General features: G+C 41.1%; 41 protein-coding genes, 8 tRNA genes and 1 rRNA gene (1 of these 50 running past the window's edge). 30 read left to right on the top strand and 20 right to left on the bottom strand.

What is annotated here, in order from left to right; translation table 11 throughout:
• Together PSH41_RS08250 and fadE are read right to left on the bottom strand one after the other, a co-directional pair.
• Positions 1–94, bottom strand: partial view of an alpha/beta hydrolase family protein gene (locus tag PSH41_RS08250; RefSeq protein WP_273589952.1) — the beginning only. The gene continues 1,826 nt to the left of window position 1, outside the view; only the first 94 of its 1,920 coding nucleotides appear in the window; the start codon lies at positions 92–94; the stop codon falls past the left edge of the window.
• A gap of 269 nt (positions 95–363) precedes the next feature.
• Entirely contained in the window at positions 364–2,820 is a 2,457-nt protein-coding gene (gene fadE / locus PSH41_RS08255) for an acyl-CoA dehydrogenase FadE (protein WP_029772579.1), read from the bottom strand.
• A 297-nt stretch (positions 2,821–3,117) separates the two neighbouring features.
• Here fadE and PSH41_RS08260 point away from each other — a divergent pair, with 297 nt between their 5' ends.
• Positions 3,118–3,882, top strand: a complete 765-nt coding sequence (locus PSH41_RS08260) for a class II glutamine amidotransferase (RefSeq protein ID WP_004587229.1) — start codon at positions 3,118–3,120, stop codon at positions 3,880–3,882.
• Positions 3,883–3,953: 71 nt separating this feature from the next.
• Here the strand turns inward: PSH41_RS08260 and PSH41_RS08265 are convergent, their stop codons facing one another.
• The 5 genes from PSH41_RS08265 to cmoA form a co-directional block, all read right to left on the bottom strand.
• Entirely contained in the window at positions 3,954–4,691 is a 738-nt protein-coding gene (locus PSH41_RS08265; RefSeq protein WP_029772580.1) for a DUF3108 domain-containing protein, read from the bottom strand.
• Positions 4,692–4,707: 16 nt separating this feature from the next.
• The gene (gene purN / locus PSH41_RS08270) at positions 4,708–5,355 is read right to left on the bottom strand and encodes a phosphoribosylglycinamide formyltransferase (protein ID WP_004588939.1); all 648 of its coding nucleotides are present in this window, start codon (positions 5,353–5,355) and stop codon (positions 4,708–4,710) included.
• Positions 5,355–6,407 carry a phosphoribosylformylglycinamidine cyclo-ligase gene (gene purM / locus PSH41_RS08275; RefSeq protein WP_273589951.1) on the bottom strand — a complete coding sequence of 351 codons (1,053 nt, stop codon included), beginning with the start codon at positions 6,405–6,407 and terminating at the stop codon, positions 5,355–5,357. The genes purN and purM overlap by 1 nt, the downstream gene beginning before the upstream one ends.
• Before the next feature lie 181 nt (positions 6,408–6,588).
• The gene (gene cmoB, locus PSH41_RS08280; protein WP_273589950.1) at positions 6,589–7,557 is read right to left on the bottom strand and encodes a tRNA 5-methoxyuridine(34)/uridine 5-oxyacetic acid(34) synthase CmoB; all 969 of its coding nucleotides are present in this window, start codon (positions 7,555–7,557) and stop codon (positions 6,589–6,591) included.
• A 12-nt stretch (positions 7,558–7,569) separates the two neighbouring features.
• Complete coding sequence (gene cmoA / locus PSH41_RS08285; RefSeq protein WP_004588942.1) at positions 7,570–8,295, bottom strand: carboxy-S-adenosyl-L-methionine synthase CmoA; 726 nt, start codon at positions 8,293–8,295, stop codon at positions 7,570–7,572.
• A gap of 116 nt (positions 8,296–8,411) precedes the next feature.
• Between cmoA and PSH41_RS08290 the strand changes: the two genes are divergently transcribed.
• Positions 8,412–9,101 carry a DUF3334 family protein gene (locus PSH41_RS08290; RefSeq protein WP_004588943.1) on the top strand — a complete coding sequence of 230 codons (690 nt, stop codon included), beginning with the start codon at positions 8,412–8,414 and terminating at the stop codon, positions 9,099–9,101.
• 243 nt (positions 9,102–9,344) lie between these two features.
• On the opposite strand, the gene PSH41_RS08295 is transcribed toward PSH41_RS08290, so the two are convergent.
• Positions 9,345–9,842 (bottom strand): M48 metallopeptidase family protein, encoded by a 498-nt coding sequence (locus PSH41_RS08295; protein WP_273588058.1) that lies wholly within the window; start codon positions 9,840–9,842, stop codon positions 9,345–9,347.
• Positions 9,843–9,855: 13 nt separating this feature from the next.
• On the bottom strand, positions 9,856–10,704 hold the full coding sequence (locus PSH41_RS08300; RefSeq protein ID WP_273589949.1) for a DUF72 domain-containing protein: 849 nt from the start codon (positions 10,702–10,704) through the stop codon (positions 9,856–9,858).
• 610 nt (positions 10,705–11,314) lie between these two features.
• Here PSH41_RS08300 and aspS point away from each other — a divergent pair.
• The 3 genes from aspS (at position 11,315) to PSH41_RS08315 (ending at position 14,139) form a co-directional block, all read left to right on the top strand.
• Complete coding sequence (gene aspS, locus PSH41_RS08305) at positions 11,315–13,093, top strand: aspartate--tRNA ligase (RefSeq protein ID WP_029772588.1); 1,779 nt, start codon at positions 11,315–11,317, stop codon at positions 13,091–13,093.
• Between the two features lie 189 nt (positions 13,094–13,282).
• Positions 13,283–13,513 (top strand): hypothetical protein, encoded by a 231-nt coding sequence (locus PSH41_RS08310; RefSeq protein WP_024033669.1) that lies wholly within the window; start codon positions 13,283–13,285, stop codon positions 13,511–13,513.
• A gap of 29 nt (positions 13,514–13,542) precedes the next feature.
• On the top strand, positions 13,543–14,139 hold the full coding sequence (locus tag PSH41_RS08315; protein ID WP_273589948.1) for a pentapeptide repeat-containing protein: 597 nt from the start codon (positions 13,543–13,545) through the stop codon (positions 14,137–14,139).
• A gap of 90 nt (positions 14,140–14,229) precedes the next feature.
• Here PSH41_RS08315 and PSH41_RS08320 read toward each other — a convergent pair whose 3' ends face one another.
• Positions 14,230–14,553 (bottom strand): hypothetical protein, encoded by a 324-nt coding sequence (locus PSH41_RS08320; RefSeq protein ID WP_004588950.1) that lies wholly within the window; start codon positions 14,551–14,553, stop codon positions 14,230–14,232.
• A 124-nt stretch (positions 14,554–14,677) separates the two neighbouring features.
• On the opposite strand from PSH41_RS08320, the gene PSH41_RS08325 reads away from it, so the two are divergent.
• A complete protein-coding gene (locus PSH41_RS08325; protein ID WP_273589947.1) occupies positions 14,678–15,421 on the top strand; it encodes an alpha/beta hydrolase in 744 nt (247 codons plus the stop codon).
• 105 nt (positions 15,422–15,526) lie between these two features.
• Here PSH41_RS08325 and PSH41_RS08330 read toward each other — a convergent pair whose 3' ends face one another.
• From PSH41_RS08330 to PSH41_RS08340, 3 genes are all read right to left on the bottom strand, one after another.
• Entirely contained in the window at positions 15,527–16,099 is a 573-nt protein-coding gene (locus PSH41_RS08330) for a hypothetical protein (RefSeq protein ID WP_273589946.1), read from the bottom strand.
• Positions 16,096–16,716, bottom strand: coding sequence for a hypothetical protein (locus PSH41_RS08335; RefSeq protein ID WP_273589945.1), 621 nt, complete (start codon positions 16,714–16,716; stop codon positions 16,096–16,098). Before PSH41_RS08335 ends, PSH41_RS08330 begins: the two co-directional genes overlap by 4 nt.
• A gap of 144 nt (positions 16,717–16,860) precedes the next feature.
• On the bottom strand, positions 16,861–18,063 hold the full coding sequence (locus PSH41_RS08340) for a bifunctional alpha/beta hydrolase/OsmC family protein (RefSeq protein WP_273589944.1): 1,203 nt from the start codon (positions 18,061–18,063) through the stop codon (positions 16,861–16,863).
• Between the two features lie 267 nt (positions 18,064–18,330).
• Here PSH41_RS08340 and PSH41_RS08345 point away from each other — a divergent pair, with 267 nt between their 5' ends.
• A complete protein-coding gene (locus PSH41_RS08345; RefSeq protein WP_004589526.1) occupies positions 18,331–19,170 on the top strand; it encodes an isopenicillin N synthase family dioxygenase in 840 nt (279 codons plus the stop codon).
• A gap of 292 nt (positions 19,171–19,462) precedes the next feature.
• Positions 19,463–20,854, top strand: coding sequence for a DEAD/DEAH box helicase (locus PSH41_RS08350; RefSeq protein WP_273589943.1), 1,392 nt, complete (start codon positions 19,463–19,465; stop codon positions 20,852–20,854).
• 101 nt (positions 20,855–20,955) lie between these two features.
• Here PSH41_RS08350 and PSH41_RS08355 read toward each other — a convergent pair whose 3' ends face one another.
• Together PSH41_RS08355 and PSH41_RS08360 are read right to left on the bottom strand one after the other, a co-directional pair.
• Positions 20,956–21,699, bottom strand: coding sequence for a DUF3307 domain-containing protein (locus PSH41_RS08355; protein WP_273589942.1), 744 nt, complete (start codon positions 21,697–21,699; stop codon positions 20,956–20,958).
• Positions 21,699–22,322: a hypothetical protein gene (locus tag PSH41_RS08360; protein ID WP_273589941.1), complete on the bottom strand. Its 624-nt coding sequence runs from the start codon at positions 22,320–22,322 to the stop codon at positions 21,699–21,701. The genes PSH41_RS08355 and PSH41_RS08360 overlap by 1 nt, the downstream gene beginning before the upstream one ends.
• A 166-nt stretch (positions 22,323–22,488) precedes the next feature.
• Here PSH41_RS08360 and PSH41_RS08365 point away from each other — a divergent pair, with 166 nt between their 5' ends.
• The 8 genes from PSH41_RS08365 (at position 22,489) to PSH41_RS08400 (ending at position 29,804) form a co-directional block, all read left to right on the top strand.
• The gene (locus PSH41_RS08365) at positions 22,489–22,992 is read left to right on the top strand and encodes a LabA-like NYN domain-containing protein (protein WP_004589523.1); all 504 of its coding nucleotides are present in this window, start codon (positions 22,489–22,491) and stop codon (positions 22,990–22,992) included.
• A 152-nt stretch (positions 22,993–23,144) separates the two neighbouring features.
• Positions 23,145–24,068, top strand: a complete 924-nt coding sequence (nudC, locus tag PSH41_RS08370; protein ID WP_273589940.1) for an NAD(+) diphosphatase — start codon at positions 23,145–23,147, stop codon at positions 24,066–24,068.
• Between the two features lie 9 nt (positions 24,069–24,077).
• Positions 24,078–25,259 (top strand): cystathionine beta-lyase, encoded by a 1,182-nt coding sequence (locus PSH41_RS08375; RefSeq protein ID WP_138686097.1) that lies wholly within the window; start codon positions 24,078–24,080, stop codon positions 25,257–25,259.
• Between the two features lie 163 nt (positions 25,260–25,422).
• Positions 25,423–26,250 carry an ABC transporter permease gene (locus PSH41_RS08380; protein ID WP_054983890.1) on the top strand — a complete coding sequence of 276 codons (828 nt, stop codon included), beginning with the start codon at positions 25,423–25,425 and terminating at the stop codon, positions 26,248–26,250.
• Positions 26,247–27,155: an ABC transporter ATP-binding protein gene (locus PSH41_RS08385; protein WP_024033654.1), complete on the top strand. Its 909-nt coding sequence runs from the start codon at positions 26,247–26,249 to the stop codon at positions 27,153–27,155. The genes PSH41_RS08380 and PSH41_RS08385 overlap by 4 nt, the downstream gene beginning before the upstream one ends.
• On the top strand, positions 27,155–27,529 hold the full coding sequence (locus tag PSH41_RS08390; protein ID WP_004589518.1) for a PH domain-containing protein: 375 nt from the start codon (positions 27,155–27,157) through the stop codon (positions 27,527–27,529). The genes PSH41_RS08385 and PSH41_RS08390 overlap by 1 nt, the downstream gene beginning before the upstream one ends.
• 199 nt (positions 27,530–27,728) lie before the next feature.
• Positions 27,729–28,523 (top strand): putative porin, encoded by a 795-nt coding sequence (locus PSH41_RS08395; RefSeq protein ID WP_004589517.1) that lies wholly within the window; start codon positions 27,729–27,731, stop codon positions 28,521–28,523.
• A 477-nt stretch (positions 28,524–29,000) separates the two neighbouring features.
• Positions 29,001–29,804, top strand: coding sequence for a putative porin (locus PSH41_RS08400; protein WP_273589939.1), 804 nt, complete (start codon positions 29,001–29,003; stop codon positions 29,802–29,804).
• A gap of 87 nt (positions 29,805–29,891) precedes the next feature.
• On the opposite strand, the gene PSH41_RS08405 is transcribed toward PSH41_RS08400, so the two are convergent.
• Positions 29,892–31,739, bottom strand: coding sequence for a M2 family metallopeptidase (locus PSH41_RS08405; RefSeq protein WP_273589938.1), 1,848 nt, complete (start codon positions 31,737–31,739; stop codon positions 29,892–29,894).
• Positions 31,740–31,906: 167 nt separating this feature from the next.
• Between PSH41_RS08405 and PSH41_RS08410 the strand changes: the two genes are divergently transcribed.
• The gene (locus tag PSH41_RS08410) at positions 31,907–34,183 is read left to right on the top strand and encodes an acyl-CoA dehydrogenase (RefSeq protein WP_273589937.1); all 2,277 of its coding nucleotides are present in this window, start codon (positions 31,907–31,909) and stop codon (positions 34,181–34,183) included.
• 66 nt (positions 34,184–34,249) lie between these two features.
• Here PSH41_RS08410 and PSH41_RS08415 read toward each other — a convergent pair whose 3' ends face one another.
• Positions 34,250–34,684, bottom strand: coding sequence for a hypothetical protein (locus PSH41_RS08415; protein WP_273589936.1), 435 nt, complete (start codon positions 34,682–34,684; stop codon positions 34,250–34,252).
• Between the two features lie 146 nt (positions 34,685–34,830).
• Positions 34,831–35,799: a cysteine synthase A gene (gene cysK, locus PSH41_RS08420; protein WP_004589513.1), complete on the bottom strand. Its 969-nt coding sequence runs from the start codon at positions 35,797–35,799 to the stop codon at positions 34,831–34,833.
• A gap of 366 nt (positions 35,800–36,165) precedes the next feature.
• On the opposite strand from cysK, the gene PSH41_RS08425 reads away from it, so the two are divergent.
• The 12 genes from PSH41_RS08425 (at position 36,166) to PSH41_RS08480 (ending at position 41,702) form a co-directional block, all read left to right on the top strand.
• Positions 36,166–37,317, top strand: coding sequence for a dicarboxylate/amino acid:cation symporter (locus PSH41_RS08425; RefSeq protein WP_024033649.1), 1,152 nt, complete (start codon positions 36,166–36,168; stop codon positions 37,315–37,317).
• A gap of 158 nt (positions 37,318–37,475) precedes the next feature.
• Entirely contained in the window at positions 37,476–38,126 is a 651-nt protein-coding gene (gene uvrY, locus PSH41_RS08430) for a UvrY/SirA/GacA family response regulator transcription factor (RefSeq protein ID WP_004589511.1), read from the top strand.
• A gap of 11 nt (positions 38,127–38,137) precedes the next feature.
• Positions 38,138–39,961, top strand: coding sequence for an excinuclease ABC subunit UvrC (gene uvrC / locus PSH41_RS08435; protein WP_004589510.1), 1,824 nt, complete (start codon positions 38,138–38,140; stop codon positions 39,959–39,961).
• A 42-nt stretch (positions 39,962–40,003) separates the two neighbouring features.
• Positions 40,004–40,549: a CDP-diacylglycerol--glycerol-3-phosphate 3-phosphatidyltransferase gene (pgsA, locus tag PSH41_RS08440; protein WP_024033647.1), complete on the top strand. Its 546-nt coding sequence runs from the start codon at positions 40,004–40,006 to the stop codon at positions 40,547–40,549.
• A 208-nt stretch (positions 40,550–40,757) separates the two neighbouring features.
• Positions 40,758–40,833: transfer RNA gene (locus PSH41_RS08445), tRNA-Gly, on the top strand.
• 27 nt (positions 40,834–40,860) lie between these two features.
• Positions 40,861–40,934, top strand: a tRNA-Cys gene (locus tag PSH41_RS08450).
• Positions 40,935–40,970: 36 nt separating this feature from the next.
• Positions 40,971–41,057 (top strand) — tRNA-Leu (locus PSH41_RS08455).
• 90 nt (positions 41,058–41,147) lie between these two features.
• Positions 41,148–41,223, top strand: a tRNA-Gly gene (locus PSH41_RS08460).
• A 39-nt stretch (positions 41,224–41,262) separates the two neighbouring features.
• Positions 41,263–41,349 (top strand) — tRNA-Leu (locus PSH41_RS08465).
• Positions 41,350–41,409: 60 nt separating this feature from the next.
• Positions 41,410–41,485, top strand: a tRNA-Gly gene (locus PSH41_RS08470).
• Positions 41,486–41,504: 19 nt separating this feature from the next.
• Positions 41,505–41,578 (top strand) — tRNA-Cys (locus PSH41_RS08475).
• 37 nt (positions 41,579–41,615) lie between these two features.
• Positions 41,616–41,702, top strand: a tRNA-Leu gene (locus PSH41_RS08480).
• Positions 41,703–42,227: 525 nt separating this feature from the next.
• Here PSH41_RS08480 and PSH41_RS08485 read toward each other — a convergent pair.
• Together PSH41_RS08485 and PSH41_RS08490 are read right to left on the bottom strand one after the other, a co-directional pair.
• Complete coding sequence (locus tag PSH41_RS08485) at positions 42,228–43,823, bottom strand: BCCT family transporter (RefSeq protein ID WP_273589954.1); 1,596 nt, start codon at positions 43,821–43,823, stop codon at positions 42,228–42,230.
• A gap of 183 nt (positions 43,824–44,006) precedes the next feature.
• The gene (locus PSH41_RS08490; protein WP_024033645.1) at positions 44,007–45,422 is read right to left on the bottom strand and encodes an alanine/glycine:cation symporter family protein; all 1,416 of its coding nucleotides are present in this window, start codon (positions 45,420–45,422) and stop codon (positions 44,007–44,009) included.
• A 626-nt stretch (positions 45,423–46,048) separates the two neighbouring features.
• Here PSH41_RS08490 and PSH41_RS08495 point away from each other — a divergent pair.
• Positions 46,049–46,166, top strand: a 16S ribosomal RNA gene (locus PSH41_RS08495); the annotation flags it as partial.

The raw sequence follows: 46,166 nt of genomic DNA on the forward strand, positions 1-46,166 counted from the left end.
GTTCAGCAATAACATGTGTTGTATTGCTCGATTGGCTACAGCCAGCGAGTGCAATTGCACATGCTAGTACGCCAAACTTAAGTGTTTTTTTCATTAATACAGTCCTTGAATTATTATTAGCGTATTTGAGTGTTGCTCGTACATTTTTTAAACGCAAGCTTTGGAGCTAATTCAAGGCTTAATAAAGTGTTACAAAGCGTGTATTAGATGAGTGATTAGTAAGTTTTATAATGTATTGGTAGGTTTTATATTTTTTGATACTGATCGAGCTTAAAGTTATTGCTTTAAGCTAATTAAAATTGAGTACAAAAAAGCCAGCGCTAGAGCGCTGGCTTTTGCTATTCAGATGCTTAGCTTGGTTGATTAAGCTGCATCTGCTTTGCTGTCTTCACTTTTACGTGCGGCTTTGCCTGCTAATAAATCAGCTGGGTCAAAGTCATCAACGTTAATCACGTCTAAGCGGGCTTTTTCTACAGCGGCTAATTTATCAGCTTCTGCTTGGCTTAATATGCCAGCTTCAAGGCCCATTTGCGCTACTTTATCAAGTTGGAAGAATGGCAGTTTAAGGCCTTTTTCTTTACATACTCGTTCAAATAACGGCTCTACAGCCAGTACATCTTTAAGTGTTTGCTCTTGACGGCCAACTAGGTTTAGTGGCTCATCTTTTAAGTAAACATAGCTTGCTAAACGGTTACGCGTTTCGCTAGGTACTTGAAGTAGTTGTGCTAGTTTATGCTCAAGTTTGTCGGTAGGTTTACGAACCGGGCGACCAAACGGGAATAACAATACTTTTAATACGCCACGTAATGGGGCAGAGGGCATGTTATTGATTAAATCAGCAAGGGCACGTTGGCAGTGATAAAGATGATCCTGACAGCTCCATTTTACTAGGGCTAAATCTTCTTGTTTACGGCCTTCGTCGTTATAACGTTTAAGTGTTGCAGACACTAAATATAAGTAACTTAGTAAGTCACCTAAACGTGCTGAAATACGTTCTTTACGTTTAAGCGAGCCACCAAATACCGCCATGCTAATGTCAGACATAAGCGCAAGCGATGCACTAAAGCGTGATGCTATACGGTAAAACTCTGCAGTGTCGTCTTTGTACGGTACGCTAGTAAAACGTGCACCACTAAGCGCAAGCCACTTAGTACGTACAAGGTTCGACATTGTAAAGCCAATGTGGCCCATTAGCGCTTTATCAAATACGTTAAGCGCTTCTTCGCGGTCTTCAATTTCACAAGCACCAAGCTCGGTTAGTACAAATGGGTGACAGCGAATTGCACCTTGACCATAAATAATCATATTACGGGTCAAGATGTTGGCACCTTCTACTGTTATAGCAATAGGGGCACCTTGATAGCCACGACCTAAATAGTTATTTGGCCCAAGCATTATCCCTTTACCGCCAAGTACGTCCATTGCATGAATGGTCGACTCGCGCATTTGCTCGGTTAGGTGGTATTTAATAATAGCTGAAACAACCGATGGCTTTTCACCTAAATCTACCGCACCCGTTGACATACTAACCGCTGCATCTGAGCTGTAAGCGTAACCTGCAAGTTTAGCCAGTGACTCTTCAACACCTTCCATTTTACCAATAGGTAAACGGAACTGACGACGAATACGGCTATATGCACCTGTTGCTACGGCAATTGTTTTAATGCCACCGGCAGAGTTTGATGGCAATGTAATTGCACGGCCAACCGATAAACATTCAACCAGCATGCGCCAGCCTTGGCCAGCCATTTCTGGGCCACCAATAATGTAATCAAGGGGTACAAAAATATCTTTACCGCGAGTTGGGCCATTTTGAAATGGTACGTTAAGCGGGAAATGGCGACGACCAATTTCAACACCTGGCGTGTTAGTTGGAATAAGTGCACAGGTAATGCCTGGCTCTTTGTTGTCGCTTAGTAAACCATCTGGATCTTGTAGTTTAAAGGCAAGACCAAGTACTGTAGCCACTGGTGCAAGAGTAATGTAACGCTTGTTCCAAGTAAGGCTAATACCTACTACTTCTTCACCGTTCCATTGCCCTTTACACACAACACCGTAATCAGGAATTGAGCTCGCGTCAGAGCCTGCTTCTGGCGAAGTTAATGCAAAACATGGAATTTCTTGGCCTTGGGCTAAGCGCGGTAAATAATGATTTTTTTGATCTTCTGTACCGTAGTGCTGAAGTAACTCACCTGGACCTAACGAGTTAGGTACACCTACAATTGATGATAGTAAGGTCGATTTACTGGTTAACTTTTGCAGAACACAAGATTGTGCAAACGCAGAAAACTCTAAACCGCCGTATTCTTTTTTGATGATCATGGCAAAGAATTTATTATCTTTTAGATATTGCCATACATCTTGCGGTAAATCGGTAAGCTCGTGTGTTGCTTCCCAATCATCTAGCATGCTACATACTACTTCTACAGGGCCATCAATAAAGGCTTGCTCTTCAATAGTCAGCTTTGGTACTGGGTATTGGTGTAGCTTTTTCCAATCTGGGTTACCACAAAATAAATCAGCTTCCCACCACGTAGTACCGGCATCGATTGCTGACTTTTCAGTGTCAGACATGCTTGGCGTTACTTTTTTAAAGGTAGTAAAAATCGGCTTGATTATGTATTGCTGACGAATGCCAGTAACAGAAAGAGGAACTGCGATGATCAAAAAGATCAACCAGCTAATTAAACCAAAAGCACCTGCAAAGGTACCAATTAATAATGTTGCGGCAGAAACACCAAGTGCTGTGTTCCAACTCGCTCTGTGGTAAACCGCGATGCTGAGCAGTGCGATTAAACCGAGTGTAAATATGAGTGTCATTGCTTATTCCTTAATAGAGGTCAGACCACCTCAGTTAGAGTAGCGCTAGTGAGCGTAAGTTTCAAGTACATTACAGCGTTAAATTAACGACAAACTAGCCATTATGCTTATCCTTATTCCCTTTATAAGGAACGAGCATGCACCACTGCTGTGTTTAATTCAATCACAGCAATTATTTAAGCGCTAAAAATCAGTAAATCAGCTAGCCAAAAAAGTTTTTTTAAGTAAGTATGTCTGTTGTAGCGCACAGTAAAGTACAGCGCTATTTATACGTATTTTTTAAGGGTTAGTTTATTAATGTGTGAATTACTTGGCATGTCAGCCAACGTACCTACGGATATTTGTTTTAGTTTTTCAGGTCTATTAGAGCGCGGTGGTAATACCGGCCCGCATAAAGATGGCTGGGGTATTACGTTTTACGAGGGTAAAGGGTGTAGAACCTTTAAAGATCCTGAGCCAAGCTATCAATCAGAAATTGCCAAGCTAGTAAAAGCTTACCCCATTAAAAGCGTGTCGGTAATTAGCCATATTCGCCAAGGAAACCGTGGCCGAGTGTGCCTTGAAAATACCCATCCGTTTACCCGTGAGCTTTGGGGACGCGAAATTACCTATGCACATAATGGGCAGTTATCTAACTATCACGATTTAAAACCACAATATTATCGCCCTGTGGGCAACACCGACAGTGAGCTGGCGTTTTGTTGGTTGCTAGATAAAATTCGTGAAAAATACCCAAAACGTCCCTCTAATATGGCCTCTGTATTTAGATACGCGGCTAAGCTTTCGCATACGCTACGTGAAAAGGGCGTATTTAATATGTTATTGACCGATGGCGTATTTGTATTGGCGTACTGCACTAATAACTTACACTACATAACGCGCCGAGCACCATTTGGTAAAGCAACGTTAATTGATGCCGATATGGTGGTTGATTTTAACGAAGAAACCACCCCAAACGATGTAGTAACAGTAATAGCTACACGACCTTTAACCAACGACGAACGCTGGCAAAAAATGCAGCCAGGGGAGTTTGCGTTATTTAAAATGGGCGAACTAATTTAGTTAAATAGCCTAAAAGCAAACACAAAAAAACGCGATATAAAATCGCGTTTTTGTGTTTGCTATCACCGTGTTTACGGCGCTTCTGATCTTACTTCGCTGCTCTCACTTACTGGAGTAGAAACAGGCTGGGTAACGGTAAATGAATTCATTTGTACTTCAAACTGCTCCATGCCTTTTTCACCTTTCCACATACGTACAAGCATGTAGTCCATTTCTGGTGCAAACCAAGCAAGGGCTTGGCGTTTATCGTTATCGTATAAACGTTTTACTTTTATAGCTTCTACGTTACCAATTGGCAGCGAAATCATTTCTTTGCCAACCACTTCAAAGTTGTAGTCGCGGCGATTGCCTTTTTTATCAATAAGCGGAAACGAAAAATAAGTTTCGCCTTTTTTTAAGCCTTCGCGTACTTGTACTTGATACGAAATAGCATCTTGAAATTCGTCAGTCCATTCGCACTTTAGCGGGTATTCGCTAGTACTGCTGGTGACCACTTTATTTTGTGTATCAAAGTCTATTTTATAATCTTTATCTGGGCCGGTGCCGGTACGCACCATATTGTAATGATGAGGAGTGACTTTGTTATCTAAAAAAGTAAATACTGAGGTTTCTTCTCGCTTGTCAGAGAAAATCATCCACTCAATATTGCTGTGATAAGTAAGTTGATATGTTTGCTCGCCAACTTTTTTAAGCTCGCGTACTGCCTCGCCATGATTTTTACCTTTGCGTAAAATATCGTAGCTGGCTTGATACTCTGTTAGTTCGCCTGCAATTAGGCTAGTAGGAAGTAAAGCGCCCACACATAACAGCAGGGCACTTATTTTTTTATTGTGGGTAGTGCGCGCCGTGTGCAGGAAGTTGTTTTTCGTCAAGAACTGCATAATCTGCTTCCATAGTAAGTCTGTGTTCACTGAACCACTTGACCACCAAAGGATAAATTATATGCTCTTGTTCGTGCACGCGTTTAGCTAATGTTTCTGCTGTATCATCCTTGAGTACAGGTATTTGCGCCTGAAGAATAACGGGACCGCCGTCTAACTCTTCAGTTACAAAATGAACACTTACGCCATGAACATCGTCTTTTGCATCAATTGCTCTTTGGTGGGTATTCAGCCCCTGATACTTAGGCAACAAAGATGGATGAATGTTCAACATTTTTCCAACATATTTTTGCACTAAGCTAGGAGTAAGAATACGCATAAACCCAGCTAATACAACTAGATTTGGCATAAAAGAGTCAATAACGTTCATTAATTGCGCATCATAGGCCTCGCGCGAGTCAAAATCTTTGTGACTGAGCACTTTTGTAGCAATACCTGCTTGTTTTGCACGCTCAAGGCCGTAAGCGTCTGCTTTGTTACTTATAACAGCCGCTATGTGTCCGTTTATTTCGCCGCGCTCGCAGGCATCAATAATGGCTTGTAAATTAGAACCACTACCCGATATTAATACCACTAAGCGAATGGGTGCCATTACTTAGCACCACCTACAATTTCTACTTGCTCTTCGCCGGCAACGGCATCTTGAATTTCACCAAGGTGCCATGCGTTTTCGCCAAGCTCTTTTAAAATGCTTAAGCTTTGCTCTAGCGCGTCGCCTGGTACTACTAATACCATGCCTACACCACAGTTAAATGTACGGTACATTTCGTGCGTAGTAATATTGCCGTTTTCTTGTAACCAGTTAAAAACGGTTGGCCACTGCCAGCTATCGCCTTTAACTACTGCTTTTGCAGAATCAGGTAATACACGCGGAATGTTTTCCCAAAAGCCGCCGCCAGTAATATGCGATAGGGCATGCACGTCTACTTGCCTAAATAACTCAAGTAAAGGTTTAACGTAAATACGGGTTGGCTCTAGTAAGTGCTCGCCTAGTGTTTTGCCGTCAATAACTTGGTTCGTATCGGCGTTTGATACTTCAAGCACTTTACGAATTAAAGAAAAGCCGTTTGAGTGCGGACCGCTAGAAGCAAGGGCTATAAGTTGATCGCCGGCTGCTACTTTTGTGCCATCAATAATTTTAGATTTTTCTACTACACCGGTACAAAAACCGGCCATGTCGTAGTCTTCACCATCGTACATACCTGGCATTTCAGCTGTTTCGCCGCCAATCAGGGCACAGCCAGAAATCTCACAGCCTTTACCAATACCGGTTACTACATCGGCCGCTGTGTCTACATCTAGCTTACCTGTTGCATAGTAATCTAGAAAAAACAGGGGTTCAGCGCCTTGTACTATTAAATCGTTTACACACATTGCAACTAAATCAATACCTACAGTGTCGTGTTTTTTTAAGTCGATAGCTAAACGTAGTTTAGTACCTACACCGTCAGTACCTGCTACTAGTACTGGCTGTTTGTAACCTTCTGGAATTTCGCAAAGAGCGCCAAAACCACCAATTCCGCCCATTACTTCTGGACGACGCGTTTTTTTAACTACGCCTTTAATACGCTCAACAAGTGCATTACCAGCGTCGATATCTACGCCCGCGTCTTTATAGCTTAATGACTGTTTTTGTTCGCTCACAGGTTTTCCTCAAATAATTGCTTGGGGTTGCTTTTCGATAGCTTAGAAACGCGCGTATTTTACAACAATTGCAACTGCGCGGCTAGCTCAAATATAGTTTTGAAATAATTAACAAGGACACTTGTCCGCTATTAGTTTGTTAATTGCACAAAAAAAGCACCCCTGGGTGCTTTTTAGTTATTTATGCTTTGGCAGTTAGTATTGCTCTAAGTGGAGCAGGGTAACCTTCAATGGTTTTACTTGTATCGTTTGGGTCTAAAAAATCAACTAATGATTCGTTTTCCATCCAGTCGGTCCTACGTTGCTCATCAAGCGTGGTAATTGCGCAATCTTTTATTTGCACATCTTTAAAGCCAACGCGTTCCATCCACAGTTTTAGTGCAGCAGTACTTGGAATAAACCAAACGTTGCGCATTTTTGCGTAGCGGTCGGTAGGTACCAGTACGGTGTTTTCATCGCCTTCAATTACTAACGTTTCTAGTACGAGTTCGCCACCTGGGCGAAGCTGCGCTTTTAACTGCGCTAAAAAATCGATAGGCGAGCGGCGGTGATACAGCACCCCCATAGAAAACACCGTATCAAACGCTTTAAGCTCGGGTAGTGCTTCTACACCTAATGGTAATAAATGCACGTTTTCGTCTGGGTTGTAATGTTTAATGGCCTGAAACTGACACAAAAATAAATCAGAAGGGTCAATACCCACTACAAATTCAGCGCCTTCACCGCGCATACGCCATAAGTGATAGCCAGAGCCACAGCCTATATCTAATACTGTGCGGCCTTTTAATGGCTCAATATGAGGAAGTAGGCGGTCCCACTTCCAATCGCTGCGCCACTCTGTGCTTATTTCAATACCGTGTACAGTAAAGGGGCCTTTGCGCCATGGCATCATGCGTTTTAATAAATGCGTGGCTTGTTTTTGCTCGCCTTCGCTCATCTCCCCCGGTGCGCCAATTTCTACTTTAGTGGCGATATCAACGTGGGTTGTTTTTACTTCTGGCAGATTTTTAAGTACTTTTTGCCATTTTGGTAAATCGCCATGGCTTGCCTCGTTTTGCCAATGCTTTAATTGAGCGGGCAGGGTTTCTAGCCAGTGGCTAAGCGGGCTTTGTGCAATTGCTGCGTAAAATTGGTTAAACCATTGAGACATAAGTCACTCTCTTTATTTAATTGCTACCATTGAGCAAAAATTAAAACATTGATACCACACCTGCGTTTGGCTAAAACCAATGTCGCTTAAACGATTAAAGTGAGTGCTTAGCGTATCGGGGCGCATCACGTTTTCAATGGCAGTACGTTTTTGGCTTATTTCAAGCTCTGAGTAGCCATTGTGGCGTTTAAAGTCGTGGTGCAAATCAATTAACAAATTATCGCACTGCTCGTTTTCGGCTTTAATTTTTTCGCTAAGGAGCAGTACGCCACCGGGTTTTAAGTTAGCGTAAATTTTTTCAAGCACGGCTTGGCGCTGTAATGGCGGAATAAATTGCAAGGTAAAATTCATGGCCACTACCGACGCATTTTGAATCTCAAGCTCGTTAATATCGCCTAAAGTTACTGTAACAGGCACGTCTGACTTAAAGCCTTGTAAATGTACCTTACAACGCTCAACCATAGCTTGTGAGTTATCTACAGCAATAATATGGCAGTTATCGGTGCGAATATTACGGCGCATACTTAGGGTAACTGCACCAAGCGAGCAGCCTAAATCGTAAAGGTTTGAATTACTTTGCGCATATTCACCGGCCAATTTACCCATAGTGCTTACAATGGTGGCATACCCAGGCACAGAGCGCTGGATCATATCCGGAAAAACCTCAACCACATTTTGGTCAAAGCTAAAATCTTTTACTTGTTGCTCAGAGGCGTAAATACTGTCTTTTATACTCACTAAGGCAGTCTCTTTAAAAATAATGGCACTATTTTAACATTTTATACTGGATAGTCAGTGATAAATTCAGTAGCTTGGCTAGAATTATGAATAATAAGTATAAAAGAGAACGTTAAATGAGCAAAAGTAAGGTAATTAGCACAGACGATATATTAGCAACCCTATGTCATTCAGTGACGGGTGTGCTGTCATCAGCCAGCGGTAACGAAATTAGCTACTCGGCTATGGTGCAAAAAATAACGCGCACCTGTATGCGTCCAGACATTGGCTGTTTTGTATTATTTGATGGTGGCTTTACAGGGCTGGTAGTCACTAATTTTACAGCGCAAGCGGCAATGGAAATTTACGGCGATTACATGCGCAATATGGGCATGCCTGAAGAAGAAATTGCCCACAGTCATTTATCAGATGACGTTTCAAATGTAATGGGCGAGCTGATGAACCAAATTGTTGGTGACTTCACTTCTAAAGTGCGTGAGCAGTTACATACCTCTATTACGCAAAACCAGCCAAAAATGATGGCGATTAATAAACAAGTGCAAATATCGGTTGATACCACTATGGATCGTCCACAAGCACGCCGCGTAACCTTTACTACGCGCAACCAAAATATTTTTTACCTAGAGCTGGCAATGGATAAAACAGAGTTTATAAAACTACATGACTTTGACATTGTAGAAGCGATAGACCCTGATGACATTATCGAAAACGAAGCTAAGCAAAAGGCCGAAAAAGCAAAAGCTAAGTCAAAAGAAGCAGAACAAGATGATGCCGATGATGACTTTATGGCTGAGCTAGGGCTGTAATGTAGGTTGGGTTGAGCGAAGCGAAACCCAACGTGCTTTTGAGCTGTCAGTTTTAAGCTATCAGCGGTCAGTAGAAAAGTTACTAAAGAGAACGCGATTTTAAATCGCGTTTTTTTATTGAGAACTTTGATTACGAGTTAGGTTGTATTTATTTTTCGCTGACCGCTGACCGCTGACCGCTGACCGCTGACCGCTGACCGCTGACCGCTGACCGCTGACCGCTGACCGCTGACCGCTGACCGTTCATGAATAAGGATTCTCCCCCATCGCTACCACCACACAAAAAATCCTCAAATCTAACTCTAACTGATGGTATTGCGGCTCCATGTGGCAGCACAATTTATAAAAGCTTTTGTTATGGTCTTTTTCTTTAAAGTGGGCGAGTTCGTGTACGACTAGTGCTTTTAACAGTGGCTCGGGTGCGCGCAGTAAATCGCTGTTTATGGCTAAATCGTGTTTACGGGTTTTACCCTGCATGCGGTAGGTGTGAGTACCGAGTGCGTTGGTAACCATATCACCTTGTTTTTTAAATGCAGCGCGGCCAAACGGTGGGGCGTTTTTTAAATACTGTTTTTTTAAATCAGTGGCGTAGCTATAAAGTAGTTTATCGGTGGTTATAGTATGCGGTTGCGGGTACTTTTTAAGTAAGTAGTCACATACCTTATTGTTATTTATAAGGCTTAATACTTGCTCAACAATGTTAGCTGGGTAGCCGGTAAAGTAACGTGCGTATTCACTCATTTGTATTCTCTATTTAAAAAAGCGTTGGCTGGTGGGCTTCTTTTTCGCCGCTGAATGGATTTAATACCGGGTGATTATACCCTAGGTCTTCACAAAACTGCCTAGCGAGTAGTGGAGATTCACGGTTATCGGCAGTATGAAAAAACACATACGGGGATTTACCCTCATCAAGCCATTGTTTTACTTTACCAAGCCACGGTTTATAAAAGGGTTTATAGTCGTTTTGTAAATTGGCTATTACAAAGCGCGCCATCGGCTGCGAGCCAGTAGCTATTGCATGTACCGGTAAGTGGGGCTTTTTTTGTTGTGCATCTATTAAAGCCTCGGTGGTGGGTTTTACTGCAAAAAGCGCACGGGTATCCATAGAAATACGGTTTATATTATTTGCCATTAATAGCTGATTAAGGGCAATTTCGGCCTCACCTTTTTTAAAAAAATCACTATGGCGTACTTCTACGCCGTAATTTAGCTCTTTGGGGAGCAAGCTAATAAATTGCGTTAATTTAGGTAAATCGTTTGGACCAAACGCTTTGGGTAATTGCAGCATTATTTGCCCTGTTTTTTCAAGTATTGGGGCAAATAACGTAAGCCAGTCATTAAGTTCTGTTTGAACATTACTAAGCGCAAGCTCGTGGCTAAAGCGACGATGAAACTTAAACGTAAATTTAAAGTCCTCGGGTACGCTTTGAGCCCAGCGTAAAACAGTGCTTGGCGCTGGGTCTGCGTAAAAGCTGGTATTGCCTTCAACTGAGTTAAAATGCTGGGCATATTGGTTTAGCATATCGGCATTTTTACATTGGCGGGTAAATAAGTTGCCTTTCCAGGCGCTGCTCGACCACTGAGGGCATCCAATATATAACATAAAAAGGGTGGCTTAATGACTTCGTGGCGTAAGTGTACCAAATACATACGGTGCTTGCTGCAAATTAACATTACAAAGCTAAACACACGGCCTAGGGCGTGTTGATCTTTGTAGATTGAAATTTGTTCAATCTAGGGGCGGTTAAATCGCGGCGCGAGGTTTGTAACCTAGTGGGCTCGATAACTGCTCCTGCGTTATTCTAATGACTTACATCCCTGTAAGAATAAGTAAAAATCGAGCAAAGCTTCCGCGTCCTGCTCACGCCCCTTACCTACATCCATGTAGGCAACAAAGAGTTAATCGTCCCTAGAAAGAACCCAAAGGGCAGCGCATGTTTGGCATTTATGCTGCGTTATCGCCTTTTTATGGGGAATAACCACACTACATAGACTCTGCCTTGCCTAAAAGCCAAACATACTGCTGCAAATTCAACCACCAACGTTCAACACGCCCTAGCATCTTGATACTACTTGGGTATAATGCAGGGCTTAATTTAATTATTTTTAGATTGCTAGCGGCTTTATTTGTATTGTGGTGACCAGTTTTTTAAATCACACGCCTTAAAACAAATAAATATAACCGTTTAAGCCTTTTATCTGACAGGAAAACTATGCGCTCTATATATTGCGGACAGCTAAATAAAACTCACGTAGATCAAGAAGTTGAACTATGTGGCTGGATCAACAAACGACGTGACCTTGGTGGACTTATCTTTGTCGATTTACGCGATAGAGAAGGGTTAGTACAAGTTGTATTCGATCCAGAGGTTGAAGGACTAATGGATAACGCTAACAAACTTCGCCAAGAGTTTTGTGTGCAGTTAAAAGGGGTTGTACGTGCGCGCCCAGAAAGCCAAGTAAATAAAGACATGGCAACAGGCGAAGTAGAAATTTTAGGCACTGAGCTAACTATTATTAACCGCTCTGAGCCGCTTCCGCTTGATTTTAATCAAACCAATTCTGAAGAGCGCCGCTTAAAGTATCGCTACTTAGATTTACGTCGCCTTGAAATGAGCGACCGTATTAAACTGCGCGCTAAAGCAAGCAGCTTTGTTCGTCGCTTTTTAGATGACAATGGCTTTTTAGACATTGAAACACCTGTACTTACAAAAGCAACACCAGAAGGTGCACGCGATTACTTAGTACCGAGTCGTGTTCATAAAGGTAGCTTTTATGCATTACCACAGTCACCACAGTTGTTTAAGCAATTGTTGATGATGTCGGGTTTTGACCGTTACTACCAAATTGTTAAATGTTTCCGTGATGAAGATTTACGTGCCGATCGTCAACCTGAATTTACCCAAATAGATTTAGAAACCTCGTTCATGAGCTCTGATCAAGTACGTGGTATGACTGAAAAAATGATCCGTGAAATGTGGCAATCATTACTAAACGTTGATTTAGGCGATTTCCCAATTATGCCTTACAGCGAGGCAATGAGCCTTTACGGTTCTGATAAGCCAGACTTACGTAACCCAATGAAGCTTGTTGATGTAGCTGATTTAGTAAAAGACGTAGAGTTTAACGTATTTTCAGGCCCAGCTAATGACGAAAAAGGCCGCGTTGCTGTATTAACAGTACCGGGTGGCGCTAAGCTTTCGCGTAAGCAACTTGACGATTACACTAAGTTTATTGGCATTTACGGCGCTAAAGGTATGGCGTGGATGAAAGTAAACGACCGTGATGCAGGCGCTGAAGGCGTTCAATCTCCAGTGGCTAAGTTTTTAAACGAAGAGGTAATTACCCAGTTACTTGAGCGTACTAACGCACAAACGGGCGACATTATTTTATTCGGTGCCGATAAACGCAACGTTGTAAACGAAGCAATGGGCGCGCTTCGCTTGAAGATTGGTGTTGATTTAGAAATCACTAACCTTGATAGCTGGGCGCCACTTTGGGTTGTTGACTTCCCAATGTTTGAAGAAGATGACGAAGGCACGTTACATGCAGTGCATCATCCATTCACCGCACCAAAAGATATTAGCGCAGAAGAGCTTGAAGCAAACCCTGCCGCGGCTATTTCAGATGCTTACGACATGGTATTAAACGGCTACGAAGTAGGTGGCGGTTCGGTACGTATTCATAATGCTGATATGCAAGAAGCAGCATTTAGAATTTTAGGTATTGATGCGCAAGAGCAACAAGACAAGTTTGGCTTTTTACTTGATGCCCTTAAATACGGCACACCACCACATGCTGGTTTAGCCTTTGGTCTTGACCGTTTAGTTATGCTTTTATGTGGTACCGATAACATTCGTGACGTTATTGCGTTCCCTAAAACCACTCAAGCATCGTGCTTATTAACCGATGCACCTAGCAAAGCTAATAGCGACTCGTTAACTGAGCTTGCAATCAGTGTGGTAGAAAAAGCAATTCCTAGCGAAGAGTAATACCGCGCGCAACAAATGCGCTTAGCTAGATTTAAAAACCCTTAGGAGTATGCCTAGGGGTTTTTTTATGGTTAAATTTAAACCAGTTCATACCAATCGTGTTAAGTTATTAGTCTATTTAGCACGCTAGAATAGTTAAATATTCAAGTTGCTTGGTATCAAATATTATTCAATAGAGAGGGAGTTCTTATGTCGTTTAATCTCACATTATTTGGTGAATTTTTAGCTTTTTTTATTTTGTTTTGCATTCCAATTTTTGCGCTGATTAGCTATAAAATAGGTAAACGCAAAAGCACCATGCCGGGCGTTTTAGCTTTTGTGGGCGGATGCTTAGCGGTATTTCCGCTTTTTGGCTTAATTTTTATCGCCTTATTAGCGCTTAAACAAGATTTGCCAAAAACCAGCCCTTATGCCCATTAAACAACCCTAAATACGGACACGTAGTCACAGTGCCAATTTCTAATAATAGCTATTATTGCGATCAGCAATTTAGTGCCTTACAGCTAGCAAAACACACACTCGAAAACACAGAATTTGAAGCATGTACGTTTATAGATTGCGACTTATCTCAGGGGCAATTTAAAACGTGTCGATTTATAGAGTGCAGCTTTGAGCATTGCAATTTATCGAGCATTGAATGGGGATACAGCTCGCTTGAAAGTGTAAGCTTTAGCCATTGTAAGTTAAACAGCGTGCAATGGAGCAATGCTGATTGGGGAGCCCTAAGTATAAATGCGCCGGTGAGCTTTAATAGCTGTGAGCTTAGTAACTGCTCTTTTTATGAATTAACTTTAAAATCACTAAAATTAATACACTGCTTTGCAAAAAATGTTGATTTTAGACATGCCAATTTAAAGCAAAGTACATTTACAGGAAGTAATTTTCGCGATAGTGAGTTTTTTCAAACCACTTTAACTGAGTGTGACTTTGTAGGGGCTACAGAATTTAATATAGATTTAAACAGTAATGCGTTAACGGGTGCTAAGTTCGAGCGCTTTGAAGCTCTTAATTTACTTACAAGCCTTAATATTGAGCTTTGCGATTAATATGTGAGGAGCGTTTAGAAGCTGCATATTGCAAGCCTCTAAACAATGAATAACCTTTAATAAGATTAAACAGTGGCCTGTAGCTTGGTATTAACAGCTAGGGCCATTTTTATTACGAGCGTTTGCCAATGTGCGGGCAATTTCAAGCAGTGCAGGGGTGATGTCATCAGCGCCGTCTTTGATTAATTTGGTTACATCACCTGATGAATATAAGCTATCGCGCGGCGACTTAATACCAAGTTCGCGCACAAAGTCTTTTGTTTTACCTGTGCTGCCTGTTTCAATAAATTTAAAAATAATACGCTCGTTGTTACTTTTTGGCTCGGCCTGTAACACGGCAATTTCTTCTTTATAGGCTTCTATTCGACTTTGCAAAATGTCGATACGTTGTTCAATAGTGCTGTATGATTTCATGGGGTACTTTTCTAAATTAACTAAAAATAATACCCGTATTATCGCATACATTAGCAATGGCGCGCGCTAACCTTTATAGTAAAAGTTATTTTTATTTAAAAACAATAATTTATATAAGTACAACATGCATAAAACAATAAAAAAGTTACTAAAAGTAAGTGCATTTAGCCTAAGCGCGAGTTTAATATCACCATTAAGCTTTGCTGATGATGTAATAGTGGATCAAAGCCGCAATCGGACCATCCCTATAAATATCACATACCCCAATGAGAGTAATCAATGCAGCGTACACGCAAAGTGCCCTGTAGCATTTGTAAATGCAGGCTACGGTATTAGCCACAATGACTACACGTTTGCGAGTAAGCTATTTAATGCACAGGGTTATTTAAGCATTGCAGTCGCGCATGAGCTTAAAACCGACCCTGCACTTAATCGTATGCAGCCATATTTAACCACCCGCATGGAAAACTGGCACCGTGGTGTGGTAACGCTTAAGTTTTTAGTTAATCAGCTAAGTGCTCAATACCCTAAGTATAACTTTTCTCAGCTCACGTTATTTGGCCACTCTAACGGCGGCGATATATCTGCTTTATATGCTTCAATTTACCCGAATGAAGTAAGCCAAATAATTACCCTCGATCACCGCCGCATGTTGATCCCACGTAATAAAAACATACGCGTGCTTACACTGCGTGGTAGTGATTACCCAGCCGATGCGAATGTTTTATTAAATGAAACAGAGCTAAAAAGCTTCCCTGTTAGCCAAGTAATGATTGAAAAATCGCGCCACAACGATATGCACGACGGCGGGCCAAAATGGCTGGTACAGAGAATGAGTAAAGAAGTAGGGGCGTTTTTAGATAATTAGCCAAGATATATAATCAAGCCAACTTTAAGCTGGCTTGATATATAAAGGTTTAAGCTGACGCAGAATTTTGAGTGGCATTAAACAAAGTATGTATATTATTGCAGGTTACCCTTGCGGCGTAGCAAACTGTTTTATTGGCCGTTCCTTTATTTCCATATCTTTTGTAGGAATAGCTAGGAGTGAATATTTCGTTCTTATGGTAATGATATCAACAAACTTACCGTTAATGTACAAGTTGACGAACGGTGTAATTGTACTCACTAAGTATTTTTTTTCGGGGTCCAAAGCAAATTTTTCTTCCATGCCTTTTAGCTCAATAAACTTTACTTCAAGCGGTTCGAACTCTATCGAGGATAATTTTTTGTGTGCACGCCGGCGCCCTTGTATAGGTTGTTCAGGGACCTTTGCATTGGGGTTTTCTGCTCTTATTGAGAAGTATTCATCCACTTCATATATGAACATTGAGTTTAAGTCGATACCTTGTCCATTGAAAGCGAGAGAGCTTAATTTAACTTGATAAGGCGAAGTATTTTCCAACCTTATACTAGTTATACATTTAGTATCTATATGACAAAATGTATAAGAAGATGCAGCAATAGGACCTTCGATAACTTCTTCAGAGTTGGCAAAAGTAGAGTAACTAATTAAAAGAAATATAATATTGATCAAAGTTTTCATTGGGCTGTTCGCACTGCATTTTCAAAAAGATATGCCGAATATAGCAATATATCTCTGTCTTCATTAGTTTGATAAATCTGTGCCTTTTGAGCGATGAAATTAAGATCCTTTATAGCAGTTCTCGCGTTATATGCTGTATCTTCAGAAGTCCAAACTGCGTGACTAAACTCATGAACAATAGTATCTACTTTTCTATCAGTACCTACGCTAAAAAAACTCTTGCCAAATCCTATAATTCCATATCTGTCATAATAGGTAGCATCGCCAAACTCAGCACATTTATACAATTTTTGTGGGGTCAAATACATAGAACCAATAAGGTTAATTACTTTACGCGCTTGGCGGATTAAAAATGTTCGTGTTGTTTCAAAATTAATTGAATTAACAAAACCATATTGTTTCATAATTGATTCGAATTTTTCTTTTTTCTTTTCATCTAAGTTAGCAGGGTTGTGCAATATATTAATAAAAGTTGTTAATGCTTTTGGGGTAATTAGCATAGCCAATTCAATTTGTTTTAGCTCAGATAAAGTTAACTCGATACCTGTTTTGTTTGTTACTTCGTAAATTGAAAAGTTGTTGCGCTCATAGTAAGTATTTTTATTCATACTATTCATACCTATCCTTGGTTGTATAATTTTTACTAACAAACTACTAGAATTGTACCTATTATTCAACCTCTATATTTTATCTCAGATTGTGAGGTTGCTTTATTGAACATCTAAAATAGCGCAGCCACAGCTGCGCTATTTTTGTTTTAGTTACTCAACTAATTCACTTACTACAATTGGGCTGTTATGCAGGGTTTTATGCACTGGGCATTTGTCGGCTATTTCTAGCAGACGCTGGCGCTGTGCTTCGGTTAAGTCGCCGCGTAGGGTAATTTTACGGGTAATGGCCTCTAGGTTTTGGGTACATTCGCCGTTGTCGCAATCTTTGTAATAGTCGCGGGTGTGTTCAAGCTCTACTTTTATATGATCAAGCGGCAGCTTTTTTAAGGTTGCATACATACGCAGTGTCATTGAGGTACACGCGCCTAGGCCTGCGAGTATATGGTCGTAAGGATCGGGGCCTAAATTACTGCCACCTACTTTTAATGGCTCATCGGCAAGCCATGAATGATCTTTAGTACTTACGTGCTGAGTAAATATATGATCTTTTTCTTCAACCAGTACTTTGCCGTTTTCTAATTTTGCGCTGTAGTTGCTTTGCTCATATTTAACGTAGCGGTTTGCCCAATTAGCAATAAGCGTAGCAGCGTACTCGGCATCGTTTTTATTACTCAGTAAGTGGTCGGCGTTATCGAGGCTAATAAAGCTTTTTGGGTGTTTGGCTGATGCATAAATTTTCTCGGCTTCTGAAATATTAACCGTGGCATCAACAGGGGAGTGCATAACTAAAAGTGCGCGTTTTAATTTACCTATATGGCTACGGTCGTACTTTGCTATGTCCTCTACAAATTGTTTTTTTATGGTAAATTCGCGCCCAGCTAAGCTAACTTTAGCTTCACCTGCGGCGTTTATTTCGTCTAAATGGGCTTCAAAGTTATGTGCAACGTGTTGCGCATCTGAAGGAGCGCCAATTGTTGTAATAGCCGATACCTCAGGAATATGCTCTGCAGCAGCCAGTACGGCAGCGCCGCCTAAGCTGTGGCCAATTAATAACTGCGGCGCATCAAAGTGCGTACGCAGGTGATCGGCTGCGGCCACTAAATCTTGAATATTTGATGAGAAGTTACTGTTTGCAAAGTCGCCGTCGCTATTGCCAAGGCCGGTAAAGTCAAAGCGCAGTACGGCAATACCCTGTTGGGTAAGGGCGCGGCTTATGCGCGTAGCGGCAGCAATATCTTTACCACAGGTAAAGCAGTGTGCAAATAAAGCATAAAACTTTACATCGCCGGCTGGGCGTTCAAGCTGGCCTGCAAGTTCTAAATCGCCGCTTTTAAAAGATACTTTTTGTCGCATAGAAGAGCCTTAGTGTTTCATTAAATTACGTTACAATAATAGATAAGATATAAGCACTAACTAGTGTAATTTCAATGTTTATTATGCTTTGATCTCGATCAAGTAAACTGCTTACTATTTCATCGTGAGGACATTTGTCCTTATGTTTTTTGGGTGGTTTGTCTATCCTCGCACAGCGCTATAATGAAGGTTTTGCTACTTTATATTGGCTAATTAGCTATATTTTAAAGCAGCTCACTTCTAACAACCTATTCACTGGAACGTACAATGCAATTACCTACTGTTGATTATAAAGCTCCCGATGCGGCTGCTCACTTTGTTGAATCGTTAAGAAACACCGGTTTTGGTGTATTAAAAAATCACCCAATCCCGCAATCTTTAGTTGAGTCTATTTACGAAAAATGGCAAGACTTTTTTAATTCAGAGCAAAAGCACGACTTTTTATTTTCTAAAGAAACGCAAGACGGTTATTTCCCGCCTTCTGTATCTGAGGTAGCTAAAGGCTTTACAGTAAAAGACATTAAAGAGTACTTTCATGTTTACCCTAAAGGTCGCGTGCCTGCAGAGCTTGAAGCCGATGTACGTGAGTACTACCGCTTAGCTAACGAATTTGCAGCAACGCTTTTAAGCTGGGTTCAAGCAGAGGCACCAGCCGATGTACGTGCTAAGTTTTCTATCGATTTAAAAGACATGATTGCTGATTCTGAGCAAACATTGTTACGCATTTTACATTACCCGCCAATGACAGGTGATGAAGAGCCAGGTGCAATTCGCGCTGCAGCACATGGTGACATTAACTTATTAACTGTGTTACCTGCATCGAACGAGCCAGGTCTGCAAGTTCAAAAAACTGATGGCGGTTGGTTAGATGTGCCATGTGACTTTGGTAGCTTAATTATTAATATTGGTGACATGTTACAAGAAGCGTCGGGCGGGTACTTCCCATCGACTATTCACCGTGTAATTAACCCAACGGGTAAAGCGTCGACTAAGTCGCGTATTTCTTTACCACTGTTTTTACACCCACGTCCTGATGTTGTGCTTTCTGAGCGTTACACGGCAGACAGCTACCTACAAGAGCGATTACGCGAGCTAGGTGTTAAATAATAGTTGCTTTTTAAACAGCATCTATTCAAAAGCGGCTTTTTAGCCGCTTTTGTTGTTTTACATAGCCCATTGGGTTATATCCCCCGCACAGCGATTTAATCGCCCCTAGTTAGTACATATTTTAATTCACAAAAACGTACCTGCTTTTATGCCATAGTGCTGTTTTGTATTGTTATTCGTTATTTTTGCGCTGAGTGCTTATTTGGCTAAGTGAATATTTCCATGCATTTCTAAGTTAGTTGCGTATAATGCGCCCTTGGCCGGTTTGGCCTTTATTTTATTGAGAGATTTTATGAGTTTTGATGGTTTAGGTTTATCACTGTCTTTAGTTAACGCGGTTTTAGAAAAGGGCTATGAAACGCCAACGCCTATTCAGGCTCAAGCAATTCCTGCAATTATTGAACGTCGCGATGTGATGGCGGCTGCACAAACAGGCACAGGTAAAACCGCCGGTTTTACGTTACCGCTAATTGAGCTGTTATCTAAAGGCAGTAAAGCAAAAAGTAACCACGTACGTGCCCTTATTTTAGCGCCTACGCGTGAGCTGGCTTTGCAGGTAAGCGAAAACGTTGAAGAATACGCTAAGCACTCTGATGTAAGTTCGTTTGTAGTGTACGGAGGCGTAAAAATAAACCCACAAATGCAGCGCCTTCGTAAAGGGGTTGATATTTTAGTGGCCACGCCTGGGCGTTTAATCGATTTACATAATCAAAACGCTGTTAAGTTTGATAATGTTGAAGTGCTGGTACTTGATGAAGCGGACCGCATGCTTGATATGGGGTTTATTCACGACATTAAACGCCTGATTGCTAAAATGCCGCCTAAACGCCAAAACTTAATGTTTTCGGCAACGTTTTCAGATGATATACGAGCATTGGCAAAAGGGTTAATTAACGACCCTGTTGAAATATCAGTTGCGGCAAAGAACACCACTGCTAAAAGCGTAACGCAAAGCGTTTACGCTGTTGATAAATCGCGTAAAACCGCATTACTTAGCCATTTAATTCGTAGCAACGATTGGCAACAAGTATTAGTGTTTAGCCGTACCAAGCACGGTGCAAACCGTTTAGTTAAACAGCTTGAGCGCGACGACATAGTAGGCGCCGCTATTCATGGTAATAAATCACAAGGCGCTCGTGTTAAAGCATTAGATGGCTTTAAAAGTGGCGAAGTACGCGTACTAGTAGCGACTGATATTGTGGCACGTGGCCTTGATATTGTTGAGCTTCCGCATGTGGTTAACTACGACTTACCAAACGTATACGAAGATTACGTTCACCGTATTGGCCGTACCGGTCGTGCTGGAGCATCAGGGCATGCTATTTCGTTTGTAACAGCCGATGATGCCGCTGATTTATACGGTATTGAACGTTTTATTGGTGAGCTAATCCCTCGCGCTGAAGAGCCTGGATTTGAACCAACTAGCCCAGTACCTGAGCGCGCATTAGATGCTCGCCCAATTAAACCTAAAAAGCCTAAAAAAGCAAAGCAGCCGTTTAACAAGCCTAAGTCTGATAAGCCGAACAGCAAAAAACCAAACAATGGGGGAAGCGGTACAGGCCCTCGTCGTGGTGGTTCTAAAAAACCAGCAGCCAAAACCGATGACAACGCACAAAGCCCATGGGCAAAGCGCCAATCGGTAGGTGGTAATGGCCAGCGCCGTCGTCGCCCAAATAACGATTAATCATTATTAAAGATTGTATTGGCCTTTAATTAAACGCCGATAAAAAAACGCGCTACCTTTTTAATAGAAGTAGCGCGTTTTTTATTATCTGTAATTTATACTTACCTGATCAACGAATTAACGCCTAATCCTACAAACAAGGTGACGCTAACGCTTAGTAAGGTGCCTAGCATAACGTACTCGGTGAGCTTTTTATCTTTACTGGCACTTAAATCGCCAAACCTAAATACCGACTTGGCAGCTAGCAAAAAGCCAAGCCCCGCAAATTGATCAAGTAGTATAAAGCTGAGCATAAGTACTCGCTCTATCATGCCAATGCTTTGTCCGGCCAACGGTAAGCTGCCCTCACTTGAAAAGTTAGCGGTAAGCCTTTCAAGCATCATTCTTATAAATACGGCACTTGGGCTTAATATAATTAAATATCCGCATACAACCCACAGTACTTTAGGGTTTGTGGCAAGTGCGCTTACGTACGCGATTAAACTTTGGTTATCAGTTATATAAATACACAGCGCTATTATTACGGCTATATGCGCGATTTGGTCGAGTAAAAAGGGCACAACCCCTTTGCTAGAATACGACTTAGCAATATCTATTAGGTAGTGGCTAAGCATAATTGCAGCTGTTGAAAGTAACACGGTGTTTAGTTGTTGCCAGCCATAGCTATATTCCCAAAGCGCTAAAATAATGGCGCTAACCACACCGTGTACTAATACATGCAGGTAGAGCTTTTTAGCTTTAAAGTGGTGGGTGTTTCTATCGTTTACCCAGCTCATTGGTTGTAAAAAAAAGTCACTGACTAGGTGGCCTATAATTAATGCCGCTAATAATAACGAAAACCCCATTACTCACTTCCTTTTACAATCGTTGTTATGACCTGTTTAGCGTGTACTATAAATCGCTCTATAAGCTGATAATTTGCTAAATTAAGCAATTTAGTGACATTTTCGCGACTGGTGTTAAGCTCTTTTGCCAGTGCTGCATGGCTGTTATCGGCCTGGGTTAAATACACGTAAAGCGCATTGGCTTGTTTTTGCGTTATTTTGCTAAGCAAGGTATCAACAAAGGCAAGGTTAAGGCTAAAACTTTCATCTAGGGTGTGCTTTGCTATCTGTAAGGTAAAGCGCTGATTGGCTATTTTATCAAGGCCTTGCCCTGAGAGCACAAAGGCCGAGCCGGTAGCTGTTTTTATATCGCTGCGTGGGTTGTCTACCTCACCTAAGGCCATACTTTGGCGCAGCTCGTAACCTGCCGACTTTAAATGCAAATAAATGATAATAGCGGTTTTAATTAACTGCTCGCTTTGATTTATTTGTAACTGAAAAGCATCACCTCGGTATATGGTCCACAGGGATGTTTTATCACTAATTGCACGCAAACTTTGCTCTAGCTGATAAAGCATGGCATCGTATTGCTGCTTAGGTATTTTTTGCGATTTAATTATATCGCCGCTGATCACACCAATCATAAAAATCCAAAAAGTAACTTAATGCAGTTACATAGAATCAGGTAACCAAATTTGGTTACATTTAATTAAGTAACCAATTTAGGTTACTTAAAACAAAATTGCAAGGTTCACTCGTTAATGGCGTTTTATTTCAGCTGCGCTGAGCTGTGAGCACTTAAGGAAACAAATGACTTTACAAAACGATCAGCAAATCAGTAAGCCACGTGTCGGTATTTTTGTTGATGTACAAAACATTTATTACACGTGCCGCGAAAGTTACCGTAAAAACTTTGACTACAATGCATTTTGGGCGCACATGAAGCAACAGTATTCTATAGATTGTGCATTTGCGTATGCCATTCACCGCGGTGATGAAAAACAAAACCAGTTTCAAAATATTTTGCGTGCTATTGGCTTTGAGGTAAAACTAAAGCCGTTTATTCAGCGCCGTGACGGCAGCGCAAAAGGGGATTGGGATGTAGGCATAACGATAGATATGCTAGAGCAAGGCAAAAACCTCGATAAAGTTATTTTGCTCTCTGGTGATGGCGACTTTGCGTTATTGCTAGGGCATTTAAAAAATCAATACAATGTACCGTGCGATGTCTACGGCGCCGATAAGTTAACCGCTGAGGTGCTTAAGCAAAGTGCAGAACAGTTTCATTTAATTGATGATAGCTTGCTACTCTAAAGCATAAAATATAGCGGCTAAGTGCCTGCAACATGAGAGTTTTTAATAAAGAGCCTATATAGCTAATATAGGCTTTTTTTATTGCGGTAATAAATTGGGTTTACTCAGCGGTTATGGTAATTTTACGCCATACCATGTTATTGAGGACTCACATGCTTTATTACAGCGACATGCCATTAGACCGCGGGTCTAATTTTCGTAAAAACGCGGCGTGGTTAAACGCGCAAATGTCGGCACAAAGTAAGTGGCTTTTGGTGAATAATAACCACACTTTGTTTTATAAAGACGCAGCTCAAGTGTGCTACTTAACGTATCCGCAAATTGCCCATTTAGATTTATCAAACGCTATTTATTTAGGCTCAAATACCGAGCAACAGGGTGTGTTTGCGTTAGATGTTTCAGCCATACACGATGACGAACTCAAGTGCGTTATAGGCGACGCACAGTTTTTTGATATACGCCAATATGGCCCTCACGTTGATATAAAAGATGGCTCTATCGCCGCACTTGCACGTGGCTTATGTTATTGGCATGCAACGCATAGTTTTTGTGGGCGTTGTGGCAGTAAAAATACATTAGTAGAGGCAGGGCATTCACGCCTATGTGAAAACGAGCACTGCAAGCACCCTACATTTCCACGCACTGACCCTGCGGTAATTATGGTGGTTACTAAAGTATTTGAAGATGGAATAGAGCGTTGTTTATTGGGTCGTCAAGCAATATGGCAACAAGGTATGTATTCGTCATTGGCGGGCTTTGTAGATCCAGGTGAAACACTAGAGCAAGCTGTAGCGCGCGAAGTTAAAGAAGAAGCAGGCATTGACGTTGATAATGTACGTTATATTGCCTCGCAACCTTGGCCATTTCCTTCCTCTATTATGTTGGGTTTTATTGCTCAGGCTAAAACTGAGCAAATAAACGTAGATAAAGACGAATTAGACGATGCCAAATGGTTTACGCGCGAAGAAGTTAAGGCGTTTGGCAATATGGGCGATGAAGGCGATCATTATAAACTCCCTCGGGTCGATTCAATTTCGCGTTTTTTAATTGAACAATGGCTTTCTAATAAGGTTTAAGGATTGGTAATGTCGACAAGCAAAAATAAAAATACCCAGTTAGTATCAACGGGGCGTAAAAAAGCCTACACCCATGGTGTGGTAAACCCCGTAGTACAGCGTGCTTCTACAATTGTATTTGACAGCGTGGCCGAATTAAAAGAAGCCGCTAAAACCCGCGGTGATAAAACATTATTTTATGGCCGCCGTGGCACAACTACACATTTTGCCTTGCAAGAGGCGATAACCGAGCTTGAAGGCGGCGAAGGCTGCGCACTTTACCCATGCGGCGCTGCGGCAATAAGCCAAGCGTTATTGTCGTTTGTAAAGGCAGGCGATCATATTTTAATGGTTGATAACGTGTATGAACCTACGCGTGATTTTTGCGATAAAATTTTAGCGGGGCTAGGTGTTACCACCACTTATTACCCACCTACAATTGGCGCAGGTATTGAGGCGTATATTCAGCCAAACACAAAAGTGCTGTTTTTAGAATCGCCTGGCTCTATAACCATGGAAATACAAGATGTACCTGCCATGGTAAAAGTAGCCAATGAGCATAATATTATGACCATGCTTGATAACACCTACGGCAATGGCTTGCATTACCGCCCACTTGAACACGGTGTAGATATTAGTATTCAAGCAGCAACTAAGTACATTGTTGGCCACTCTGATGTAATGATGGGTGTAGCAGTGGCAAATAAAAAGTACTGGCCAACCCTACGTGAGCAGTCGTACTTATTAGGGCAATGCACCAGCGCAGATGATGCCTATTTAGCGCTTAGAGGCTTACGTACTATGGCAGTGCGTTTAAATCAGCACGAAAAGGCGGCTATAGAGGTGGCAAAATGGCTTGAGCAACATGAGTTAGTTGATCATATTCGCCATCCTGCATTTGAAAGCTGCCCTGGACATGAATTTTTTAAGCGCGACTTTGATGGCAGCAATGGGTTGTTTTCATTTGTAATGAAAACCGGTAACCAAAAAGCCATTGATGCGTTTTTAGATAGCCTTGAGCACATTAAAATGGGCTTTTCGTGGGGCGGCTTTGAAAGTTTAGTCACCGCCAATTTAACCATGAAAGGTTTACGTTCGAACACTGGTTGGGATTTAGGCCCTGTTATTCGCTTGCATATTGGCCTTGAAGACATTGATGATTTAATTAATGACTTAAGCCAAGCGCTTGAGGTATACCAACAGCATTTATAAAAATAGGCTAAATAAACAAAGTTTGGCCTGTTACATTTAAACGGTTTGTTACAAAGCTCACTTATGGTGAGCTTTTTTTTGCTGGTAATTCAAGGTGTTTACACTTACTGTTGTTACATTACGCTTTATTTTAAAGCATGAGCAACGTCATTAAGGAAAGCCAATGGCAACATCATCATTAGTGAACATAGGGCGATTAACCCAAATAGCGGGTTTTGAGCTAGTACGTATGTTTTTAACCAAGCGCGGCTTAATTGCTATGGCCGCCTTTGCCCTTGTGTGGTTACTTATTTTACGCTACCCGATAGGCCAAGCCGTCAGCATTATTAGTGCCCCCAATTTTGAACAAATGGCACGCGATATTTCAGGCAGTATTGGTTTAAGTAAGTTGCTTGATTGGCCTGAGGCCGAATTTGCTATGTACTGGCTAGTCGCTTTGTATAGCTTTCCGCTGTTTGCTATTTTTATATCAAGCGATCAAACCGTTGGCGATAGAGAACGCGGCACATTACGGTTTTTATCATTGCGCTCTACACGGTTTGAAATTTTATTTGGCCGTTTTTTAGGTCAGCTTGGCGTGTTAGCGTGTTTATTAGCTATTACCCTAGTGGCAACCCTTGGCGTACTTGGTTACAGAGAGCCTAGCCTATTAATGGGTGGGTTAAGCCGTGCGGTTTCTATATTTATAATAATGGTGGTGGTACTTAGCCCGTTTGTGGCATTAATGAGTTTGATTAACACGTTTGCTCGCTCGTCGCGTTTAGCAATTGTATTAGCCATTTTATATTTTGCTGGTGGCGGCATTATTGTGGGTATATTGGCGTGGCAAGTACCGGCTCTAAATGCGCTCGATTATCTTTTCCCAGGGGTTAATTCTGAACTTTTAGCTGGGCAAAACCTACCTTTATTGAGTGCCTTAGGTGTGCCGCTTATTCAAAGCGCTGTATTTATAGCGATTGCGCATCGAATATTTACAAGGAGTTCGCTATGAGCGTATTAATAAAAGCCAGCGGTTTGAGTAAATCGTATGGCGCAAAGCAAGCACTTAACAACGTAAGCTTTGAAATTCAAAAAGGCGCACCTGTGGCGTTAGTGGGCCCTAATGGCGCCGGTAAAACCACATTATTTAGTTTATTGTGCGGCTATATTAACCCAAGCCACGGTGAGCTCAGTATTTTAGGGCATAAGCCTGGTAGTGCAGCGTTGTTCAACCAAGTGAGTGCATTACCGCAAGATGCGCAGTTAGATCCGCGTTTTAATATAGATAAGCAACTGGCGTTTTATGGCAAGCTTCAAGGCATGGGCGCTAAACAAAGCCACAATGAAGCGCTGCGGGTACTTGATTTGGTTGGCTTAAAAGAAGTCGCTAAACAGCGTGCTGGCGATTTATCTCACGGCATGCGCAAACGGGTAACGATAGCGCAAGCGCTGATTGGCTCGCCGAAAATAGTGATGCTTGATGAAGCCACAGCAGGGCTTGACCCTATTCATGCCAGAGAGGTGCGAGAGCTGGTATCGAGCTTAAGCGATGAAGCCACCTTTATTTTAAGTTCGCACGATTTAACCGAACTTGAGCGATTATGCTCCCAAGTGCTTCACCTAGATAAGGGCATTTTGAGCGAGCACCAAACAAAAGACAACAATACGCATACTCACTTTTATACCTTAATGCTCAACGAGGCGTATCAAAATGTGGAGCAGCAACTGCAGGCGCTAGCAGGTGTAAGCCGTGTGTATATGAGCCAACACAAAGAATACGTGATTGAGTACCAGCCAACCGGTGAGCCACTTGATATTGCTTTATTAAACTTTTGCCATCAACAAAACTGGCAATATAGGCAGTTAGTAAATGGTCACACCTTAGAAAATCAAATATTTACACAGGAGAAAGCATAATGGGACTACTCAGTGGTTTAATGGGAAATGCAAGCGAAGTAGATGATTCTGATTTAGAAAAAGTACTTGCCAATACCCTAATAGATGGTGAACAAGTAGAAAAAGCCTATAAGGTGATTCGCGATATGTTTATTTTTACTAATAAGCGTTTAATTTTAATTGATAAGCAAGGTATGACCGGCTCTAAAATGGAAATGGTGAGTATTGCTTATTCTAAAATTACTAAGTTTAGCAAAGAAAGTGCAGGGCACTTTGATTTAGATGCCGAGCTTAAAATTTGGATTGGTTCAGACCCAACGCCTATTAGTAAAGAGTTTAAATCGGGCGATAATATTAACGAAGTTTATCGTGTAATAAGTCAGCATGCGCTTTAGTTTGCTGAACATGTTTTAAGTAGTTGTTGACTATATGTTGCAACTACTTTAAATTTACAGTTTCTTACACCTACTTACAATTAACTTAATAAATACAACTGCTTAATTAAGTTTTCATTCAGTTTCTCAGCGTTAGCATGTCCCCACTTTAGTCAATGAGCTAAAGCATAAAAAGCAATGCACAAAGGGAAGTCTTACAATGAAAAAATTAGCAGTTATTATTTCAAGCATTTTATTATCTAGCACTGCGGCTGCTGCAGACAGCTACAATTCAATCAGTAATTTAAGCTACAAAGATAGCGATAACAACGACACCGTTGCTGTAGACTCTATTTATTACCTATCTCCTAAAAAAACATTAGGTCCGTACGATCAGTTTGAGTACATTAATAAACAAACTAACGTTTACGGCGGTTATGCTGATGACGACTTTGGCGATGTTACTAATATTGGTGGCGAATACTTTATTAATGAATTTGTTGTTGGCGCATCTTACGAAAACCTTGACCCAGATTCGGGCTCTAACGGTGAGCTTTACAAGCTAACTGGTGGCTACTTCTTTAACCCTGATTTATTAGCAAAAGTAACGCTTGTTGAAAACAAAGACGGCGATGACTTTGCTTTGTTTGATTTAGCATACAATCACATGCTAAACAGCACAGACTACGTAGGTGTAACACTTACATCTGATGACGACTTTGATTACCGCGCTGTTGCAGCTAAGTACTTTATTGACTTACAGCAAGGTAACTTTTTAACGTTTGAAGGTAAATACGAGAGCATTGAAGATGCAGAAAACCAGTGGGTAGCAGAAACTAACTACTACTTCTCAAAAGCAACCTCGGTATTTGCTAACTACAACAAGCAAGATACATACAGCTTTGGTGCTCAGCACTTCATCAATAAAAACATTGGTCTTAAAGTAGGTTACGAGAACAACGCAGATGACTCTGATAACGATGCATACTTTGCAAACATGCGTTTTCAGTTTTAATTAAGCCCTGTACTTAATTAAAAGCATAAAAAGCCCGCTAGTGTAGCGGGCTTTGTTATTTTTAACTTAAATTGACCGTGGTAAAAGTTTTACCAGGTGCAATTACGGTCTTTGTTCTGCTCATCTAAATAGCTTCTTTTAAATTAAAAATAATAATTTTTTTGAAAAATGAGAAAAATATAATGAAGGATAGTTATATTGATGAGGTTTATCGAATAGTTAAGTTGTATTCAATTTAGCGACAGTTTGTACCTTATTTGTTACTTTTGAAGTTTAAATGCTGAGATATAATTCTACTGTAGATTTAAGATGTGCTTTATATTTACATTTGTACGGAATGATTAACAATTTAAGTTGTTGATATTGTGTTTAATTTGTTCTCCCATTCATTTTTTGTTCATTATTTGTTGTTAGGATGCGGCCCGACTTTGGCTACATGGCCCAAGCATAGAAAATAACATTTATAGGGAATTTAAAATGAAAAAATTAGCCGTTATCATTTCGAGTATTTTATTATCAAGCGCTGCATCTACTGCAATGGCAGCCGATACTTACCAATCTATCAGCCACGTAGGATACATGGACATTGATGGAGATGACACGGTAAGTGTTGACTCAACTTATTACTTTTCTCCAAAAGCGACGTTAGGTCCTTATGATCAATTTGAGTACATCAATAAGCAAACAAATGTTTATGGTGCATACAGTGATAATGATTTTTTAGACGTTACTAGCATTGGCGGTGAGTATTTTGTAGAAGATTTTGTACTAGGTGCACAGTACAATAATTTCGATAGTGATTTTGGCTCAAGCACGGATGTAATTGAACTTTCAGCTGGTTACTTCTTTAATCCAAACCTTGTATTAAAAGCAACGTTTGTAGATGTTGAAGATGCTGACAATCAGTTTGTGTTTGACCTAGCATATAACCACGAATTAAACAGCACTGATTATATCGGCTTTACAGTAACAGCAGATGACGAGTTTGATTACCGTGCAGTAGCAGCTAAGTACTTTGTTGATTTACAGCAAGGTAACTACTTAACTGTTGAAGGTAAATTTGAAGATGTTGATGGCGGTTCTAGTAGCTGGGAATTAGCATCTAACTACTATTTCAGTAAAGCAACATCGGTGTTTGTTACAGTTAACAAGAACGATGACTACGCTTTTGGTGCTCAACACTTTTTCAATAACAATGTTGGTTTAGAAGCAGGTTACGGTAATAACTGGGATGATTCTGATTACGATGCTTACTTTGCAAATGTAAGCTTACAGTTCTAATTTAACCAAAAGTTAGTTACTGAACAAAAAGCCCGCTACTGTAGCGGGCTTTGTTGTTTTTAACTTAAATTAACCGTGGTAAAAGTTTTACCAGCCGCAATTACGGTCTTTGTTCTGCTCATCTAAATAGCGTTGCAGCGGTGCAAAGTAATCAAGCATAGCGGTTGCATCCATTTGCGGCTTGCCAGTGATGGTTTCAAGGGCTTCTTGCCATGGACGAGAAGAGCCCATTTCTAGCATTGCGTTTAGCTTATCTCCTGCTTCTTTTGAATTATAAATAGAGCAGCGGTGTATGGCTTTATCGTTACCGGCTATTTCACATAAGCTACGGTGAAATTCAAACTGTAAAATATGCGCTAAAAAGTAACGTGTATAAGGAGTGTTGCCTGGTACGTGGTATTTAGCACCTGGATCAAAGTCATCTTCGCTACGTGCAATAGGCGCTTTCACACCTTGGTATTTTTCACGTAGCTCCCACCACGCTTTATTATAATCTTGTGGCTTTACTTGGCCCGAAAATACCTGCCAGCGCCATTGATCAACCATTAAGCTAAAGGGCACAAAGGCGACTTTATCTAGCGCCATTTTCATTAGTAAGCCAATGTCTTTTGACTCATCAGGTACTTGCTCAAGTAAACCAATCTCTTTTAAGTAACCGGGTGTAACCGATAAAGCAATGGTGTCGCCAATGGCTTCGTGAAAACCATCGTTGGCACTTTCTTGATAAAATAAAGGTTGTTTATTATAAGCGCGCTGATAAAAGTTGTGGCCTAGCTCATGGTGAATAACAGAAAATTCTTCGCCGGTGCGTTGAATACACATTTTAATGCGTAAATCGTCTTTGCTATCTATATTCCAAGCAGAGGCATGACACTGTACGTCTCTGTCTTTCGGTTTTACAAATAACGAACGCTCGTAAAAAGTCTCTGGCAGTGGCTCAAACCCCATTGAGGTAAAAAAGGTTTCAGCACCTTTAACCATTTTTAGCTCGTCGTAATTATTTTTAGCTAATAGCTCGGTAACATCGTAACCCGGATCGGCGTTTTCTGGCGCGACCACATCGTAAATGTTACCCCACGCTTGCGCCCACATGTTTCCTAATAAATGCGCAGGAATAGGCTCATCTTGGGCTACTTTGTCGGTGCCGTATTTTTCGCCTAATTTAGCGCGTACATGGCAATGCAGTGAGTTATAAAGTGGCTTTACTTGCCCCCAAATGCGGTCAAGCTCGGTTGTAAAGTCATCGGCTGGCATATCGTACTTGCTGCGCCACATTGCGCCGGTATCAGCATAACCTAGCTCTTTAGCCCCTTCGTTTGTAAGGGTTACTTGCTGCTCGTAAAGTGGGCGCATTGGCTTTGAAATTTGGCGCCACCCTTGCCATAAATCAAGTAGCTCGTTGTAATCACGGCTGGTGGCCATTTTTGCGGTCATATCACCAAGGCTTAAACAGCTGCCATCGTCTTTACAGTATTTACCTTTACCGTATAAACCCCCTAGCTCTGCCACAATAGTTGAAAGTTGGGCTGTTTTTTCAGCGTCCTGAGGAGCGGGTAAAGTAAGCGCAAGTTTAAGTTTATTAAGCTTGCGGCGTGCATCGTAATCAAGCGCTAAGTTGTCAAATTGGGCTGCCTGATTGGCTAAACGTACGACCGACTCGGTCATTTTACGATTAACTTCGGCAGATAACGCCGAGGTGTCGTGTGTTATAAAGTTTGCGTAAATCCACTCAGCGCGGCTCGACTCTAGGTAAAGCTCACTTAGCTCTTGCTCGGCTTTGGCAATAAATGCATTGGCATCTTGTTCTGTAAGAGGCTTCTCGGTCTGTGCTGAATCACTAGTGTCTATGGCTATTTCTGCTTCGCAGGCGGTTAGCACTAATGTACTTGCGACTATGAGGGCGCTCATACTTAATTTAAAGCGTGGCGTGTTCATTTTATTCCTTTGGTTTATTGTTATTAAGAAAGTGATAATAGCAGCGATGTTTAAAACAATAAAATTAATACGTTAAGGCGTGTGGTGCATCGCGCAATGATTGTATTTAAACTAAGATGGGTCATAATTAAGTTACTATTTTCATTCAATGTAAAAGGAATGTGCTCATGTCAGTATTTATAATATTGCTGGTCGTGGTGGTGGTTATTTTTGCAGTCAAAGATATTCGCCTCAACCTGATCAGCCGTCCTACGTTTAAAATGTTTAAAAAGGTACTTCCGCCGCTCTCGCAAACTGAGCGAGAGGCAATGGAAGCCGGCGATGTATGGTGGGATGGTGAGCTATTTAGTGGTAATCCAGATTGGCAAAAACTGCATAACTTTCCAAGGCCTGAGCTTAGCGATAAAGAAAATGACTTTATGGATAATCAGGTGAACATGCTACTGGCGATGCTAGATGATTACCAAATTGTACAAAAAGATAAAGACTTGCCAAAAGAAGTCTGGGATTACTTAAAAACAGAGGGCTTTTTTGCGCTGATCATTCCTGAAAAATTTGGTGGACGTGAGTTCTCTGCCATTGCTAATTCAACCATAGTGTCAAAAATTGCCACAAAAAGCTTAACTGCGGCGGTTACTGTTATGGTGCCTAATAGCTTAGGCCCAGGCGAGCTGTTACTGCATTATGGCACAAAAGAGCAACAAGACCGTTGGCTACCAAGCCTTGCAAGTGGTAAAGATGTGCCGTGTTTTGCACTTACCGGCCCAGAAGCTGGCTCTGATGCGGGCAGTATTCCCGACTCTGGCGTAGTGTGTAAAGGGCAGCATAATGGTGAAGAAGTTATAGGCCTGCGTTTAAATTGGTCTAAGCGTTATATTACGCTCGCGCCAGTTGCAACTGTACTTGGCCTTGCCTTTAAAATGTATGACCCAGATGGGTTATTAGGCGATGAAAAAGAGCTAGGTATTACCTGTGCGCTAATTCCTACTGATCATGAAGGGGTAGAAACGGGTGAGCGCCATTATCCATTAAACATGGCATTTATGAACGGGACTACCTACGGTAAAGATGTTTTTATTCCGCTAGAGTGGATTATTGGCGGTGAGCAGGGCGCAGGGCGAGGCTGGCGCATGTTGGTTGAGTGTTTAAGTGCTGGGCGCGGTATTTCTTTACCTGCACTAAGCACCGCAACAGGACATTTAGCCTCTAAAATGACTTCTGCTTACTCTGTGGTACGCCAACAGTTTGGTGTATCAATCGGCCAATTTGAAGGTGTACAAGAAGCCTTAGCGCGTATTGGCGGGTTAACGTATACATTAGAGTCTGCGCGTTTAATGACCGCAGGCGCAATAGATTTAAAACTGAGCCCATCGGTTGTTACCGCCATTGCAAAATACCATATGACCGAAATGGGGCGTACGGTAATGAACGATGCAATGGATATTCATTCTGGTAAAGGTATTCAAGTTGGGCCTAATAACTATTTAGCCCATGGTTATATGGGGATCCCGGTATCGATTACCGTTGAAGGGGCAAACATTTTAACCCGCAACTTAATGATTTTTGGCCAAGGTGCCACGCGTTGTCATCCGTTTGTGTTGAAGGAAATGGAAGCTGCCGCAATGGAAGACGATGATGCAGCACTTGATCAATTTGATAGTTTATTGATGAAGCACATTTTATTTGCTGCCAGTAATGCCGGCATGGCTTTTGTGCATGGTCTTACGCGAAGCTGTTTGGCAAAAGCGCCCGTGTGCGGTGCAACCGCTGTGTATTACAAACAGCTAAGCAGAATGAGCCGAGGGCTTGCTTTTACTACAGATGTAGCCATGTTGGTACTTGGTGGCGAGCTAAAGCGTAAAGAGATGATTTCGGCGCGTTTAGGTGATGTGCTTAGCCATTTATATTTAGCGTCTACTGTATTAAAGCGCTTTGAAGATGAAGGGCGCCAACAGGCTGATTTACCTTTTGTGAAATACGCTATTGAAAATTCTCTTTATGAGATAGGCCAAGCGTTTGACGGTTTTTTCAAAAACTTTTCAAATCCGGTGGTTAACTTTTTACTTAAACGCATTGTGTTTCCGCTGGGGAATCACTACCACAAGCCAAGTGATGAAACAGCCCAAAGTATTTGCGAGCATATGACGCAACCTGGGGTGTTTAGAAACCGTTTAACGCACTTATGTTATGTAGATGAAAATGCGGGCACAGGCGTGATGGAAAATGCATTTTTAGCTATGCACGATATGCAAACACAGTTTAAAGAATTAAAACACTGGCAACGCAGTGGTAAGGTCCCTGCAACACTCGACATAGAAGGCGCAATAAATTACGCACTAGAGAATGAGCTCCTTGCGCAAGCAGATGCCGATGCAATGCACCATACCAATAAACTAAGAAAACAAGCAATTGCCGTTGATAACTATAAACCCGGTGAATTATAACGCTTAAGATAAGCGCTAAACGCAAAAAGGCCTTACATGTGTAAGGCCTTTTTTGTGGTGTATAAGTTAGCGTGCGTAAGGGTCTGCAACTATTTTATCTATATACCATTTCCCTTTTTTACGAAGCATTTTAACGCTGCGCATATCATCGACTTTATCGCCATTAAAGTAGCCTGTAAAAATGAGGTTTATTTTGGCGTTATCGCCATATTGTTCGCGTACGCTCATGTTGGTCATATCGACTTCAATTACTACTTCATCGTATTGCAGGTTTACTAAGTTTCGGGCAAATTGCTTAGCGGTGCCATAGGATTTCATAATCCGGCTGAGGTTAGGGGTGGCCATTGTGCTGGCTTTTTGTAAATCTTTTTGATTATACAATGCATCAAAGTAAGCGGTGGCTGTATCGCCCGGTGAGTCGCCCAGTGTTTGTACGCTATCACCACAGGCGGCTAAAAATAAGCATACGATAAAACTTAAATGAGCTGTTATTTTTTTCATGTAGAATGTTTTTAATTAGTTTTTTTAAAGTGTGTGGTTAATTAAACAAGATGTAAAGCAGCACAGGGGAATAAATAGAAAATTGAATCATAAATAATAAAAAAGGATGCCATAAGCATCCTTTTAAGTATCTCAAGGAGAGAAGTTTACTGTACTAATTCTTGCTCGCTAAATTCTTCAGCAAACATTGGGCTAGACAGGTAACGCTCTGTGGCACTTGGTAAAATCACCACAATATTTTTATCAGCGTTTTCTGGCTTTTCAGCAAGGCGTTTAGCGGCAACAACAGCTGCGCCTGATGAAATACCCACTAAAATACCTTCTTTTTTCATTAGCTCATGAGCCATGGCAATAGCATCTTCGTTTGATACTTGCTCAGCACCATCAATCACACTTAAATCAAGGTTTCCAGGAATAAAGCCTGCGCCAATACCTTGAATTTTATGTGGACCTGGTTTTACTTCTTCGCCTGCAAGCGTTTGGCTAATAACAGGTGAGTTAGTTGGCTCAACTGCGATCGCTTTAACATCTAGGCCTTTTTCGTTTTTAAGGTAACGGCTAACACCTGTAATAGTGCCGCCAGTGCCTACGCCTGCTACAAAAAAGTCTACTTTACCATCAAGCGCTTCAAAAATTTCTGGGCCGGTTGTTTCAAAGTGAATTTTTGGGTTAGCTGGGTTTTCGAACTGTTGTAATAAAATGTATTTTTCTGGATCTGTTGCTTGAATTTCTTTTGCTTTTTCAATTGCGCCATTCATACCTTTAGCGCCATCTGTAAGCACTAAGTTAGCGCCTAATGCTTTTAATAGTTTGCGGCGCTCTAGGCTCATTGTATTTGGCATGGTAAGTGTTAATTTGTAACCACGTGCTGCTGCAACAAATGCAAGGGCAATACCTGTATTACCCGATGTAGGTTCAATTAGTTCTTTACCTTCAACAAGCTGACCTGATTTTTCAGCTTCCCAAATCATTGATGCACCAATACGACATTTAATACTAAAGCTAGGATTACGCGATTCTACTTTAGCGTAAACGTTTCCGCCTGTTACGCGATTAAGTTTTACCAGTGGTGTATTACCAATGCTTAGTGAGTTATCTTCAAAAATAGTAGACATAATGTTCCTTTGGATACAATCTGATCAATGTGTTAATAGCCTTTGCTATTAACTATATAAATACACTTTACTGCGAGTTTAAAAAAACTAAAGTAAAGTTTGGCTATAACATATATCTATTGGGCTTATAACCAGCCGAAATAAAAATTAGTTATTATTGTTGCTTTAGTTATTAAAGATGCGGGCTCATTTTTAAATTTAAAGAGTAAATTTCGCTCCGTAGTTAAAAAATGCTCAGAGTAGGCTAATTATTGCGATGTTTTTGTGTGTTATTTGCGCACATGAATATAACTTGAATACTTTTATCACACAATGCGCCTAAAACATGTTAAAAACACTCTATCTATATTCAACTAAGCAATCACAATGAAGTTAATCTTAAAATTAATTGCCGGTATTGTGGCCGGTATTTTGGTCGGGCTTTATGTGCCTCTCACAGGTGTTGAGCTTTTATTTACTGTTAAAGAACTTATTGGCCAACTTATTTCTTTTACCATCCCATTAATTATTTTATTTTTTATTGCTTCGGGCATTGCGGGCTTGCCTAAAGGGTCTGGCCATTTATTAGGTAAAACCGTTGGCTTTGCTTATAGCTCTACAGTAATTGCAGGTACGCTTGCCTTTTTATTAGTAAGTGCGGTTATTCCACTGCTAAGTGGCAATATTACGTTTGAAGCCGAAGTTGCCACTGAAATTGGCAGTTTTATTGATTTAGAAATTCCACCGCTGATGGGTGTAATGACAGCGCTTGTGACTGCATTTGTGTTTGGTATTGGCATGAGCCAACTTGAATTAGAAACACTTAAAAAAGTGTCTGATCAGGGTCGCGATGTAATCGATGCTTTATTATCTAAAGTAATTATTCCGGCATTACCATTTTACATTGCAGGTGTATTTGCAGAAATGACCGTAGCAGGTACCGTGGTAGATACACTGCAAACCTTTGGTGTTGTGCTTATTGCTGCACTTGTTATGCATTGGCTGTGGCTAACCGTATTATATGTTTCTACGGGGATATTACTTAAACGTAACCCGTTGGAGTTAGTTAAAAATATGCTTCCTGCTTATTTTACAGCACTGGGGACAATGTCGAGCGCGGCAACCATTCCGGTGTCTTTGCAATCAAGCAAAGCAAATAACGTAAAAGAAGATGTAGCAAACTTTACAGTGCCACTGTGCGCTACTATTCATTTATCGGGTTCTACCATTACGATTGTGACGTGTGCAATGGCCGTTATGTTTTTATCGCCAAGCATGGAAGTACCTTCTTTAATGGGGATGCTACCGTTTATTATGATGTTAGGGGTAGTAATGATTGCAGCGCCAGGTGCACCTGGTGGAGCAGTAATGTCGGCGCTCGGTTTATTAACCAGTATGCTTGGCTTTAACGAAGGCGCTGTTGCACTTATGATTGCACTTTACCTTGCGCAAGATAGCTTTGGTACAGCGTGTAATGTTACAGGCGATGGTATTATTGCCCTATGGGTAGACCGTTTTAGCGAAAAAGCAGCGTCATAAAAAACTAAAGTACTGGTTTTTAGCAGTAGTAAAATAATGCTAAAAGATGAGTACACCTAAAGCGAAGCAATAATATTAGTTATTGTTTCGCTTTAACTGTGGTAATGTGGCAAATTAGATTGTTTGTCGCGTATTGTTAGGTTAATGAGGGTATTACATTGATTAATGTGCTTTTAGTTGATGACCATGAGCTGGTACGAACTGGTATAAAACGTATATTAGATGATGTACGTGGTTTTAAAGTGGTAGGCGAAGCTAAAGATGGAGAGGCTGCGGTACAGTTTTGTCGCCAGCACGCACCTAATATTGTATTAATGGATATGAACATGCCTGGCATGGGTGGCTTAGAGGCCACTAAAAAGATTTGTCGCTATTGCCCAGATGTAAAAATTATTGTGCTTACGGTTAATTGCGAAGACCCGTTTCCATCAAAAGTGATGCAAATTGGCGCGCATGGCTTTTTAACCAAAGGTGCAGGCTCTGATGAAATGGTTCGTGCTATACGTTCTGTTCATGCAGGCCAGCGTTATATCGCCCCAGAAATTGCACAACAAATAGCCCTTGCGCAAGTAACAGGGCGTACCGATGAGAACCCTTTTCAAAGCTTATCTGAGCGCGAGCTACAAATTATGCTAATGATCACCAAAGGTGAAAAAGCTCAAGATATTGCCGAGCGCTTAAATTTAAGCTCAAAAACAGTGAACAGCTACCGTTACCGTATGTTTGAAAAATTAAACGTAGGGGGCGACGTTGAGCTTACTCATTTGGCTATTCGCCATAAAATGATTGATATAGACGTATCTCATTAATTTTTTAATTTATGTCTGAATTCGATCACGCCCAATTTTTAAAAACGCTATCAAGTGAACCGGGTGTATACCGTATGCTTGATAGTGAACAACAAGTTATTTATGTCGGTAAAGCTAAAAACTTAAAAAAACGGGTAAGTAGCTACTTTAGATCTAATCTAACCGACAGTAAAACCCGTGTGCTAGTGAGTAATATTTGCGATATTGAAGTTACGCTCACAAACACCGAAACCGAAGCCCTGCTGCTTGAAAACAACCTTATAAAAAAATATCAGCCGCGTTATAACATTTTATTACGTGATGATAAGTCATACCCCTATATATTACTTACCAGTCATAAACATCCGCGTTTAGCCTTTCATAGAGGCAGTCGCAAGGTAAAAGGCGAGTACTTTGGGCCTTTCCCAAGTGCTGGCGCAGTGTCGGAAAGTTTGCGTTTAATGCAAAAAATATTTCCTGTACGTCAGTGCGAAGATGCCTATTACCGTGCCAGAAGCCGCCCGTGTTTACAGTATCAGCTAAAGCGCTGCTCAGCACCGTGTGTTAATAAAGTGACAGAGCAAGAGTACGGCGAACAAGTTGATTATGTACGTAAGTTTTTAACAGGTAAGTCGCACGAAGTAATAGCCGATTTAATAAAAAAAATGGAAGCGGCGAGTAAAGACCTTAACTTTGAGCTCGCAGCTAAAGTGCGGGACCAAATTATGCTACTGCGCAAAATGCAGGAGCAGCAGTCTATTTCAGGTAATTTTGCTGAAATGGATGTGGTAGGTTTTGCGCACTTAAATGGATTAAACGGGATTCATTTATTAATGATCCGTGATCATAAAGTGCTAGGCAGTAAAACCTATTTTCCAAAAGTGCCTAAAGATTCGGGGCAAGAGGAAATACTCACTTCGTTTTTAGGGCAATATTATTTAGCGCCTGGTGCGACAGGGCGCATAGCAAAAGAAATTATTTTACCGTTCGAGATTGAAGAAAGTAGCGCATTGAGTGAAGCTCTTACGCAAATTAGTGAGCGCAAAGTATCGCTTAAAGTGGTTACCCGCGGAGAGCGAGCACAATACCTTCAGCTTGCTAATAAAAACGCATTAAACAGCATTACCGTTAAACAAAGTACGCAAGACTCTATAAACAAGCGTTATGCACAATTAAAAGCGACCCTAGGCTTAGATGATATAAACAGAATGGAATGTTTTGATATCAGCCATACCATGGGGGAGAACACAGTAGCCAGTTGTGTAGTATTTGATTCGCAAGGGCCAAATAACAAAGAGTACAGGCGCTACAACGTAACGGGTATAACCGGCGGTGATGATTACGCGGCAATGGAGTTTGCACTGAACAAACGCTACAACAAAGTGGTAGATGAAGACAAAATCCCTGACGTTATATTCATTGACGGTGGTAAAGGGCAACTAGGCCGTGCAGAGCAGTATTTTGCCACGTGGCCACATGCTAAAATGCCACTGTTAGTAGGTGTAGCAAAAGGCACAAGCAGAAAGCCAGGCCTTGAAACCTTATTAATTGATGGCGGGCGAAAAACGATTCCTATGGATTCGGATGCGCCAGCACTACATTTAATCCAGCATATTCGCGATGAGTCGCACCGATTTGCTATTGCAGGGCACCGTAATAAGCGCCAAAAACAGCGCACGCAATCATTATTAGAAGAGATCAACGGAGTAGGTTCTAAGCGCCGCCAAACATTATTAAAATATTTAGGGGGCATGCAAGGGGTAAAAGCTGCTAATATAGAACAGTTAAAGAAAGTTCCTGGGATCAGTCCTGACATGGCTGAGAAGATATTTAACCATTTGCATGACAAGGGCTAGCCCTTCATGCGAATATAGAAAAAAAGACATATCCAAGTAGTTATGTGGAATATTCCAAACACACTCACAACCTTTAGACTTTTTCTTATCCCCATATTTTTGGTGATATTTTACTTGCCTTATAGCTGGGCGTTTTTTGCTGCCGCTTTTATTTTTTGGCTTGCATCAATCACCGATATACTTGATGGCTATTTAGCACGAAAGTTAGAGCAATCTACGCCTTTTGGTGCGTTTTTAGACCCTGTAGCCGATAAGGTTATGGTGTGTGCTGCACTTGTTGCGCTCTCTGATCATTATCAGTCTATGTATATGACGATTCCGGCCCTTATTATTATTAGCCGTGAAATAGTGATATCTGCATTACGTGAGTGGATGGCCGAACAAGGCAAACGTGGAAACGTTGCAGTATCAAATATGGGCAAAATAAAAACCGCGGCGCAAATGCTGGCGATTATTGGCCTAATTTGGCAATACGATACGTGGATGATCTATTTAAGTTTTGCTTTATTGTATATAGCCACCTATTTAACACTGAGCTCTATGGTGCAATATTTAATGGCTGCATGGAGTGAATTGACCAAAAATTGATTGTAAACGTCTAATAACGCACCGTTTTAGATAAAAAATAATCAAACAGTTCAAAAGTGGCATTTTTTGTGTTGACGCGTTTAATAATCTCTGTAGAATGCGTCCGTGTTGAGAGGGCATAGCCCCTAAGATAAAGAAAACCAAAGTTACTTAGTTAGCAGCGTAAACATCGCAAGATGTTGAATAACGCAGGTAATTAAATAATAATGCGGCACTAGCTCAGTTGGTAGAGCGCGACCTTGCCAAGGTCGAGGTCACGAGTTCGAGCCTCGTGTGCCGCTCCAAGTTTTCATTAGGTTGTCCAACGGTTTGGCGGAATGGCAGAGTGGCCATGCAGCGGATTGCAAATCCGTCCACCTCGGTTCGACTCCGGGTTCCGCCTCCATTCAACACTCCACATGCTTTAAATAGCAAACTCGATGCCCGAGTGGTGGAATTGGTAGACACAAGGGATTTAAAATCCCTCGACTAACAAGTCGTGCCGGTTCAAGTCCGGCCTCGGGCACCACTTTGTGGTTTAATTACATCGCCAAGTGTAATTTATAAAAACAATGTTACATAAGTTAGTTTATGTAATTAAATTTAGAATTAATATGATGCGGCACTAGCTCAGTTGGTAGAGCGCGACCTTGCCAAGGTCGAGGTCACGAGTTCGAGCCTCGTGTGCCGCTCCATATTAGTTTTATCCACTTGCTTTAAATAGCAAACTCGATGCCCGAGTGGTGGAATTGGTAGACACAAGGGATTTAAAATCCCTCGACTAACAAGTCGTGCCGGTTCAAGTCCGGCCTCGGGCACCACTTTTAATTATCCTACCAAGATAATTGAGAGTTAGATAAAATATTAATGAAAAGTTTAACGCGGCACTAGCTCAGTTGGTAGAGCGCGACCTTGCCAAGGTCGAGGTCACGAGTTCGAGCCTCGTGTGCCGCTCCAAATTATTTGGAAGCGTTAAGGCGGAATGGCAGAGTGGCCATGCAGCGGATTGCAAATCCGTCCACCTCGGTTCGACTCCGGGTTCCGCCTCCATTTAATTACTCCACATGCTTTAAATAGCAAACTCGATGCCCGAGTGGTGGAATTGGTAGACACAAGGGATTTAAAATCCCTCGACTAACAAGTCGTGCCGGTTCAAGTCCGGCCTCGGGCACCACTTTTACTAAAGTCCTTTTAGTAAATTAAATACTCCCTATTTTTAAATAAACATCCATTTTTTATATAACAATCACTTTGTTTATGTTTTTGCCTATTCCTTAAAGATTAATAGCAATTGGCTTAATCAAGTGACTAATTTTGAGGCAGACAATCGTGCTTAAAGCAAAGCATACGTATTGTTACACGTTAGCGTTAGTTGATTAAACCTACATTACTTTTCCTATATCCCTTTGCTGCTGCCGTCTAAATCCAATTCAGTTCATCAATCAATTTTGCATACATGCGCGACTACCTGATGATATAAACTTGATAGCTAAAGGTGTAACTAATAGCGCTTGGTTATTATGCGCTGATATGTGCGCTCTATTTATTTAAAACAACGTGTTTTAGAGGTGTATTGCCAAAGCTAAACAGTTTGATAATTAAATACGGTCGTTAATATATTAGCTGAAGTGTGTAGGTAAGGGAGGAAATAAAGTGCAAAGCAAAGCGACACAAGGCCGCTTTGCTAAAGTAAATAATGCTATAACTTTGTTTGTGCCTTATAAATAGGGTATTCGCTCATTAAACCTTGAATAAGCGCCACGCACATTAAAATAAGCACAATTGAAAAAGGTAACGCAGTGGTTACTACTCCCGATTGCAAGGCCTGCAAGGCTTGAGAGCCACCTACCCACAGTAATACGGCGGCTATTGCCCCTTCAATCGTTGCCCAAAATATACGTTGTGGTACCGGCGCATCAATTTTTCCGCCTGCGGTTATGCCATCTATTACAAGTGAGCCAGAATCAGAAGAGGTAATAAAAAATACTAAAACAAGCACAATTGAGATCACACTAATAAGGCCACTAAGCGGAAGCTGCTCATAAACCTGAAATAGCGTTACAGAGATATCGGTTAACCCGTTTTGCCCAAGTGGGCCTACTTTATCAATAATTTGTGAAATCGCTAAATTACCAAATACCCCCATCCACACTAAGCTTAATAGTGTTGGCAGGCCAATGACGACTAATAAAAATTCTCGCACGGTACGGCCTCTAGAAACACGGGCAATAAACATTCCTACAAACGGCGACCACGATATCCACCATGCCCAGTAAAATACTGTCCAGGCATGCATCCAGTCTTCATCTTCACGGCCAAACGGATTACTAAGCGGAACCATATGTTCTACATATGCACCAAAGGTAAACCATATTGCTGTAATTGAGTCACTAAAGGTAAGCGATATTATGGCTACAAGTAAAATAAATGCACATATAAGATTGATGTTACTAAGTACTTTCACACCCCCTTCAATGCCTTTAATAACAGAAACAATAGCAATACAGGTAACGAGTGCTATAACTGTAATTTGAAAAGCGGTGCCGTAGTCAGTGCCCATTAAATAATTAATACCACTTGTTGCTTGCTGTGCCCCTAAACCAAGAGACGTTGCTAAACCAAAAAGCGTAGAAAGTACAGCAAGTATATCAATAACATGACCCAGCCAACCCCAAGCACGATCGCCAAATAAGGGATAAAACACGGAGCGTATAGATAAAGGAAGGCCTTTATTGTAAGCAAAAAACGCTAAGCTAAGTGCAACAATGGCGTAAATTGCCCAACCATGTAAGCCCCAGTGATACATGGTGGCGCCCATGGCTAAAGAGTGCGCTTCTGGGGTATTTGGCTCTGCGTTCATTGGCATTAAGTACCAATCAGTATAATAGGCTGCGGGCTCTGCAACACCCCAAAATAGCAAACCAATCCCCATTCCTGCGGCAAATAACATTGCCAGCCATGAGAGATAGCCATGTTCAGGTTTTGCATCAACACCCCCTAAGCGAATTTTACCAAGAGGGGAGAGCGCAAGTGCAAAGCAAAATAATACGAAACCATTAGCAATCAACATGAAGTAGCTATCAAATTTATTGATAATGGCATCTTTAGTTGAGGTAAGTGCTTCCCTGACGACTTCAGGGTCAAGCAATAAGGTAAGGGCAACAAATAGTATGACTAAAAATGCGCTTATTCCAAACACTGGGTTATGAACATCAAACCCCCATTTTTGTACGTTATCTTGACCTACCTGATAATCGGTAGTGTCAATACTGTATTTGTTCAATTGGTCATCCATCATGACTCCTTTATATTATAGATAACAAACTTCAATTTTATAGTACGTAAGTAAATCAAAAAGCGCCTATTACTGATATTTAATTATGGTATATATCTCTGAAATACATTAATAAATTTTTATATAGTTTGAAAGGCAAAAAAAAGCGAGCTAATGCTCGCTTAATAATTTTTTAATTTAGCGTTACTTCCACGCGTTTGGATCAACCTCTTTGGCAAGCTTAGGGTGCTTGTCTTTGTCAAACGTAGGTAATACACCTTGCTTGTTTTGCGCGTTGTAATCTTTTGATAACCACACAACAACGCCTGAAAGCATAAACAGTGCAACTACGTTTACAATAGCCATAAGGCCCATAGAAATGTCAGCAAGTGTCCAAATAATACCTAGTTCACCAATGGCACCAAACATAACCATACCTAATACAAGTAATCTAAATATAAACATTCCTTTAGTAGAGTTGTGCTCTAAAAACATTAGGTTTGTTTCGGCATATGAGTAATTCGCGACAATAGAGGTAAATGCAAAAAACAAAATGGCAATGGCAATAAAGTAAGTACCCCAGTCACCTACGTGCTCTTGTAGTGCAGCTTGCGTTAACTCTATTCCCAATACACCCGATTCAGGCACAAGTTGATTAGACAGTAAGATTAATGAGGCAGTGGCTGTACAGATCACAATAGTATCTATAAATACACCTAGCATTTGCACATACCCTTGAGAGGCTGGGTGCGGTGGATAAGGTGTTGCCGTTGCTGCGGCATTGGCTGCGCTACCCATACCGGCTTCGTTCGAAAACAAACCGCGCTTAATACCTTGGATCATAGCTTGCGTTACACCATAGCCAATTGCACCGGCGCCTGCTTGCTCTAAACCAAAAGCACTTTTTATTATAAGTACAATAACATCAGGTAGGGCAGTAAAGTTAATCGCACATACATATATAGCAACTAGCAAATAGGCAAGCGCCATAAATGGAACAACCATTTCGGCAAAACGTGATATTGTTTTTAATCCACCAAAAATAATGATGCCAGAGCCAATTACAAGTGCAATGCCTACTATATACTTAGGTACATCAAACGCTACTTCAAATGCGGCAGCAATAGAGTTTGACTGTACAGCATTAAATACCAGGCCAAAGGCTAAAATTAAGCATAATGAAAACAACACACCCATCCAGCGTTTGCCTAAACCTCGTTCCATATAATAAGCAGGGCCGCCTCTAAAGTTGCCATCAGCGTCTTTAGTTTTATAAGCTTGCGCTAACGTACTTTCTGCAAAGCTAGTTGCCATACCTATTAAAGCAATCAGCCACATCCAAAATATAGCGCCAGGGCCACCTAAATAAAGTGCCACGGCAACACCGGCCATATTACCTGTTCCAACACGCGCCGCTAAAGAAGTACAAAAAGCCTGAAAAGAAGAAATCTCATCTCCACCACATTTACGTGAGCCAAACATAACTTTAAACATATGGGGGAATTGTACAAATTGAATAAAGCCTAACCGAATGGTAAAAAAGACACCTGCTGCTATTAATAAGTAGACGAGAACTTGGCCCCAAAGTAAGGCACTTATACTATTTATTATATCTGTCATGAATACTACCTAAGTACATGAGTTGAAAAAGTGCTGGCAACTTACCATAACAAATCAAAAGAGTTTAGTTTTAAAAGCAAAAAAGCAGTCTTATCCACAGGCTTTTGTGGGTAACATGTGTTTTTAATGTGAGGTACTTATGGGTATAAATTAAATGCAATTTTATTCAATAAAACGCTTGCGTATAAAACGTTTCTCCCTATAATGCGACCCCACTGAGACGGCAGAGCAGGCAACGCTTAGCGAGGCAAGCAAACCACTTAGTGAGTCGAGTAAAACTTAGTTTTAAAAACTTTCAAGTTTAACAAAATTAAGTGTTGACAAAAAAATAGGAAAGCGTAAGATGCGCAGCCCTAGCGAGATAAAGTTTAACGCTTTAATCGCAACGTTCTTTAACAATATAAAGCAATCATCTGTGTGGGCACTCGTACAGATTGAGTTCTAACAGCCAAGCTACTTAGGTAGTGAGGCAAACAAATTTAGAGTCTCAATTGAAACTGAGTGACCAACAGCAATAACTTACTTAGGTTTTACTTAAGAAAAGAATTGCAGCACAGTCAATTCAATATCGAAAGATATTAAATAAATTCAGAATTCATTGAGCTGTCGAAAGACAAAAAACTTTTTAATTGAAGAGTTTGATCATGGCTCAGATTGAACGCTGGCGGCAGGCCTAACACATGCAAGTCGAGCGGTAACAGAAAGTAGCTTGCTACTTTGCTGACGAGCGGCGGACGGGTGAGT

Origin of the sequence: Pseudoalteromonas sp. CST2 (genome assembly GCF_028599385.1) — a bacterium.
Taxonomy (GTDB): domain Bacteria; phylum Pseudomonadota; class Gammaproteobacteria; order Enterobacterales; family Alteromonadaceae; genus Pseudoalteromonas; species Pseudoalteromonas atlantica.

What these genes read in the sequence shown, in the direction of transcription:
- PSH41_RS08340 (WP_273589944.1), bottom strand. Translation starts at nt 18,063, where the DNA reads ATGCGACAAAAAGTATCTTTTAAAAGCGGCGATTTAGAACTTGCAGGC.
- uvrC (WP_004589510.1), top strand. Translation starts at nt 38,138, where the DNA reads ATGTCTGAATTCGATCACGCCCAATTTTTAAAAACGCTATCAAGTGAA.
- PSH41_RS08490 (WP_024033645.1), bottom strand. Translation starts at nt 45,422, where the DNA reads ATGACAGATATAATAAATAGTATAAGTGCCTTACTTTGGGGCCAAGTT.
- nudC (WP_273589940.1), top strand. Translation starts at nt 23,145, where the DNA reads ATGCTTTATTACAGCGACATGCCATTAGACCGCGGGTCTAATTTTCGT.
- PSH41_RS08310 (WP_024033669.1), top strand. Translation starts at nt 13,283, where the DNA reads ATGTCGTTTAATCTCACATTATTTGGTGAATTTTTAGCTTTTTTTATT.
- PSH41_RS08415 (WP_273589936.1), bottom strand. Translation starts at nt 34,684, where the DNA reads ATGAAAAAAATAACAGCTCATTTAAGTTTTATCGTATGCTTATTTTTA.
- aspS (WP_029772588.1), top strand. Translation starts at nt 11,315, where the DNA reads ATGCGCTCTATATATTGCGGACAGCTAAATAAAACTCACGTAGATCAA.
- purN (WP_004588939.1), bottom strand. Translation starts at nt 5,355, where the DNA reads ATGGCACCCATTCGCTTAGTGGTATTAATATCGGGTAGTGGTTCTAAT.
- PSH41_RS08290 (WP_004588943.1), top strand. Translation starts at nt 8,412, where the DNA reads ATGAGCAAAAGTAAGGTAATTAGCACAGACGATATATTAGCAACCCTA.
- PSH41_RS08410 (WP_273589937.1), top strand. Translation starts at nt 31,907, where the DNA reads ATGTCAGTATTTATAATATTGCTGGTCGTGGTGGTGGTTATTTTTGCA.
- PSH41_RS08400 (WP_273589939.1), top strand. Translation starts at nt 29,001, where the DNA reads ATGAAAAAATTAGCCGTTATCATTTCGAGTATTTTATTATCAAGCGCT.
- pgsA (WP_024033647.1), top strand. Translation starts at nt 40,004, where the DNA reads ATGTGGAATATTCCAAACACACTCACAACCTTTAGACTTTTTCTTATC.
- PSH41_RS08380 (WP_054983890.1), top strand. Translation starts at nt 25,423, where the DNA reads ATGGCAACATCATCATTAGTGAACATAGGGCGATTAACCCAAATAGCG.
- PSH41_RS08360 (WP_273589941.1), bottom strand. Translation starts at nt 22,322, where the DNA reads ATGATTGGTGTGATCAGCGGCGATATAATTAAATCGCAAAAAATACCT.
- cysK (WP_004589513.1), bottom strand. Translation starts at nt 35,799, where the DNA reads ATGTCTACTATTTTTGAAGATAACTCACTAAGCATTGGTAATACACCA.
- PSH41_RS08405 (WP_273589938.1), bottom strand. Translation starts at nt 31,739, where the DNA reads ATGAACACGCCACGCTTTAAATTAAGTATGAGCGCCCTCATAGTCGCA.
- PSH41_RS08355 (WP_273589942.1), bottom strand. Translation starts at nt 21,699, where the DNA reads ATGGGGTTTTCGTTATTATTAGCGGCATTAATTATAGGCCACCTAGTC.
- PSH41_RS08320 (WP_004588950.1), bottom strand. Translation starts at nt 14,553, where the DNA reads ATGAAATCATACAGCACTATTGAACAACGTATCGACATTTTGCAAAGT.
- PSH41_RS08325 (WP_273589947.1), top strand. Translation starts at nt 14,678, where the DNA reads ATGCATAAAACAATAAAAAAGTTACTAAAAGTAAGTGCATTTAGCCTA.
- PSH41_RS08365 (WP_004589523.1), top strand. Translation starts at nt 22,489, where the DNA reads ATGACTTTACAAAACGATCAGCAAATCAGTAAGCCACGTGTCGGTATT.
- PSH41_RS08375 (WP_138686097.1), top strand. Translation starts at nt 24,078, where the DNA reads ATGTCGACAAGCAAAAATAAAAATACCCAGTTAGTATCAACGGGGCGT.
- PSH41_RS08395 (WP_004589517.1), top strand. Translation starts at nt 27,729, where the DNA reads ATGAAAAAATTAGCAGTTATTATTTCAAGCATTTTATTATCTAGCACT.
- fadE (WP_029772579.1), bottom strand. Translation starts at nt 2,820, where the DNA reads ATGACACTCATATTTACACTCGGTTTAATCGCACTGCTCAGCATCGCG.
- PSH41_RS08350 (WP_273589943.1), top strand. Translation starts at nt 19,463, where the DNA reads ATGAGTTTTGATGGTTTAGGTTTATCACTGTCTTTAGTTAACGCGGTT.
- PSH41_RS08335 (WP_273589945.1), bottom strand. Translation starts at nt 16,716, where the DNA reads ATGAATAGTATGAATAAAAATACTTACTATGAGCGCAACAACTTTTCA.
- PSH41_RS08295 (WP_273588058.1), bottom strand. Translation starts at nt 9,842, where the DNA reads ATGAGTGAATACGCACGTTACTTTACCGGCTACCCAGCTAACATTGTT.
- PSH41_RS08300 (WP_273589949.1), bottom strand. Translation starts at nt 10,704, where the DNA reads ATGTTATATATTGGATGCCCTCAGTGGTCGAGCAGCGCCTGGAAAGGC.
- PSH41_RS08330 (WP_273589946.1), bottom strand. Translation starts at nt 16,099, where the DNA reads ATGAAAACTTTGATCAATATTATATTTCTTTTAATTAGTTACTCTACT.
- PSH41_RS08425 (WP_024033649.1), top strand. Translation starts at nt 36,166, where the DNA reads ATGAAGTTAATCTTAAAATTAATTGCCGGTATTGTGGCCGGTATTTTG.
- cmoB (WP_273589950.1), bottom strand. Translation starts at nt 7,557, where the DNA reads ATGTCTCAATGGTTTAACCAATTTTACGCAGCAATTGCACAAAGCCCG.
- PSH41_RS08260 (WP_004587229.1), top strand. Translation starts at nt 3,118, where the DNA reads ATGTGTGAATTACTTGGCATGTCAGCCAACGTACCTACGGATATTTGT.
- PSH41_RS08485 (WP_273589954.1), bottom strand. Translation starts at nt 43,823, where the DNA reads ATGGATGACCAATTGAACAAATACAGTATTGACACTACCGATTATCAG.
- PSH41_RS08345 (WP_004589526.1), top strand. Translation starts at nt 18,331, where the DNA reads ATGCAATTACCTACTGTTGATTATAAAGCTCCCGATGCGGCTGCTCAC.
- PSH41_RS08385 (WP_024033654.1), top strand. Translation starts at nt 26,247, where the DNA reads ATGAGCGTATTAATAAAAGCCAGCGGTTTGAGTAAATCGTATGGCGCA.
- PSH41_RS08390 (WP_004589518.1), top strand. Translation starts at nt 27,155, where the DNA reads ATGGGACTACTCAGTGGTTTAATGGGAAATGCAAGCGAAGTAGATGAT.